This window comes from Roseibium sp. M-1 (assembly GCF_054515675.1).
Map to the genome: position 1 here is coordinate 337,416 of NZ_CM137257.1, position 57,671 is coordinate 395,086.

38 protein-coding genes, 4 tRNA genes and 1 pseudogene (2 of these 43 cut by a window edge) are annotated in these 57,671 nt (G+C 60.1%); 28 read left to right on the plus strand and 15 right to left on the minus strand.

The annotated features are described in order from the left end of the window. From ACX3M4_RS01640 to ACX3M4_RS01650, 3 genes are all read right to left on the minus strand, one after another. Positions 1–1,917, minus strand: partial view of a dipeptide/oligopeptide/nickel ABC transporter permease/ATP-binding protein gene (locus tag ACX3M4_RS01640; protein ID WP_459356867.1) — the 5' portion only. 21 nt of this gene lie to the left of the window's left edge; 1,917 of the gene's 1,938 nt are visible here — the first part of the coding sequence; its start codon is at positions 1,915–1,917; the stop codon falls past the left edge of the window. Next, a complete protein-coding gene (locus ACX3M4_RS01645; RefSeq protein WP_459356868.1) occupies positions 1,917–2,861 on the minus strand; it encodes an ABC transporter permease in 945 nt (314 codons plus the stop codon). Before ACX3M4_RS01645 ends, ACX3M4_RS01640 begins: the two co-directional genes overlap by 1 nt. Positions 2,862–3,138: 277 nt before the next feature. Further along, positions 3,139–4,698: an ABC transporter substrate-binding protein gene (locus ACX3M4_RS01650; RefSeq protein WP_459356869.1), complete on the minus strand. Its 1,560-nt coding sequence runs from the start codon at positions 4,696–4,698 to the stop codon at positions 3,139–3,141. A gap of 146 nt (positions 4,699–4,844) precedes the next feature. Here ACX3M4_RS01650 and ACX3M4_RS01655 point away from each other — a divergent pair, with 146 nt between their 5' ends. The 6 genes from ACX3M4_RS01655 to ACX3M4_RS01680 all read left to right on the plus strand — a co-directional run bounded on the left by ACX3M4_RS01655 (position 4,845) and on the right by ACX3M4_RS01680 (position 10,452). Then, positions 4,845–6,086 carry an allantoate amidohydrolase gene (locus tag ACX3M4_RS01655; RefSeq protein WP_459356870.1) on the plus strand — a complete coding sequence of 414 codons (1,242 nt, stop codon included), beginning with the start codon at positions 4,845–4,847 and terminating at the stop codon, positions 6,084–6,086. Between the two features lie 158 nt (positions 6,087–6,244). Beyond that, positions 6,245–7,174 (plus strand): ubiquinol oxidase subunit II, encoded by a 930-nt coding sequence (cyoA, locus tag ACX3M4_RS01660; RefSeq protein WP_459356871.1) that lies wholly within the window; start codon positions 6,245–6,247, stop codon positions 7,172–7,174. Beyond that, positions 7,174–9,213 carry a cytochrome o ubiquinol oxidase subunit I gene (cyoB, locus tag ACX3M4_RS01665; protein ID WP_459356872.1) on the plus strand — a complete coding sequence of 680 codons (2,040 nt, stop codon included), beginning with the start codon at positions 7,174–7,176 and terminating at the stop codon, positions 9,211–9,213. Before cyoA ends, cyoB begins: the two co-directional genes overlap by 1 nt. Positions 9,214–9,225: 12 nt before the next feature. Further along, the gene (gene cyoC / locus ACX3M4_RS01670; protein WP_459356873.1) at positions 9,226–9,819 is read left to right on the plus strand and encodes a cytochrome o ubiquinol oxidase subunit III; all 594 of its coding nucleotides are present in this window, start codon (positions 9,226–9,228) and stop codon (positions 9,817–9,819) included. Positions 9,820–9,828: 9 nt separating this feature from the next. Beyond that, positions 9,829–10,134, plus strand: coding sequence for a cytochrome o ubiquinol oxidase subunit IV (gene cyoD, locus ACX3M4_RS01675; RefSeq protein ID WP_459356874.1), 306 nt, complete (start codon positions 9,829–9,831; stop codon positions 10,132–10,134). 48 nt (positions 10,135–10,182) lie between these two features. Further along, on the plus strand, positions 10,183–10,452 hold the full coding sequence (locus ACX3M4_RS01680; protein WP_459356875.1) for a hypothetical protein: 270 nt from the start codon (positions 10,183–10,185) through the stop codon (positions 10,450–10,452). Between the two features lie 119 nt (positions 10,453–10,571). On the opposite strand, the gene ACX3M4_RS01685 is transcribed toward ACX3M4_RS01680, so the two are convergent. The 5 genes from ACX3M4_RS01685 to ACX3M4_RS01705 all read right to left on the minus strand — a co-directional run bounded on the left by ACX3M4_RS01685 (position 10,572) and on the right by ACX3M4_RS01705 (position 17,314). Beyond that, on the minus strand, positions 10,572–10,997 hold the full coding sequence (locus ACX3M4_RS01685; protein ID WP_459356876.1) for a universal stress protein: 426 nt from the start codon (positions 10,995–10,997) through the stop codon (positions 10,572–10,574). A gap of 9 nt (positions 10,998–11,006) precedes the next feature. Further along, the gene (locus tag ACX3M4_RS01690; protein WP_459359352.1) at positions 11,007–13,712 is read right to left on the minus strand and encodes a TRAP transporter permease; all 2,706 of its coding nucleotides are present in this window, start codon (positions 13,710–13,712) and stop codon (positions 11,007–11,009) included. A gap of 139 nt (positions 13,713–13,851) precedes the next feature. Further along, positions 13,852–14,811 carry a TAXI family TRAP transporter solute-binding subunit gene (locus ACX3M4_RS01695; RefSeq protein ID WP_459356877.1) on the minus strand — a complete coding sequence of 320 codons (960 nt, stop codon included), beginning with the start codon at positions 14,809–14,811 and terminating at the stop codon, positions 13,852–13,854. A gap of 260 nt (positions 14,812–15,071) precedes the next feature. Then, positions 15,072–16,409 (minus strand): aspartate aminotransferase family protein, encoded by a 1,338-nt coding sequence (locus ACX3M4_RS01700; protein WP_459356878.1) that lies wholly within the window; start codon positions 16,407–16,409, stop codon positions 15,072–15,074. Continuing rightward, entirely contained in the window at positions 16,406–17,314 is a 909-nt protein-coding gene (locus ACX3M4_RS01705; protein WP_459356879.1) for a MurR/RpiR family transcriptional regulator, read from the minus strand. The genes ACX3M4_RS01700 and ACX3M4_RS01705 overlap by 4 nt, the downstream gene beginning before the upstream one ends. 89 nt (positions 17,315–17,403) lie before the next feature. Between ACX3M4_RS01705 and ACX3M4_RS01710 the strand changes: the two genes are divergently transcribed. Beyond that, positions 17,404–18,252 carry a beta-keto acid cleavage family enzyme gene (locus ACX3M4_RS01710; protein ID WP_459356880.1) on the plus strand — a complete coding sequence of 283 codons (849 nt, stop codon included), beginning with the start codon at positions 17,404–17,406 and terminating at the stop codon, positions 18,250–18,252. A gap of 151 nt (positions 18,253–18,403) precedes the next feature. Here ACX3M4_RS01710 and ACX3M4_RS01715 read toward each other — a convergent pair. After that, positions 18,404–18,580 (minus strand): annotated as a pseudogene (locus ACX3M4_RS01715) (IS3 family transposase); the annotation flags it as partial. 326 nt (positions 18,581–18,906) lie between these two features. Between ACX3M4_RS01715 and ACX3M4_RS01720 the strand changes: the two are divergent. Then, positions 18,907–19,548: a response regulator gene (locus ACX3M4_RS01720; RefSeq protein ID WP_459356881.1), complete on the plus strand. Its 642-nt coding sequence runs from the start codon at positions 18,907–18,909 to the stop codon at positions 19,546–19,548. Between the two features lie 22 nt (positions 19,549–19,570). Here the strand turns inward: ACX3M4_RS01720 and ACX3M4_RS01725 are convergent, their stop codons facing one another. Next, positions 19,571–21,310, minus strand: coding sequence for a hybrid sensor histidine kinase/response regulator (locus ACX3M4_RS01725; RefSeq protein ID WP_459356882.1), 1,740 nt, complete (start codon positions 21,308–21,310; stop codon positions 19,571–19,573). Then, a complete protein-coding gene (locus ACX3M4_RS01730) occupies positions 21,294–22,625 on the minus strand; it encodes an MFS transporter (RefSeq protein ID WP_459356883.1) in 1,332 nt (443 codons plus the stop codon). The genes ACX3M4_RS01725 and ACX3M4_RS01730 overlap by 17 nt, the downstream gene beginning before the upstream one ends. A 396-nt stretch (positions 22,626–23,021) precedes the next feature. Here ACX3M4_RS01730 and ACX3M4_RS01735 point away from each other — a divergent pair, with 396 nt between their 5' ends. The 3 genes from ACX3M4_RS01735 to ACX3M4_RS01745 all read left to right on the plus strand — a co-directional run bounded on the left by ACX3M4_RS01735 (position 23,022) and on the right by ACX3M4_RS01745 (position 38,333). Next, positions 23,022–36,452, plus strand: coding sequence for a VCBS domain-containing protein (locus tag ACX3M4_RS01735; RefSeq protein WP_459356884.1), 13,431 nt, complete (start codon positions 23,022–23,024; stop codon positions 36,450–36,452). Positions 36,453–36,612: 160 nt separating this feature from the next. Continuing rightward, entirely contained in the window at positions 36,613–36,948 is a 336-nt protein-coding gene (locus ACX3M4_RS01740; protein ID WP_459356885.1) for a hypothetical protein, read from the plus strand. 206 nt (positions 36,949–37,154) lie between these two features. Next, entirely contained in the window at positions 37,155–38,333 is a 1,179-nt protein-coding gene (locus tag ACX3M4_RS01745) for an IS481 family transposase (protein ID WP_459356001.1), read from the plus strand. A gap of 55 nt (positions 38,334–38,388) precedes the next feature. Here ACX3M4_RS01745 and ACX3M4_RS01750 read toward each other — a convergent pair. Beyond that, positions 38,389–38,464: transfer RNA gene (locus ACX3M4_RS01750), tRNA-Thr, on the minus strand. Positions 38,465–38,726: 262 nt separating this feature from the next. Between ACX3M4_RS01750 and ACX3M4_RS01755 the strand changes: the two genes are divergently transcribed. Beyond that, on the plus strand, positions 38,727–39,839 hold the full coding sequence (locus ACX3M4_RS01755; RefSeq protein ID WP_459356886.1) for a YHYH protein: 1,113 nt from the start codon (positions 38,727–38,729) through the stop codon (positions 39,837–39,839). 117 nt (positions 39,840–39,956) lie between these two features. Then, the gene (locus ACX3M4_RS01760) at positions 39,957–41,135 is read left to right on the plus strand and encodes an MFS transporter (protein WP_459356887.1); all 1,179 of its coding nucleotides are present in this window, start codon (positions 39,957–39,959) and stop codon (positions 41,133–41,135) included. Positions 41,136–41,160: 25 nt separating this feature from the next. Here the strand turns inward: ACX3M4_RS01760 and ACX3M4_RS01765 are convergent, their stop codons facing one another. Beyond that, positions 41,161–41,976 (minus strand): TrmH family RNA methyltransferase, encoded by an 816-nt coding sequence (locus ACX3M4_RS01765; protein ID WP_459356888.1) that lies wholly within the window; start codon positions 41,974–41,976, stop codon positions 41,161–41,163. 313 nt (positions 41,977–42,289) lie between these two features. Between ACX3M4_RS01765 and ACX3M4_RS01770 the strand changes: the two genes are divergently transcribed. From ACX3M4_RS01770 to ACX3M4_RS01780, 3 genes are all read left to right on the plus strand, one after another. Then, positions 42,290–42,982: a hypothetical protein gene (locus tag ACX3M4_RS01770; protein ID WP_459356889.1), complete on the plus strand. Its 693-nt coding sequence runs from the start codon at positions 42,290–42,292 to the stop codon at positions 42,980–42,982. Positions 42,983–43,103: 121 nt separating this feature from the next. Then, positions 43,104–44,018, plus strand: a complete 915-nt coding sequence (locus ACX3M4_RS01775; RefSeq protein WP_459356890.1) for a class I SAM-dependent methyltransferase — start codon at positions 43,104–43,106, stop codon at positions 44,016–44,018. A gap of 141 nt (positions 44,019–44,159) precedes the next feature. Next, positions 44,160–44,852: a glycosyltransferase gene (locus tag ACX3M4_RS01780; RefSeq protein ID WP_459356891.1), complete on the plus strand. Its 693-nt coding sequence runs from the start codon at positions 44,160–44,162 to the stop codon at positions 44,850–44,852. Positions 44,853–45,073: 221 nt separating this feature from the next. Here ACX3M4_RS01780 and ACX3M4_RS01785 read toward each other — a convergent pair whose 3' ends face one another. Next, positions 45,074–45,577: a PaaI family thioesterase gene (locus tag ACX3M4_RS01785; protein WP_459356892.1), complete on the minus strand. Its 504-nt coding sequence runs from the start codon at positions 45,575–45,577 to the stop codon at positions 45,074–45,076. After that, positions 45,574–46,122: a MarR family winged helix-turn-helix transcriptional regulator gene (locus tag ACX3M4_RS01790; protein ID WP_459356893.1), complete on the minus strand. Its 549-nt coding sequence runs from the start codon at positions 46,120–46,122 to the stop codon at positions 45,574–45,576. The genes ACX3M4_RS01785 and ACX3M4_RS01790 overlap by 4 nt, the downstream gene beginning before the upstream one ends. A gap of 412 nt (positions 46,123–46,534) precedes the next feature. On the opposite strand from ACX3M4_RS01790, the gene ACX3M4_RS01795 reads away from it, so the two are divergent. The 12 genes from ACX3M4_RS01795 to rpoC form a co-directional block, all read left to right on the plus strand. Further along, a tRNA-Tyr gene (locus ACX3M4_RS01795) sits at positions 46,535–46,619 on the plus strand. A gap of 22 nt (positions 46,620–46,641) precedes the next feature. Continuing rightward, positions 46,642–46,715, plus strand: a tRNA-Gly gene (locus tag ACX3M4_RS01800). 168 nt (positions 46,716–46,883) lie between these two features. Beyond that, complete coding sequence (gene tuf / locus ACX3M4_RS01805) at positions 46,884–48,074, plus strand: elongation factor Tu (RefSeq protein ID WP_459356894.1); 1,191 nt, start codon at positions 46,884–46,886, stop codon at positions 48,072–48,074. A gap of 108 nt (positions 48,075–48,182) precedes the next feature. Then, positions 48,183–48,258: transfer RNA gene (locus tag ACX3M4_RS01810), tRNA-Trp, on the plus strand. A 103-nt stretch (positions 48,259–48,361) separates the two neighbouring features. Further along, positions 48,362–48,559 carry a preprotein translocase subunit SecE gene (gene secE, locus ACX3M4_RS01815; protein ID WP_459356895.1) on the plus strand — a complete coding sequence of 66 codons (198 nt, stop codon included), beginning with the start codon at positions 48,362–48,364 and terminating at the stop codon, positions 48,557–48,559. A 53-nt stretch (positions 48,560–48,612) separates the two neighbouring features. Next, a complete protein-coding gene (nusG, locus tag ACX3M4_RS01820) occupies positions 48,613–49,143 on the plus strand; it encodes a transcription termination/antitermination protein NusG (protein WP_459356896.1) in 531 nt (176 codons plus the stop codon). A 178-nt stretch (positions 49,144–49,321) separates the two neighbouring features. Next, entirely contained in the window at positions 49,322–49,750 is a 429-nt protein-coding gene (rplK, locus tag ACX3M4_RS01825) for a 50S ribosomal protein L11 (RefSeq protein ID WP_459356897.1), read from the plus strand. Between the two features lie 4 nt (positions 49,751–49,754). Beyond that, on the plus strand, positions 49,755–50,453 hold the full coding sequence (gene rplA / locus ACX3M4_RS01830; RefSeq protein ID WP_459356898.1) for a 50S ribosomal protein L1: 699 nt from the start codon (positions 49,755–49,757) through the stop codon (positions 50,451–50,453). 322 nt (positions 50,454–50,775) lie between these two features. Next, on the plus strand, positions 50,776–51,294 hold the full coding sequence (gene rplJ, locus ACX3M4_RS01835) for a 50S ribosomal protein L10 (RefSeq protein WP_459356899.1): 519 nt from the start codon (positions 50,776–50,778) through the stop codon (positions 51,292–51,294). Between the two features lie 61 nt (positions 51,295–51,355). Further along, positions 51,356–51,733 (plus strand): 50S ribosomal protein L7/L12, encoded by a 378-nt coding sequence (rplL, locus tag ACX3M4_RS01840; RefSeq protein WP_459356900.1) that lies wholly within the window; start codon positions 51,356–51,358, stop codon positions 51,731–51,733. A 287-nt stretch (positions 51,734–52,020) separates the two neighbouring features. After that, entirely contained in the window at positions 52,021–56,160 is a 4,140-nt protein-coding gene (rpoB, locus tag ACX3M4_RS01845; protein ID WP_459356901.1) for a DNA-directed RNA polymerase subunit beta, read from the plus strand. 92 nt (positions 56,161–56,252) lie between these two features. Then, positions 56,253–57,671, plus strand: the start of a protein-coding gene (rpoC, locus tag ACX3M4_RS01850; RefSeq protein WP_459356902.1) for a DNA-directed RNA polymerase subunit beta'. 2,781 nt of this gene lie beyond the right edge of the window; the window shows 1,419 of its 4,200 coding nt (coding positions 1–1,419); it begins with the start codon at positions 56,253–56,255; its stop codon lies off the right edge, out of view.

A 57,671-nucleotide genomic window follows, 5' to 3' on the forward strand; every position in this document is an offset into this window, starting at 1 on the left:
CAGAGGGAAGAGACAGCGGACGCCGCGCGTGTCCGAGGTCATTTCAAGGTCGATCTCGCCACTCCTGCAGGAGGCCTGCACATGGGGGCAACGGTCGGCGAAGGCACAGCCCTTTGGCAGGTTGTTGACGACCGGGGGACGGCCCTCGATCGCATCCAGCCGCCTGTCAGGTTCGCCTAGCACCGGGACGCACTCGATCAGCTTGGCCGTATAGGGGTGGCGCGGGCTGGCAAGAACTTCCTCGGTGGTGCCGGTTTCGACGATGCGGCCCGCATACATCACCGCCACCCGGTCGCAGAGCGCCGAGACGACGCCGAAATCATGGGTGATGAAGAGGATCGCAGCGTTGCGTTCCCGGCGCAGGCCGTTCATCAGCGTCAGGATCTGGGACTGCACGGTGACGTCGAGCGCCGTCGTCGGCTCATCCGCAATCAGCACCTTGGCATCGTTCGCCAGTGCCATGGCAATGCAGACGCGCTGGCGCATGCCACCGGAAAGCTCATGCGGGTAAGCGCTAAGCCGCTCCCTGGCATTGGGAATGCGCACCAGAGACAGAAGTTCGATGGCCTTCTCGCGTGCCTTCGATCCGGCCATCGGCTGGTGCGTGGTGATCGCTTCCGTCAGTTGGTCACCGACGGTGAAAAGCGGATGCAGGGTCGAGAGCGGGTCCTGGAAGACATAGGCGACTGATCCTCCGCGCAGGTCCCGGATGCGCCTGTCGCTGGCGGCAAAGAGGTCCTCGCCGTCGAGATAGGCAGCCCCTCCTGCAATGCGGCCGGGAGGTGTCGGCACCAGTCCCATGATCGACATGGCGGTGACGGACTTGCCCGAGCCGGATTCGCCGACAATGCCGAGGCATTCACCTTCCGCGAGGTTCAGGTCGACCCCTCCGACAGCCTTGTAGACGGTCGACCCGATCTGGAATTCCGTTCGCATCTGCCGGACATCGAGAACGCCCCCTTTGTCGGACGGTGCGGGAACGTCAGCCGGATTGCGTTCGACAGCCGTTCGGGACACCGGGCGCGTTAGAGACCCGGCGCGCAGGCGCGGGTCGAGAATGTCACGAACGCCGTCACCGAAGAGATTGATGCTCATCACCAGGGCGAAGATCATCAGGCCCGGGATGATGGAGACGTGTGGTGCGGTGAAAAGGATTTTGCGGCCTTCGCCGAGCATGGAGCCGAGATCGGCCTGGGGTGGCTGTGCGCCAAGGCCCAGGAACGAGAGGCCAGCCGTTTCCAGGATCATCCAGCCGACCGTCGTCGACATGGTGATGACGATCACCGGCAAGACGTTGGGCAGGATTTCCAGGAACAGGATCTGCGCCGGCGATTTTCCGGAAAGACGTGCCGCGTCGACGAATTCCCGGCGCGACAGCCCCAAAGTGATGCCGCGGATATTGCGGGCAAAGAAGGGGATGTTGACGAGGGCGATGGCATAGAGCGCGTTGAGGAGGCCTGGGCCAAGGACGGCAACGATTGCCAGCGCCAGCAGGATATAGGGAAAGGCCATCACCATATCGATGCCGCGCATGATCAGCGTGTCGGTGCGCCCACCCGCATAACCGGCGACCAGTCCGAGCAGGGAGCCGAAAAAGGCCGCGATAATCGTCGCGGACAGGCCGACGGCCAGCGAAACGCGCGTGCCCCATAGGAGGCGCGACAGGATATCCCGGCCGAGGTGATCGGTGCCGAGCGGATGACCTTGACTGAAGACCGGCAACAAGCGGTCGGCAGGGGCTGTGACGTCCGGATCGGCAAGGGGCAGCAGCGGGGCGGCAAGGGCGGTGAGGCAGATCAGCACCAGGACGATCAGTCCGCCGGTCGCAAGCGAATTGTTGAGAAGCAGCGCGAGGGTTCCGGGGCGCGCAGAACGCGGCTTCGGTTTTGCGGGAGCGCTCAAGGTGGTGTCACTCATCAGCGCAGCCTCGGATCAAGAATTGTCTGCACCACATCGGCAAGCAGATTGAAAAGGACGTAGGCGGCAGCGACGACAAGAACGCCGCCCTGTACCAGGAGCAGGTCACGTGTGGAAATGGCGGTCACCAGCATCGAACCGATGCCGGGCCACTGGAACACGGTCTCGATGTAGACCGCGCCGCCGATAACGAATCCCGCCTGGATGCCGATGACCGGTACGACGCCGACGAGTGCCGACTTGAAGGCGTGCTTGTAGATGACCTTACGCTCCGACAGGCCCTTGGCACGGGCGGTACGGATATAGTCCTGCCGCAGCACTTCCAGCATGGCGGTGCGGGTCAGCCGGGCGATGACACCGGTCGCGACGACGGACAGGGTCAGGGCGGGCAGGGCGAGGTGATGCAGGAGGTCCGGCAGATCACCACCGCCGTAAATGGCATACATGCCGGAGGCTGGAAAAAGGCGAAGATTGACGGCAAACACCAGAATCAGCAGAAGGCCGAGCCAGAAGGACGGCGTCGAAATGCCGATCAGCACCACCAGCGTGATGATCTTGTCCGGCCAGCCGTACTGGCGCACCGCCGAGACGATGCCGGCGAGCAGGCCGAAGATCGAGCACAGGAGAAGCGATGTGCCTGCAAGAATGAGCGTCGCGGAAAACCGCTCCATGACTTCGTCGAGGACGGGACGGTTGAGCGTATAGGAGCGGCCGAGATCGCCCTGGAAGAGATTGCCGATCCAGATGAAATATTGTTGCGGCAGGGACTTGTCGAGGCCGAGGTCCTTGTTGAGCTTGGCAACGTTTTCAGGCGTGGCGTAGGAGCCGAGAATGGCGGTTGCCGGGTCACCCGGGATCATGGCCATGATCAGGAAAACGATGATCGTCAGCCCGAACAGGACCGGAATGGCAGCCAGAAGACGCCTGGCGATATAGGCAGCCAATGGTCTCTCCCTCGTTTTAGCGTACGGCCTGCCGTTTTTTGAGGCCTCGCCGCGGCCGCGACCTCATCCTGAGGAGCGCGCCTGCGCGCGTCTCGAAGGATGGGCGGCATACTCCGGAGCAAGCGGCCCATCCTTCGAGACAGCGCATTGCGCTTCCTCAGGATGAGGGAGTACTGTTACCGGGCTCGCGCCTCTGCGGTCATCCCGACACCTGCTGCATCCAGGGTCGGATACGAAAATCCCGGCAGGCTGGTCGGCCCGCCGGGACAAGGTCAGCTTACTGAACCTTTTTCACGTCCTGGAGCATCAGGAAGAAGGAAGGCTGCAGCTTGAAGTCCTCGACGGACGCCTTGATGACGGCATTCTGCTTCCAGTTGGCGACGAAGACCCAGGGCGCGTCTTCCTGCACGATCTCCTGCATCTGCTTGTAGAGCTTCGCGCGTTCGCCTTGGTCGGTAACCTCACGGGCCTTCTCCAGGAGCTGATCCACTTCGGCGTTTGAATAGTAGCCGGAGTTGAAGCCGCCCTTGTCGGGCATCGCCTCGGTGCGCAGCGCCAGGAAGGGCAGGGTGTCCGGATCGTTGGTCATCCACGCCATTTCCGCCATGGCAGCCTTGCCCTGGAGGCCCGGGTTCACCTTGCCGAGGAAGGTGTTCCACTCGTAGGTCTCGATCTTCACCTTCATGCCGACAGCCTGGAGATCTGCCTGGATGGCCGTGCCCATGGCAATCGGGTCGAGCATGCCGGAGCCGCCTTCGGTGACATAGAAGGTGATTTCCTCGCCGTTGTAACCGGCTTCTTTCAGGAGTTCCTTGGCCTTTTCCGGATCGTACGGATAGGGCTCCAGGCTCTCGTTGTAAGCCCAGGCAAAGGCGGGAGGCGTCGGACCGGAGGCGACATCGGCCGTACCCTGCAGGATGTTTTCAACCAGCGCCTTCTTGTTGATGGCGTAGTTGGCAGCCTGGCGCGCGGCCTTCACGTCGAACGGTGCCTCGCGGAGGTTCAGGATCAGGAACCAGACGTGAGGACCGGCCTGTTCCAGCACCTTGAAGGTGGAATCGTCGCGGAACTGCCGCAGGCTGTCGGGCGGCACCTCGACCATCACATCCAGACCGCCGGAGAGCATTTCGGCAATCCGGGTGTTGGCGTCGGTGATCGGCCGGTAGATCAGGGCTTCAAGGCCCGGTTCCCCGTCCCAATAGTCTTCGTTGCGAACCGCCACCACCTTGGCGTTGGCATCCCACTCGGCGAATTTGTAGGCGCCGGTACCGGACGGATTGCGACCGAAATCCTTGCCATGCTGTTTGACCGCTTCCGGCGAGACAATCAATCCTGTCGGATAGGCAAGGTTCGACAGGAACGGTGCGTAAGGCGCGCTCAGCTGGAAGGAAACCGTGGTTTCATCCACTGCGGTGACGGTCTCGACCGTGGAGAAGAAAAACGACAGCGGGAAGGGGCCCGTGTCGTGATAGGGGTGCTCTTCGTCCAGCATGCGGTCGAAGTTGAACTTGACGGCTTCGGCATTGAAGGGCGAACCATCGTGGAACTTCACGCCTTCGCGCAGCTTGAACGTATAGGTCTTGCCGTCGTCCGAAATCGTCCAGCTTTCCGCAAGAGACGGTTCGACTTCCAGCGTGCCGTCCTTATAGCGGGTCAAGCCGTCATACATGTTCACCAGGATACGGAAGTCATTGACCGCCGTGACCGCCTGCGGGTCGAGCGATTTCGGCTCCGCGATCTGGCCGACGACCAGCACATTGGGTGGTGTCTGCGCCTGCACTTGGGGTGCGAAGGCGAGGAAGGCCGTGGCGCAAGCCGCGGCTAGGAATCTTTTCATGACCATTCCCCTCGTTGTGTTCTGGGGAATAATTAATCATGATTAATTGCAAATCAGCAACAAATATTTCATATTTATTTTCGCCTGAAGGTTGCGCCTGAGGGCCAAATAAACGCTTAAGCGCTGAAAAATGGGGAGAAATCCGGATGCCGCAGCCAGCCGTCCAAATCAATCTGGACCGCCTGAAAGCCCTGCTTGCAGGGGTGAACCGCTTCGGCTTCCATCCGGAAACGGGCGGCTATACGCGCCCGGGTTTTTCGCAAGCCGACATCGATTGCCGTGCCTGGTTCGCGGCACAGATGCAGGAAGATGGCCTGGAGGTCTGGAACGACGGTGCCCTGAATATCTTCGGCCGCTACGGGCCGAAGTCGGGAGCCTGCATCATGGCGGGATCGCATCTCGACACCGTGATCGATGGCGGCGCGTTTGACGGTGCGCTTGGAGCCTGTGTCGCGCTGGAATGCGTGCGTGCGATGAAGATGGCGGGCCTTCAGCCGCAGACTGCCATCGAGGTCGTCGCGACGTCCGAGGAAGAGGGCCGGTTCGGCGGAATGCTCGGCTCGCAGGCCCTTACGGGCCAGCTCTCTGAAACCTGGATCGAACAGGCCACGGATGCGGACGGGATTCGGTTGACCGATGCCATGCGCGCGCACGGCATGGATCCGGCGCAGATGCTGGCGGCGGCCAGACCGCAAGGGTCGATCGAAGCTTTCCTGGAGCTGCATATCGAGCAGGGACCGGTTCTGGAACAGGAAAAGCTGCCCATCGGCATTGCGGAGCAGGTCTCGGGGGTCTGTTACCTGGAGCTGGCATTCAGCGGCATCGCCAATCATTCCGGCACGACGCCGATGCATCTGCGCGCGGATGCCTTTGCCGGGCTTGCCGAATTGACGGCGGCACTTCCGGACCTGATCCGCGATCACGGCACGGATCAGAGCCGGGTCACGATCGGCCATGTGGAGCTGTCGCCCAATCACCCGCACACGATTCCCGGAAGAGCGGTGTTCTCCGTCATTCTGCGCGACACCTCCGAGGAGGTGATGCACTCGCTCCGGTCCGGGTTTCTGGAAACCGCGGATATCGTTGCCAACCGCCATCGTCTGGCGCTGTCCAAGACAGAGCGGAGCTGGCTGGCGCCCATCGAACTCGATGCGAACCTTGCCGACAGGCTGGCAGCGCTCGCGGACCGGTTCGGATTGCCGGCCAGACGCATGCCGTCCGGGGCGGGGCACGATGCCCAGACCATGCAGGCCTTTTGCCCCTCCGGACTGATCTTCGTGCCGAGCCGCGCCGGTATCAGTCATGCACCGGAAGAACACAGCGATTGGAAAGACATCGAGCAGGGCGCCAATCTGATGCTTCAGGCTTTGATTGACCTTGCCTGTTGAGCAGCGATAGCGTGCGTCCTGTGTCACCTTCAACTTTCGCTCTTTCTTTGCCCGGCAGGCTCGGCTAGGCTCTTCAAAAGACACGCATAACATTTGAGGCCGCCACTGCTGCGGCAGATCAAAATCGTAAAGTCCCTGGCCATTTTCATGGGGGAGTCATGGACGAAGTGATTGCTGGAAAACCGGCCGGACGCGCCTTGAAGCCCTTGGGCATTGCTGCTCTCTTTTGCGTTCTCTCTGTTTTACAGGGCTGCGCTCTCGCCGAAGCACCCGTGCTCTTTCCGAAAGGCCCTATCGCTCTCGCGGAGCGGGATCTGCTCTTTGCCGCCTTCGGCATCATGATGATCGTCGCGATTCCAGCCATCCTGCTGACGCTGCTGTTCGTCTGGCGCTATCGCAAGGGCAACGAAAAGGCAGAATATGCACCGGACTGGGAGGGCTCCTGGAAGATCGAGGCCGTGGTCTGGGCCGTTCCGGCGGCGATCGTGATCGCCATCGGGACGATGGTCTGGGAGTCGACCCACAAACTTGATCCCTACAGGGCAATTGTATCGGACAAGCCTGCGTTCAAGGTGCAGGCCGTCGCGCTGGACTGGAAGTGGCTGTTTCTTTATCCGGAGCTCGGCACGGCCAGCGTCAATGAACTGGCCTTTCCCGCCGACCGGCCGCTCACCATCGAAATCACCTCCGACACGGTGATGAATTCCCTGATGATCCCGGCGCTCGGCGGCCAGATCTATGCCATGGCCGGCATGCGGTCCGAACTCAATCTTCTTGCGGATGGTCCCGGCACCTTCACCGGCCGCAACACCATGTATTCCGGCGATGGCTTTTCCGACCAGCATTTCCTGGCCCATGCCATGAACGACGCGGATTTCGACGCCTGGAAGGCGAAGGTGACAGCTTCGCCTGAGGAGCTGAGCGCGGGGTCCTATCTTGAATTGCAAAAGCAAAGCGTCGCCAATCCGGTGAGCCATTATTCGTCCTACGAGACGGATCTGTTCAACCTGATCTTGCGCAAATACAAGCCGATGGTCGGTCCCTATGAGAGCGAAGCGGCCGAACTCATCTGCAGGGGAGCCGCCTGATGCTGGGACGACTGACTGAGGATGCGCTGCCGTTCTATTCCTGGGTCGCCATGGGCGGGGCGGGGGTGACGGTGGCTGGCGGCGTGGTCGTGTTCCTGCTGATCACCTATCTCAGAGCCTGGAAGGTGCTTTGGACCGATTGGCTCACCAGCGTCGACCACAAGAAGATCGGCATCATGTATGTGGTGCTTGCTCTGGTAATGCTGGTGCGCGGCTTCGTCGACGCAATCATGATGCGGGCGCAGCAGGCGATCTCGCTCAACAGCGAGGGCTACCTGCCGCCGGAGCATTTCGAACAGATCTTTTCCTCCCACGGCACGATCATGATCTTCTTCGTGGCGATGCCGTTCCTGACCGGCCTCATCAACATCATCGTGCCGCAGCAGATCGGTGCCCGGGACGTCGCCTTTCCGTTCCTGAACTCCGTCAGCCTATGGATGACCGCCGCCGGAGCGGGACTTGTGCTGGTCTCGCTTGTGCTCGGCAAGTTCTCGCAGGCCGGCTGGACCGGCTATCCGCCTTATTCCGGCATCGAATACAGCCCCGGGGTCGGGGTGGATTACTGGCTCTGGGCGCTTATCGTCAGCGGGATCGGTTCGACGCTGTCAGGTATCAATTTCATCGTCACCATCGTCAGGAACCGCTGTCCGGGCATGACCTACATGCGCATGCCGTTGTTCACCTGGACGACGCTGTGCATATCGATCCTGATTGCGTTCGCGTTTCCGGCCCTGACGGTGGTTGCCGCCCAGCTGACGCTGGACCGCACGCTCGGCTTCCACTTCTTCACCAATGGCGATGGCGGCAACATGATGATGTTTGCCAACCTGCTCTGGATCTGGGGGCACCCGGAGGTCTATATTCTGATCCTGCCGGCCTTCGGCATCTTCTCGGAGGTGGTGGCGACCTTCTCGCGCAAGCGGCTCTTCGGCTATGCCTCTCTGGTCTATGCCACCGCCTGCATCGCGCTCCTGTCCTTCACCGTCTGGCTGCATCACTTTTTCACCATGGGGTCATCCGCAAATGTGAATGCCATCTTCGGCATCGCAACCATGATCATCGCCGTGCCGACGGGAGTGAAGATCTTCGACTGGGTCTTCACCATGTACAGGGGGCGGATCGAGTTTCATCCCTCGATGATCTACACCATCGGTTTCATGGTCACCTTTGTCATCGGCGGCGTCACCGGGGTCCTGCTGGCGCTGCCGCCGGCCGATTACCTGATGCACAATTCGACGTTTCTGGTGGCCCATTTCCACAACATGCTGATCCCGGGCGCGCTGTTCGGATACTTTGCAGGGCTGAACTACTGGTTCCCGAAGGCGTTCGGATTCAAGCTCGACGTGAAATGGGGCGTGCGCTCATTCTGGTTCTGGATCATCGGCTTCTATCTCGCCTTCATGCCGCTCTACGTGCTCGGCTTCAAGGGCATGAGCCGGCGCATGGAACATTATGCCGATCCCACATGGCAGCCCTATCTGATCGTTGCCGCTCTTGGCGCAGTCTTCGTGCTCTGCGGCATCGCCTGCATTGCCATACAGCTTTACGTCTCGGCGAAAAACTGGGGTTCGGCGCGGGACGTCACAGGCGATCCCTGGAACGGTCGTACGCTGGAATGGGCGACGTCCTCGCCGCCTGCAGCCTACAATTTCGCCGTCCTGCCGGAGGTCACCGGCATCGACGCTTTCCACGAACAGAAGATCATGGGTGAGGCCTACCGGCCGCCGCAGCATTACGAAGATATCGTGATGCCAAAAAACACCTGGATCGGACCGGTTCTGGGCGGGCTTGCCTTCGTGCTCGGCTTTGCTTTCGTCTGGTACATCTGGTGGCTGGTCGCGGTCTCCTTCGTGCTGTCGCTGGTGTGCGTTGCCATCCGCGCCTCGGACGACGACACGGACTTCGTCCTGCCGGCCGCGGAAATCGCCCGGATCGAAACGGCGCGACTGTCCCAGATCACACCTGCCGACATGCATGACATGCGCGATTTCGTGCCGCGCGGTGCCGCCTCGGGCGCGCCGTTGCCCGGGACGGTTTAGGGGAGGGAGCCGATGTCCGTTGCCACGATCCTCGAAGAGGAAGAAAAACACTCCCTGGCCTCGCGTGAATTCGGGTTCTGGGTCTACCTGATGACCGACGCGGTCATCTTCGCGCTGCTTTTTGCCACTTATGCGGTGCTTGCCAACAACTCAGCCGCCGGACCGACCTCGAAAGAGGTGTTCGATCTTGGCCGCACTGCCATCGAGACCTCGTTGCTACTGGTGTCCAGCCTGACTTTCGGCTTTGCCTTCATCGCGCAGCGTGCCGGCAACAAGGGGAAGGTGGTGCAGTGGCTGATCGTGACCCTGTTGCTGGGCCTCTGCTTCCTCGGCATGGAACTGATGGAATTCGGCGGCATGATCGCAAAGGGTGCAGGACCGGAGGTCTCCGGTTTCCTGTCTGCGTTCTTCACCCTTGTCGGTACACACGGGCTGCATGTTGCCTTCGGCTGCCTTGGCATCGTGGTCATGATCGGCCAGATCCTGGTGAAAGGTCTGACGCAACCGGTGCGCTCGCGCGTTTTCCGGCTCGGCCTTTTCTGGCACTTCCTCGACATTGTCTGGATCGGGATCTTCTCGGTCGTCTATCTGCCCGGCGTCATGTAGGAGATCACGATGCATCGATTTGCAGACAGACCCACCGCCCGCTACATCATCGGCTTCGTTCTGGCCGTCATTCTCACGGTCATTCCCTTTGGTGTGGTTTGGGGAGGACTTCTGAGCGGACCGATGGTCTACGTGGTCATTGCGTCCGGGGCGATCATGCAGGTGATCGTGCACCTGGTCTATTTCCTCCACCTCGACTTCAAGTCGACCCCGTCCGAAAACCTGTTCTTTCTGTTCTTCGCCGCCGTGCTTATCTTCATCATGGTGGGCGGCAGTCTCTGGATCATGACCGACCTGCACCACCGGATGATGTGAGGACAGCAGACCTCGTTCGACCCAGGATCAAATGAGAGGAAGTTCGATATGCGTAAAGCAGTTCCGATGTCACTGAAGGCCGGCCTTGGCGCCCTGTTCATGTTGACGAGCGCCAATGCGGCACTCGCCGATTGCCAGGCGGATATCGACAAAGTCGAATATGCCGCCGACAACCACGAGCGCGAAGGGATCGACATCACCGTCGCCGAGCAAATGCGCGTCCTGTTGCAAGAGGCGACAAAGGAAAAGCGCGAAGGCAACGAGGCCAAGTGCCAGGAGCTGATCGACAAGGCGAAATACATCGGCGACGTGGAGTAGGGGCAGCCGAGTTTCTATGGCAGATATGCGTCCGTTTTGATCCTGTCGGCCGTTCCAGATTGCACCACCGGTGTGGTCAAACCATATGACCGCGCGGCCAATATGGAACCGACCACGTCTTATTTGACCACCATCACGGAAAGTTTGGAATGCCGGATAACCTTGTCGGCGTTCGGGCCGATGAGGTGATCCAGGACCCCAGGCTTGTGTGACGCCATGATGATAAGGTCGCAACCCAGCCTTTCGGCATTGGAGACGATCTCCTTGTAGGGACGGCCTGTTGCGACATATCCGTCGACTTCCGGCAAACCATCCAGATGCTCGCGGATAAAGGCCGTCAGCCGCTGCTTTGCCTCCTTGACGACCTTGTCCTCGAAATTGTCCGGCAGAAACTGGGCCGCCATGGTGCCCCGCACGTCGGCAACAACCGTCAGCACATGCACCTTGGCACCAAGTGCCTCGGCCAGTTTCCTGACGACGTGGTGCGCATCTTTCCAGGATCTTTCATGCTCCAGATCTACCGGAAACAGGATCGACGAATACATGGCTCCCCCTTAAGCGGCCTGTGGTTTGCCCTGGTCCCTTGCCACCCGTCGGCGCTGCAGGAAGACAACGACACCGAGGACGGCCAGGGCCGGCAGGAACATCAGATATTTCGACGGCTGGTCGGCCGGACGGAGCACGCGGACAATCTCCTGGTCCCAATCGAGGCCGGCGTCCTTGGCGGCCGAGCCGTAGGCAGCATCGTCGACAAGTGTCTTGTCACCTTCCGTGCGCAAAAGAAGGCCAGCATTTTCCAGCTTTTCCTCGCCGGTTGCGGCCTCTTCAAGTGGAAGCAGAACCACCCATTCCTTCATGTCCCCAACGTCGTCGAGGCCGCGGATGCGCAGGCGGAGCGGTTCGCCGGCGGGCGTGTTCTGCGCCGCAGTCGCGATTTCGGAAGGATCGCGCTCAACGAAGGGCGGCGAGACCATGTCCATCCAGAAGCCCGGCCGGAAGATGGTGAAGGCGACGAGCAGCAGGGCCGCGGCTTCCCAGTATCTTGTCCGGGTCAGGAACCAGCCCTGGGTCGCCGCCGCGAAGAGGAGCATGGCCAGGGTTGCCGTGATGAAGACGAAAATGCCGTGCAGCCAGTCGACGTCGATCAGCAGGAGGTCGGTGTTGAAGATGAACAGGAACGGCAGGGCGGCCGTCCGCAGCGAATAGAAAAAGGCGACGAGACCTGTCCGGATCGGATCGCCGCCGGAGACGGCCGCCGCAGCGAAGGAGGCGAGGCCGACCGGCGGGGTCACATCGGCCATGATGCCGAAATAAAAGACGAAGAGATGCACGGCAATGAGCGGCACGATTAGGCCGTTTTCCTGGCCGAGCGTGACGATGACAGGTGCCAGCAGAGCGGAGACGACGATGTAATTCGCCGTCGTCGGAAGGCCCATGCCGAGGATCAGAGACAGGATTGCCGTCAGGAACAGGATCGCCAGCAGATTGCCGCCCGACAGAACCTCGACCACGTCGGCAAGGGCCGAACCGACCCCGGTCTGCGAGACCGCCCCGACGATAATGCCGGCGGTCGCCGTGGCGATGCCGATCCCGATCATGTTGCGCGCGCCGGCAATAAGGCCCTCGATCAGTTCGTCCCAACCGCGCCGCACAGCGGCGGGCAGAGCGCCTTCGCCCCGGAACAGGGCGAACAGCGGCCGCTGCGTGAGCAGGATGAAAACCATGAAGGCCGAAGCCCAGAAGGCCGAGAGGCCGGGCGACAGGCGCTCGACCATCAACGCCCAGACTAGGACTACCACAGGCAGGAGGAAATGGAGACCGGATTTGATCGTCGGGCCGGGTAGCGGCAGCGAAGTCACCGGCGCATTGGGGTTCTCAATTTTCGGTTCCGGGTAGCGGGAACCGAAGCCGACCAAGGCGACGTATACAAGCGTCAGCAATGCAAAGACGATATAGGGCGCAGCCGCGCCGAAGGTCGGTTTGATCCAGCCCATGCCGTAATAGACGGCGAAGGAAACCGCGCACAGCACGAGGACGCCGAAGACGAAACCGACGATGCGTCGCAGGATCGGGCCGGGCACGTAGGCGCGGGGCAGACCTTCCATGCCTGCCTTGGCCGCTTCCAGATGAACGATATAGACGAGCGCGATATAGGAAATCGCGGCCGGCAGGATCGCGTGCTTGACCACGTCGAAATAGGGAATGCCGACATATTCGACCATCAGGAAGGCGGCGGCCCCCATCACAGGCGGCATGATCTGGCCATTGACCGAGGAGGCGACCTCGACGGCACCGGCCTTCTCGGCGGAAAAACCCACCTTCTTCATAAGGGGGATCGTAAAGGTACCGGTCGTCACGACATTGGCGATGGACGAGCCGGAAATCAGACCGGTCATGGCCGAGGACACGACGGCGGCCTTGGCCGGTCCGCCTTTCATGTGGCCCATCAGCGAAAAGGCGACCTGGATGAAGTAGTTGCCGGCACCGGCCTTATCCAGTAGCGCGCCGAAAAGCACGAACAGGAAGACAAAGGACGTTGAAACCCCGAGGGCGATGCCGAACACGCCTTCTGTGGTGATCCAGTGGTGGTTGATGATCTCGCGCAGATTGTTGCCCTTGTGGGCAACGATTTCCGGCATGTACTGCCCGAGCACCGTGTAGACGAGAAAGAGTGAGGCGACGACGACAAGAGCCGGCCCGAGCGATCTGCGCGTGGCTTCCAGGAGCAGCAGCAAGCCGGCGATCGAAACCACGAAGTCGATGAAAATCGGCTGACCGACCCGGTCCGCCAGCTCGGTATAGAAGAGAAAAAGATACGCGGAACAAAACCCGCCGACGGCCATCATCACCCATTCCTGGATGGCAATGCGGTCGTTACGGGTCGGCAGCGCGCACGCGAGCGCCACGGCGCCGGCGATCAGAAGGACGACCCAGGCGGGGAAGGTGTTGTCTGCCGAAAGGGCAAGAAGACCGCCGAGTACCAAGGGCATACCGACACCGAGTGCCGTCTGGAACCCCGACCGGACGGGCGGAAACGCCAGAAAGGCGAGCACGACGGCGAAGGCCAGATGGATCGAGCGCGCTTCGGTATCGTTGAAAACACCGATGCCGAGCGCAAAGGGGAGGGGCGAGGCAAACCAGAGCTGGAACAGGGACCAGGCAAGTGCGATCCCGGCAATGAGCCGGCCAATGACAGGACCTGCCGAGCGCGCACCGGTATCGGCAGTCGCGACAAGTTCATCGATTTCCGACTGGCTCATTTCTTTCCTGCCGGTGGTGTCTCCCGTATCTGCCAACGCGCTGCCCCCTTCAATCCGCTGAAAACGCCCTTAAGTTGTTCTGGTTTCGGCGTTCAAGGCAAGCCCCCGCGTGCAGATGCCCGCGGGGGTGCCGATGGCCTTACATCCAGCCTTTTTCCTTGTAGTACTTTTCAGCTCCGGCATGCAGCGGGGCGGACAGTCCACCCTTGATCATGTCTTCTTCGGTCAGGTTTTCAAAGGCGGGGTGCAGCTTCTTGAAGCGGTCGAAATTGTCGAACACGGCCTTGACGACCTGGTAGATCACGTCTTCCGGCACATCTTCGGACGTCACGAAGGTCGCCTTCACGCCGAAGGTCTTGATGTCGTCCGGATTGCCCTTGTACATGCCGCCCGGAATGGTTGCCCAGGCGTAGTAGGCGTTTTCGTCGACCAGCTGCCCGATCGCGTCGCCGTCGACATTCACCAGCACGGCGTCGGTGGTCGTCGTGGCTTCCTGGATGGCCCCGGCCGGGTGTCCGACGGTGTAGATCATGGCGTCGATCTTGTTGTCGCCAAGAGCGCCGGCCTGTTCAGCGGCCTTCAGTTCGGAGGCGAGGGCAAAATCGTCGGTGGACCAGCCCTTGGCACCAAGCACGACGTCCATCGTCGCGCGCTGGCCGGAGCCGGGGTTGCCGATATTGACGCGCTTGCCTTTCAGGTCGTCGAACGTCTTGACGCCGGAATCGGCGCGGGCGACGACGGTGAAGGGTTCGCCATGGACGGAGAAGACGGCACGCAGCTTGTCGAACTTGTCGCCTTCGAACTTGGAAGTGCCGTTATAGGCGTGGAACTGCCAGTCAGACTGTGCGACGCCCAGCTGGCGGTCGCCGTTCTTGATGGCGTTGATGTTGTCGATCGAACCGCCGGTGGACGGGGCGGTGCACTTGATGTTGTGCTCGGCCGAGCCGCGGTTGACGAGGCGGCAGATGGATTGTCCGACCACGTAGTAAACGCCGGTCTGTCCGCCCGTGCCGATGGTGATGAAAGTTTCCTCTGCCTTGGCAGCGCCGGCTGCCAGCAGCGAAATCGCTGCAGCTGCCGCAAGTTTCTTCAATTTCATCGTGTTACTCCCACTTCTTCAAAATTTTCACATCGGGTTTAGCCCTAAACTCCCGGGGAAATGACGTATGTTGTTGTTTTCCATATCTCCGGGTTCATCCTGACAGAGAACAATGCAGGGTTGGATTGTGCAACCCTCTTTCAGTCCAAACGTCAGAATTGTCGTGCCTCCCGATACCAACCTGGCCGAAACGGTCAAGGGCACCGGCAGGCAATTCACAGGTCTGTCGGCGCCAATATCGGAGCGCCTCTCTTGCCTCCTTATCCCTTTCCAACCGACGCAATCGCAGCATCCACGGCGTCGCCAAGACGGCCTGCAATCGTCTCGATGTCGGCCCTGGCCGAGATGAACGGCGGGGCGAGCAGAACGTGGTCACCCTCACGACCGTTGATCGTGCCGCCCATCGGGTAGACCATGAGACCGCGGTACATTGCCTCGCTCTTGATACGGGCGTTCAGCTTCAGCCCGGCATCGAACGGCTTCTTCGTTTCCCTGTCTTCGACGAGTTCAATCGCCTGGAAAAGCCCGCGCCCCCGTATGTCGCCGACATTTGCATGCTGGCCGAAACGGTCTGTGAGGCAGGCGGAAAGATGCTTGCCCATGGCGACGACATTGGACAGCAGGTTGTCCCTGCGGATGACTTCCTGCACGGCCAGTCCTGCCGCCGCGGCCATCGGATGGCCCATATAGGTGTGACCGTGCTGGAAGTAGCCCGAACCCTTTTCGAAGGCCTCGAAAATCGTGTCGCTCAACAGAACGGCGCCGATCGGCTGATAGCCGCCGCCGAGGCCTTTCGCGATGGTAAGAAGGTCGGGTCGCACGTCTTCCTGTTCGCAGGCATGCAACGTGCCGGTCCTGCCCATGCCGCACATGACTTCGTCCAGGATCAGCAGGACGCCGTACCGGTCGCAGATCTCCCGGATTTTCCGGAAATAGCCGGGTGCCGGCGTCAACGCACCGCTCGTCGCCCCGACAACCGGTTCGGCGACGAAGGCCATGACGGTGTCTTCGCCAAGCTCCAGGATCTTGTCTTCCAGTTCCTGTGCAGCACGCAGGCCGTATTCCTCGAGCGTTTCTCCAGTTTGCTGGTCCCGGTAGGCATAGCAGGGCGCAATGTGGTGGGTTTCGATGAGCAGGGGGCTGAATTGCACCCGGCGCCATTCGTTGCCGCCGGCGGCGAGCGCTCCGAGCGTGTTGCCATGGTAGCTCTGGCGGCGCGCGATGACGTGGCGGCGCTGCGGCTGGCCGGTTTCGACGAAATATTGCCGTGCCATCTTGAGGGCCGCCTCGACCGCTTCCGAGCCACCGCTAACGAGATAGACCTTGTCGATGCCCTCCGGCGCATCGCTGACGAGACGATCGGCGAGCTTTTCCGCTACGTCTGTCGTGAAGAAGCCGGTATGGGCATAGGCGATGCTGTCAAGCTGGTCGTGGAGGGCCTTCAGGACGTCCGGGTGGGCGTGGCCAAGACACGAAACGGCAGCGCCTCCCGAGGCGTCGATATAGGATTTGCCGGACTGGTCATAAAGATGAATTCCCTGACCGCGCACGGCGACCGGAAGCGTGGACCGGATGGAACGGTGCAGAAGATGCGTCATGGCAGGTCTTTCGAAATTGGCGCCACTGGAATCGGGCGCGTCGTGGCATAGGTGCCAAGGCTGGCGTGGTAATCGTCCGCCCGCCTGAGGGCTTCGAGCGCTTCGTCGCCTTCGCGGCCGGCGACGAGGCCGGCCAGGATTTCAGCAAGCGCAAAAGCGGGTGTCATTGTGTGAAAGAAGGAAGAACTCTCCGTCGAGGCGAGGACTGTCACGCTGGCGTTGCGGGCAAGCGGAGAGACCGCACTGTCGGTCAGTGCAATGACGGGCGTGCCGCGCCTATGTGCATAGTCGGCGATATCCAGGGTGACCCTTGTGTAGGGGCGCACGGTGACCGCGAAGAGCACGTCGTCCTGCGTCGCAAACCGCAGCCTGTCCGCTCCGGTATCGGCGACATCGTCCAGCATGACTGTTTTTTCGCCGATGAGGGACAGGATGTAGTGCAGCTGCCAGACGATCGGATAGCTTGCGCGCAGGCCCACGCAAAAGACACGCCGTGCTTTGACGATCAGCGCGGCCGCTTCGGTGAGCTGCGCCAGTCGCTCCGGTGATCCCAGCGCATCGATCTGGCGTTTCAGGGACGCAATGATGTTGCCGGCCAGAGCCTGGTCGCCGTCGAGCGCCTGTCTTCGTCTTTGACCGCGGGCCTTTTCCGCAAAGTCGGACACCGGAAAGCGCAGGGCCTCGGCATAGGCCTCCCGGACTGCGTCGTAGCCTTCAAGACCGAGCTGTTTTGCCAGCCGGGTCATCGTCGAGGCCTGAACGCCGGCCCGCCGGGCCTGTTCGCGCATGGACAGAAGCGCAACGTCGCTGGGATTGTCGATCACGAACTGCGCTGCTTTCTTCAACTCCTTCGGGAAGCCGTCGAAACACGCGATGATCTGTTCGGAAAGCGTCGGCCTGAGCATGAGATTGGTCCTGTGCGCCCATTCGCTGCTTGCAACATATGTTTCAAAACTGCTAAAAAGTCAACAAATGTATCATTGAGAGAAGTGGCATGAACGGAACCGGGCCTTTTGCAGACGTGGCGATCGCGGTCGCCCCCAATGGCGGGCGCAAGACCAAGGCGGATCACCCTGGTCTGCCTCTCACTCCCGATGAGCTGGCCGCGACAGCAGCGGCCTGCCATGAGGCGGGGGCCGCGATGATCCACATTCATGTGAGAACGCCTGAGGGCCGGCACCTGCTCGACCCGGGTGCCTATCGCGCCGCAATCGATGCCGTGCGCCGGGAAGTTGGCGACAGGTTGCTGATACAGATCACCAGCGAAGCCCTGGGGCTCTACAGTCCGCCGGAGCAGATCGCGGTGGTGAAGAAAACACGGCCGGAAGCCGTTTCGCTGGCCTTGCGGGAAATCGCGCCGGCGGCCGGGGACCTGCCTGCGTTTATCGATCTGCTCGCCTGGATGAAACGGGAGAACGTTCTGCCGCAGATCATTCTCTACGAGCCGTCGGAGGCCGTCCGGCTGGCGGCGCTGCGCGATCGCGGCGACCTGCCGTTCGAGAACATCCCGGTCCTCTATGTGCTGGGGCGCTACACCACCGGACAGACTTCAGCACCGGCCGACCTGCTGCCGTTTCTGGAGGCGGGGCAACCCCGCTTTTCAAACTGGATGGTCTGCGCCTTCGGCCGTTACGAAACCGCCTGCCTGACAGCTGCCGGTTTGCTGGGCGGGAACCTGCGCACCGGATTTGAAAACAACACCATCCTGCCGGACGGCCGCGTGGCGGCGGTGAACGAAGAGCTAGTCTCAAGCTTGGCCGGCGCACTCAAGGCATGCGGGCAGAGCCTCTCCGATGCCGGCACTCTCCGGTCGCAGATGCTCCGGACACTTGGTCAGGGCTGACTGTCTGCGGGGCGCACGTGTCTGGTTTTGGGCCCCTGTGCAGCATGAGCCGCCCGAGCTGATCTCATTCCGGTTGACCTGAGACCCAATCCTCCGTCTTTCGCGGACAATCCGCTCTCGGCGAATGCAAGCAGTCGACTGCCGGGCAGCGCATTGCCCGGACGTCATTCGGAGCAATTGCTTCCAGGCGTTCTTCGCGCAGCTTTGCTTTCATCCGCCGCTTGGGATGCTGGTTGCGCAGCTACAGGCCCAACTTTTTGCAAATCCAGCGTGTTTTCTTCTGATCGATCATCAATCCCTCGCCGTGCAACAGCACATGGACACGCCGTTAGCCACAACGGCCGAAATCGTGATCTGGATCCGGAAGAAGGTGCGCAGGAGGGGGCGTGGCAGGACGGATGGGAGTGCCCGGCAACAGGTGCCATTGACTGAGATCTGGAAAACCAACGCACTTGGAGAGTGCCTTCTGCGGGTGCTTCACAATCAGAAGCAGGCAAGGCAAGCCGGTGCTCTTGTCAAAGATACGGTCGACAAGTGTCTTGGTTGTCCTATCGTCCGGTTCGTGTTTAATGCATGCCCCGGATTGATGTCCGGACGAATTGCGAGCCGTTCGATAGTATTTTCCGTTCGTTTTCGTGCGTGGGGGCGCATTGCATGAATAAAAAGATAGCTCTTGTCGATGACCATCAGATGGTTCTGGACGGGCTGGCAAATTTGATTGTTACGCAAATGCCGGGCGTCGAAATTGAGACATCCACAGACCCGCTCAGATTTCTCGAAACACTTGATGCAAAGCACGACTTCTCTCTCGTTGTGACAGACCTCTTCATGCTGAAAATGAACGGCCTTGCCTTTGCTTCCGCTATCCGGGACCGGAGCGCGGACCTGCCGGTACTTCTCCTGTCAGGCGTTGAAGACGAACTCCCGGAGGAGACGGTGCTGTCCTCCGGGGCGCGGGGATTTGTCTCCAAGAAGGTGGGGCAATCAGCTCTGTTCGACGGGATCAATGCCGCGCTGGACGGCAAGATCTATATCAACGGCAAGATCATCGACCAGAGATCCGGCACCAGCCTGATCAGGGAGAACGGCGAGGCGCTGCGCTATCCGAAAGTGAGCGAAAGGCAGGTGGAAATCCTGAGGCTGATTGCCGGCGGAGACTCGAACAAGGAAATTTCCGACAAGCTTCTCATCAGCGAAAATACCGTAAAGAGCCATATCAAGATCCTGTTCTCGGAACTTGGCGTCAACAAGCGCGCGGCCTGCGTGCGTCAGGCCAGGGTTTTCGGCATGATCTGATCTCCTGATCAACGGGCAGGTTTCAGCGCTGGACCGTTCTTTCCAGGATCCGCCGCAATCGCGCCGGCTCGATCGGCTTTTTCAGGAATGTCACCCCGGCAGGCAGGGCGAGATTCTCCTCTCCTCCAAGGTCACCGCTCATGAGCAGTGCGGGTGTGTCGTCGTTGACCTCGTCTCGCAATGCCTGGATCAGGGCAAGGCCGCTCTCGCCATCGCCGAGTCTCTTGTCGACGATGAGCAGGCTGGGGTTGGCGCTGGTCTCGCCCAAAAGATGAAGGGCTTCCTTCGAACTGGTCGCGGATATCACCTGGCAGCCCCACAGGGTCAAAAGCCCGCCCATGCCACTCAGCACCGCCGCTTGATCGTCGACCAGGACGACCAGAGGGGCGTGTGCAAATTTTTCCAGCACCTCAGCCGGTTTCTGCAAGACCGTGTCCGTCACCGGCGACGCCTTGAAGGTCAATCTGAAGACGCTTCCCTTGCCTGGTTCCGAGTGAACCGAGACGCCGACATCCAAAAGTTGCGCCAGACGACGGACAATGGACAGGCCGAGCCCGAAACCGGACGCCGTGTCTGGGCTGCGGTTCTGCAACTGGACATATTCCTCGAAAATCGCCTCCTGCTTGACCTTCGGGATACCCGGCCCATTGTCGGCGACTTCAATCGTCGCGATGCCGGTGTCGTGGCGGACCATCAGGGAAACGGCGCCGCCGGCAGGTGTGTATTTGATGGCATTTGACAGAAGGTTCCGGACGATCCGGGTCAGGAGAACCGGATCGGTGATCGCCTGGATGTTCTGAATGTCTGTCGTCAGGGAGATCGATTTCGCGGTTGTCAGAGCATCGAATTCGGCTGCCAGTGCTTCCAGTTCCGGCTTGCATCGGAAGACGGTCAGGTCCGGCACGACCGACCCGCTGTCAAGCCGGTTGATCTCGACCAGCCCGCGCAACAGTTCCACCTGTCCACGCCAGCTGTTCTCGATGCGCTCCAGCAGCTTCAGGGCTTCCGGGTCCTGCAACTTGTCCCGCAACAGGTGAAGGAAATAGCCTTGCGCGTGAAGGGGTTGCGACAGGTCGTGGCTGGTGGCAGCGAGAAACCGTGTCTTTTCCTCGTGGATCTTCTGGATCGTATCCTTCTGAGTGACCACCTCTGCCATCAGCGCCTTCGTGGTCTCCGCACTCGAGGCTTCCCGGCTGTTTTCTTCCGAGCGCGCGCTTGTGACCATGCCGAAGGCAAAATAGACGAAGGAGCCGATGCCGATCGCGCGATAGGGCCAGTCCGCAGTCGCCAGCACATAGGTGCCGAAAGGCAGAAGGCAGCAAATTGCCAGCGCCACGAAGGCAGGTCTGTACACCGCTCCGGGCAGCATGCCACCGAGCGTGATGCTGAAGACGATCAGCGTGCTGATGAAGACCCTGAAGTCTGACGCGGGATCGAACAGGTAGATTGCGTTGGCGCTCCACAGCAGACCCGTGACGCAGGTGACGGCGATGTGTCCTTTCAAAAACGCCTGTACATTCGCCGATTTGATCCCGGACTTGGCGGCTTGGGAATTGTAGGCAAAGGTCACCAGGACCATGAAGCTCGCGCTGCCGAACCAGATGGCGGCTTCCGTTTTCAGGTCCTGAAAGAAGAGCATCACGGCACTGTTTGCGATGATGATCTCGACGAACAGGCAGGATGTAAGCACGCCCGCCTTCAGTTGCCGGGCCTGGGCAATCAGAAACGAAAGCTGGTCGGGAGTATCAGACCGCTTCAGCATGTGTTCCGGCCTCGTCCACGGTACGCGATGCCGGCTGGCGGATCGTCGCAAGATGCAGGAGAACCGCAGCCCCGAGTCGCAGCGCAATCGGAATGCCGGCGAAGAAAAGCGTCAGGAGAAGAAGCTGGCTGCTGCCATTTGCACCCTCGCGCTGAAAGTCGACGAGGTCGAGTGCCGGAAACGCGATGGCCATGGGAACAATGAATGTCAGCTTTGAAGCTGCGTTCTTGAAGGCGAGAAACAACCCGGCAAGCGGACTGCCGGAGGTCTCTTCCTCGTAGACGATGTCGGCCAGCATGGAGGTCGGCATGATGGCATCGCAGCCGAATACGGCGCCGACCAGAACGAACAGAGCCACCGCCCCGGGAACCGAACCCGGACCGAGGACGAAGGCACTGCCGAGAGCTGCGGCACAGAAGACAATCGAAACGATCCAGGTCGTCTTCTTGCCGAACCGTCTGGACAACAGGACCCAGAGGGGAATGAACAGTGCCGTGGAGACGAAGAGCAGCAGGATCAGCGGTGCTACCAGGGCAGGTGCCGCAAGCACGTGCGTAATGTAAAGAACGGCAAGCCCCGCCGTCAGCGAATTCGCCGACTGAACGATAAAGAAGGCGAAGACGAGTGCCCGGAACGGCCCGTGCCCCAGAACCAGCCGGAGCGTTTCGCGGAAGCCGCGCCGTGTTGCAAGCACCGTGCGCCGCCGGTCCGGCACGACGGCAAGAAACAGCCCGAGCCCGATCGCGCTCAGAACCGCAACGGCAAGAGCAATGGCGGCAAGCGCTTTTTGTGTCGACAGCAGGAAGACAACCGGCAGCGTAGCAGCGGCAATCGCGCCCGCAACCTGGAAAATTGCCTTGGAGCCGGCAAGGAGCGAGCGTTCGTGCACGTCCGGAGAAATTTCCAGTCCGATCGAGGAATAGGGAATGTCGAGGACCGTGAGGAACAGGAAATACAGAAAACAGGCGAGGGACAAGTAGACCAGACCGGCGGTTGCCGGCGGTGCCAGAAGCATCCAAACAGCCGCGGCAAAGCAGGGAACACCCAGAATAATCCAGGGTTTGCGCGGTCCAAACCGGCTGCGCGTCTGGTCGCTGAGGTAGCCGATCACGGGATCCGAGATAACATCAAACACCCGGCCAAGCGAGAAAATCAGCCCGACGGCGGTGAACCCAAGGCCGAGACCGGTCGCATAAAAGGTTGGGATATACATCACCAATGCCAGTCCGCTCATGGCGACAGGTGTCGTTAACGCTCCGAAGCAGAATAGCTGCCAATAGCTCAGCGAGCCGGTTTGCCGTGCATGATTTTTCAAACTGAACCCCCACCCGTGCCTGAATTGAATAGTCTGAAAAACCGGCCGACGAAAGACACGTAATACAGGAATTTTTAGAAGTATTATCTATTCATGATTGAATTTACCAATAATTCAGAGAAATAGATTTAGGCGCAAATGGGTGGCTCAAGCCACCCGAACGGGTGGTTGTCGCGTAATACTTTTGAGAATACGAATAAATTTAAGGAAAAATTATATTTATCCACTGGGGGTGATTTTTCCGACGGGGGGAATTGGTTCGATTGAGGCGGTCGGGCCAGATTACCTTTGCAATACGAATGGTTGTGGTCTGGTGTTCTTCGCGCCGGAGCGGGGGCCTTTGTCTTGTGAAACTTCCTGTCGGAGATCGCTATCCCGGTTTCAAGGGAGCGCAGCATGTCCGACAGCAACAACATTCTCAGCAACGGCGATTTCGAAGCAACAACGGCCGATGAGGCGACCGGTGCAGTCGACAACGGTACATGGTTCACCGCGGAAGCAATCGAAGGCTGGGAGGCTACCGAAGGCCTGATCGAGATTCAGCACGCCGCAAGTGCAGGGCGTGGCACACCGGTGGACGAGACAGGCATCCTGGCCTCAGGTTCGGTGCTGGAACTCGACAGCTACGACTACCAGTCGCGATGCTGGCGGGCGGACGGCCGCGAGGCTGACAGCACGGTTTCACAAAGTTTCACCCTTGAGGAAGCAAGCAGCTTCGCACTTGGCTTCAGCTACGCCGCCAACTGCAGCACCAAGACCAGCGATTTTTCCGTCACCATCACCGACGAAGACGGAAACGTCGTTTTCTTCCGGGAATTTTCCGACAAGGAAGGTAACCTGGAGGTCGCCTGGCAGCGCTTCGAGACCGATCTGGATCTCGACGCAGGTACTTATGCGCTCTCTTTTTCATCTGCCCAGTATGAGGACAAGGACACCGTCGGCGCGCTGATAGACAATGTCAGCCTGGTGGATACGGCACCTCGGGCGGCAAACGATGCCTACACGCTCGATCTCGGCGAGAGTGAAATCCTGACCGTCGATGCAGTCATGGGAACGGAGACGGAAAACGTCACCGTTCTGGACGAGGATTTTTCCGGCACCCGGCACCTGAAGCGCCTTGATACGGTTGCCTCCAGCGATCTGGTCGCCGTTGACGGCAAGGCGTTCTCCAACGCTTGCGCAGATGGTGTGCTGCTGTTTCAACCGGTCGACATGACCGGCCTTGAAGCGGGAACACTGTCCTTCGTTATCGATTCCGATCCGGCTTGCTGGTCGAACTTCGAAGCGGCCGGCAGCCGCGGCGGAGACTATATCCGCGTTGAGATCAGCGTCGACGGCGGCGAGTTCATCCTGCTTGACCTGTTTTCGGTGCCCGAATCCGAAGAGGGGCTGGCGGGACGGCAACAGACCTTTGTCGGCAGTCTGACGGGCCAGACCTTCAGTTCTGATGGGGCCACACTTTCCTATGCGCTGCCGGATGGAGCGGAAACGGTGCAACTTCGCTTCGTCACCGACTTCTCTCAATTCGGTGAGATCGTGACCTTTGATGACGTGCTGATCGAAGGGGAAAGGACGGTCGAGACCGGTTACGAAAGCGGGTTGCTGGCAAACGATACGGACGGCAACGGCGAGGCGCTGGAAATCGTCTCTGTCGAAGGAATCGACCTGTTCGACACGGTCGAAGAGGCCGTGACGGTCCTTGAAGAGAACTTTGACGACGCCAAGCGAAACCTTGAAAAACACGATACGGTTGAAGACAGCGACCTGCATGGCGTCGATGGCGTTGCCCGAACCACCAATCGGTCCGGCGGGGAACTGGAATTCGCCGAAGTCGATATCTCCGGCCTCGACAACGAGACGTTTTCGTTTTCCCTGAATGCAGATCTTCTTGGATGCCAGCGCTTTGAATCCTATGGCTGGGCGCGGGATTTCGTCGAGGTTCAGGTGCGTTTTGACGATGGGTCCTATCAGACCATCGATGTGTTCGATGTTGAGTGGCGGGGCGGTCAGCAGGTCTTTGTCGGCCGGGAAAGCGGACAGGAAGTCCCCGTTTCGGATGGCTTTGTCGCTCTCTCCTACGATCTGGCGGCATTGGCAGGCGATGCGGAGACGGCACAGGTGCGCCTGATCGCCGACGCTTCGTCCCATGGCGAGATCTTCGAAGTCGACGACGTGTCGCTGGCCGGAACATTCACGCAGCGGACGGGCGACGGTATCGCGACGATCACGTTGGACAGTGGCGCCATCGTGACGATCAAGTCCGACGGCAGCTTCAGCTACAACGCCAACGGTCAGTTCGCCTATCTGGCGGAAGGTGAAGAGACAACCGACACCTTCAGTTACACGGTTCAGGACGCCAGCGGCAACACGGACACGGCAACCGTGACCATCACCCTGGTCGGCACGAATGAGGGCCCAATGATCGGGATCGCTGATGTCAGCGGTTCGGTCACGGAAATCGTCGACGGTGCCGTGGGGGAAAACGTCACGCCGCTCTCTGACACAGGTTCTATTGCCTTCACGGATGTCGACCTGATCGACACCCACACCGTCTCCGTAACGCCGGTCTCCGCCACCAACAGCTTGCTCGGCACTGTCCCGGCCCGCGGCACGCTTTCCGCGCTCGTATCGGATGCCGCGACGGGAGATGGCGCAGGCGAAATCACCTGGTCCTTCGCGGTGGAGGACAGCGCGATCGACGATCTCGCCGAAGGTGAGGTCATCACGCAGGTCTATACGCTCACGGTCGACGATGGTCAGGGCGGCACGGCTTCCGAAACCGTCACGGTAACGCTCACCGGCACCAATGACGCGCCCGTCATCACGACGGTCTCCGGCGGCAACGAGGGTGCCGTCATCGAGGCAGGCAATCTGGACGATGGGACAAGTGTGCCTGGTACACCAGTCGTCACCGGTGTTTTGACCGCGTCAGATGTCGACACCGGCGCGACCGCGACCTGGTCCGGTAATGCAACCGGCACTTACGGGTCCTTCGTCATCGACCCGCTGACAGGAGCCTGGACCTATACGCTCGACAATGCGGGCGGTGGCACCGATGCGCTGGCCGAAGGCGAAGTGGTCACCGAGACCTTTACGGCGACCGTGACAGACGATTTCGGTGCGACGGCAACGCAGGTTGTCACCGTCACCGTGACCGGAACCAACGACAGCCCGGTGATCACGACGGTCTCCGGCGGCAACGAGGGTGCCGTCATCGAGGCAGGCAATCTGGACGATGGGACAAGTGTGCCTGGTACACCAGTCCTCACCGGTGTTTTGACCGCATCCGACGTCGATACCGGTGCGACCGCGACCTGGTCCGGTGATGCGGCCGGGACTTATGGCTCCTTCGTCATCGACCCGCTGACGGGCGCCTGGACCTATACGCTCGACAATGCGAATGGTGGCACTGATGCGCTGGCCGAAGGCGAAGTGGTCACCGAGACCTTTACGGCGACCGTGACCGACGACTTCGGTGCGACGGCAACGCAGGTTGTCACCGTCACTGTGACCGGAACCAACGACAGCCCGGTGATCACGACTGTGATTGGCGGCAACGAGGGCGCTGTCACCGAGGCCGGCAATCTGGACGACGGGACAGGTGTGCCCGGCGTTCCGGTTGCTACAGGCATTCTGACCGCGTCAGATGTCGACACCGGCGCGACCGCGACCTGGTCCGGTAGTGCAATCGGCACTTACGGGTCCTTCGTCATCGACCCGCTGACAGGAGCCTGGACCTATACGCTCGACAATGCGGGCGGTGGCACCGATGCGCTGGCCGAAGGCGAAGTGGTCACCGAGACCTTCACGGCGACGGTGACCGACGACTTCGGCGCGACGGCGACGCAAGTGGTCATTGTGACTGTGACCGGAACCAACGACAGTCCGGCCATCACGACCGCGATTGGCGGCAACGAGGGTGCTGTCATCGAGGCAGGCACTCTGGACGATGGCACGGGTGTGCCCGGCGTGCCGGTCGCCACGGGCGTTCTGACGTCTTCCGATGTCGATACCGGCGCGACGGCAACCTGGTCCGGTGATGCGGCCGGCACTTACGGCTCCTTCGTCATCGACCCGCTGACGGGCGCCTGGACCTATACGCTGGACAACGCGTTTGGTGGCACCGATGCGCTGGCCGAAGGCGAAGTGGTCACCGAGACCTTCACGGCGACGGTGACGGACGAGTTCGGCGCGACCGCGACTGAGGACGTTACAGTCACAGTGACGGGGGCCAACGACGCACCGGTTATCGACGTTGTGGCGTCCGACCTGAGCGAGAGCGTCACCGCTGGTTACAAGACCTCGGGGAGCTTCGGCGCGCACGATTTCCTCGCCGCTTTCGACCCCGCCAGCGGCACGGCCTCGGTTGAGACGGTCAACGGTGTCGAGGCGCTGAAAGTGAACATCAACGATGATTCCAGGCGTGCGCCGCATACCAGCCTGGAAATCGTCGAGGCAGGCGCCCTGGAAGCGACGGACAAGGTGGTCATCACCGTGAACGGTGAGGTGACCCGGACCGGAAGCGATCAGGATATTTTCTTCGGCCTGACGGACGGCACCGGACAGGTGTCGTATTTCAGTGTCAATGGCAGGGCCGGACGGCTTTATGCCGGTGACCTCAAAACCGGCTCACTGCCTGACGACTCCATTCAGGATGGCGGCATCGCGACCACTCCGCTGGACCTGAGCGGGCCCCAGCTCAACATCTTTACACTGCAAATCGTCCTCGACGGCCAGAGCGACACAATCACCGTCCTGAACAGCAGCGGGACGGTCATCGGCACATTCGACGGCTCGGGACTGACCGACGGATCCGGAAACCCGATCGATCAGACCAATGCGCTTGATCCGTCCCTCGGCCTGAAACTGTTCCTCGCGAGCGATGGTACAAACGAAACCAACTATTTCGTCGGGCTCGACTACGAGATGGAGATCTCGCGCCCGGGCACGATCACATTCAACGATGTCGACATCACCGACGTCCACACCGCGTCTGTTTCCGCCGTGCGCTTTACCGGCAATGCAAACGGCCTGACCGAAGCGCAGGCAAAGGACCTGCTAGACCTGACCGTCAACAGTTCGGCGACGGACACGGTCGGCTCCGTCGATTGGGACTTCGCGCTGACGGATGTTGATTTCGCCTATCTCGGCGTGAATGAAGATCTGGTGATTGCCTATGACGTCATGGTCGACGACGGCAATGGCGGTACGGATACCGAGACGCTGACCTTCACCATCTCCGGGATCAACGATACTCCGGAGATCGCAAGCACCGAGGTTGAAGTCTCCCTGACCGAAGCAGAAGCCAATGGCGGTCAGGCGATCGATCTGGGCGCTGCGGACGACGTCACGGATGTCGATGTCGCCGACACGGTCAGCGGCCGGATCATTTCCGTTACAGAAAGCGGCGATGGCACCGGCATTCTTTCAAACGAGGCGCTTCTGTCTTTTGCGTCCCTGGCAGCCGGCAATGGCGGCGTGGTCATTGCAGCCGGAGCAACGGCAGGTGCGTTCGGCTTTGCATTCGACAGCGATGCCGCGGCCGATCCGTTCAACTATCTCGGCGCCGGTCAGACGCTGACCCTGAGCTATGAGGTCGAGGTCGAGGACAGCGCCGGCGCGACCGATACCACGACGGTAATCGTCAACATCACCGGTACCAACAATGCGCCCGAGATCGGCTTCCCGCTTGTGCTTTCCGGCGAAGAGGACGCGGTCACGCCGCTTGCCGTCGATCTTCTTTTCGGCGCCTACGATGCGGATGCCAATGCGGTTCTGCATGTGGAGAACCTGACGCTGCCTGCCGGTTTCTCGCTCTCTGGCTCGACCGTTTTGGTCGATCTGACGGACGCCAGCTTCCAGGATCTGGCAGACGGAGAAACCCGCGATATCGTTCTGAGCTATGACGTGGTCGACGACCAGGGGGCTGCTGTCCCTCAGTCCCTGACGGTAACCGTCACCGGGACGAACGACGGGCCTGTTGCAGCGGCGGATTCAAACACTGCGGACCCGCTGGTGGAAGAGGGCTTCGGCATTGCCGGGGATGCGACGGCTTCGGGCGACGTCATCGCCAATGACAGCGACGTCGATAGCAGCGATATCTTGAGTGTTGTCGCAGTCGATGCCGGAACCGGGGAACCCGGGTCCAGCGTGATGGTCACCCCGGGCACCACGCAGGTCGTTCTCGGTCGATATGGTTCTCTTGCGATCAATGCCGACGGAACCTGGGATTACACCCTCAACAATCTCGACCCGGATACGGACGCCCTGGAAGACGGGGACACGGGCATCGAGACCTTCACCTACACGATTTCCGACGGCCATGGCGGCGAGGACACGGCAACCCTGACGCTTGAAGTTGCCGGTTCCGGCGACAACGTCGCGCCTCAAGCCAATGACGATGCGTTTGTTCTCGGAGAAGACAGTCCTGGTGCACTCGATCTCCTTGGCAACGACACGGACGCCAACAACGTGCCGGTGGTCACTCAGACCCTGTCGGTGGTCTCCATCAACGGTCAGGCAGCGACTGTTGGTGCGACGATTGCAACGGACCATGGCACGATCACCATCGGGTCGGGCGGCAGCGTGAACTATACGCCAGACGCCCATTACGGCGGCGCAGACAGCTTCACCTATGTTGCCAGCGACGGCCTGGAAGGTTCCAACGAGGCCTCGGTATCACTGGATGTTGCGGCTGTCGCTGACGCACCGCTTGTTTCGCTAACCACTGCGGCGGACCAGGATATCTCGGTCGTGCCGGCCGGGCCGGAACTCTCGTTCACGCTCACGGGAAGCAATCCGTCCGAGACCAAGGCGTTCGCGCTGGACGATGGCGGGTTCATGATGACCTACCGGTCCGTCTCCAATGGCGGCGACGTCTTTGCGCAGCGTTTCGATGCCGATGGCGATGCCGTCGGATCGGCTTTCACCCCCGTGACCGCAACTGCCAGCAACCAGGGGGACGCCGTCGGTGCCAGTCTGCCGGATGGCGGCTGGGTGATTGCCTGGTCCTCCTACGATTCACCGAACCACTATCAGGTCCATTTCCAGCGCTATGACGCGGCCGGCGCGAAAGTCGGGACGCAGACGCAGGTCAACCAGACAAACGCTGCCGCCCAGTCGGACCCAGATATCGCGGTCTTGTCCGACGGCAGTTTCGTCATTGCCTTCACCTCGGCGCTGCAAGACGGATCTGGGGATGGTGTCGTTGCCCGGCGGTTCCCCGCAGATCCGGCAGGAACGGCGGATGCGGAATTCCTGGTAAACGCCGACGAAACCGACGGCAGTCAGAACTTCAGCGCGATCACCGCCCTGACTGGCGGTGGCTATGTGATTGCCTATAACAGCCCGGATAGCAACGGCAACGCCGTCTTCGCGAAGGTGTATTCCAACGATGGAACCTTGGCGGAGGAATTCCAGGTCAACACGATCGAGACCGGCAGCCAGGCCTATCCGGCGGTCGCAGCCCTTGCAGGTGGCGGGTTCGCCATCGCCTACGAGGACAGTGCAGTCGACAACAGCACCGGTGTCATGGTGCGGCAATATGATGCTTCCGGCCAACCGGTCGGCACGGAGGAAGTCCATGTCAACACCTTCGTTCAGAACCGGCAGGGCGACGCCAATGTGACTGCACTTGCCGACGGCGGCTACCTCGTCTCTTGGGAATCCTACGGCCAGCAGGCCAGTGGCAATTATTCGATCTACGGCCAGCGCTTCGATGCTTCGGGAGTTCCCGTCGGGTCGGAGTTCCGCATTTCCGATGCTCCGAGCGGCAGCCAGCAGTTTTCCCGGTTTGCCGGCGGTCAGCAGGTTATCGTCCTTTCCGATGGCCGACTCGTTGCGGTCTGGGAAGATTCGCAGCAGGCCTTCGACGTCGGTGGGCGGATATTCACGTTGCCGCAGGCAATCGATGGCGCGGAAGGGGATGCGGCTGTCGCTATCGACCTTGCCGTCAGCCTCGTCGATGCCGATGGCTCGGAAACGCTGGAGATTGTCCTGTCCGGTTTCCCGCAGGGCGCCACCTTCAACCTTGGAACCGCCGATGGTCCCGGTTGGGTGATTTCAGGGGCGGAAAGTGTCGATCTTTCGACGCTCACCATGACGGCACCGGCTCAGTACAACGGCAGCTTCGACCTGAGCGTCGCCGCCACGGCGAGCGAGGGGAGCAACGGCGATACGGCTACCACCACCGTCACAAAGGTCGTCACCATCGCCGCCGTCAACGATGCACCCGATGTCGCGGCGATCGATGCGGGAACCGTGACTGAGGACGACACTGCGCAGATCATCGACCTCCTCGCCGGTGCGAGTGATATCGACGGCGACGCGCTGAGTGTAGAAAACATCGTGGTCACGGACGACCTCGGCAATCCGGTCACCTTCGCCGACAATGGCGACGGGACCATCACGATCGATCCCGACCAGTTCGGCGACGCCCTCGACACGGGGGACAGCCGCACGGTGACGGTTTCCTACGACGTTTCGGATGGCACGGATGCAACGCCGAACACTGCAACGCTGGTGATTGACGGCGTGACGGACAACCAGGCTCCGACCGCGCAGGACGTGAGTGTTGCGCCCGGTGCCGCCGGATATGAATTCGGCGAGGAGATCGGAACGCCGATCCAGGTTTCGGAAACGGATCCCTATCAAAACGGAACCAGCACCAACGACGCCAATTCGGACAACACACCGGTCGTGATCGGTCTCAGCGGCGGACGTTACGCGGTGGCCTGGCAGGAAAACGACCAGGAATACCAAGGCTCGACAAGGATTTCCTCGGCCCTTCAGATCGCGGTCCAGGTCTATGATGCTGACGACAATCCGATCGGCTTGAAACAGACCTTTGGCGAAATCGATCAATCCTATTCCAACGACGATGTCGACCGTGCCTACGATTATCAGCCAAAGCTGACTGACCTGCCGGACGGTGGTTTCGCGCTGACCTGGTACGGCGACTACCGAAGCTACACCGGCACGGCCCAGACCCGTTTCGAGCGCGATGTCTTCATCCAGGTTTTTGACAGCGATGGCGTTGTCCAGAGCGGCACCCCCATCCAGGTCAGCCAGACGGTCTCGGTGGCCAATGGCAGTACCACTGCCTATGACGCATTCCAGGACACCAATCCCGAAATTGCCGGACTTGCCGACGGCGGGATTGCCGTCACCTGGTCGGGGAACCACTACGGCGACAACAACGGCTCTCTGGACAGCGGGTCCCGCCAGGTCAACGTTTACCTTAAGGTCTTCGATCCGGACGGAACGGCTCGTAGCGGGGAAATCCCGCTCGGCAGCGACGATCGGTCCTATTCGGGAGATGACATCGACCGGCACACCGACAACGATCCCCAGATCGCAGCATCCGACGACGGCAGCTTTGCTGTCGTCTGGCGCGGGAACTACAACACCTATTCAGGCACAACGAGCATCGAGTATACCGACGATGTCTATCTTCAGGTGTTCAATGCCGACGGAACGCCGCAGGGGGCAGCCCAGAAGGTCAGCCAGACCGTCAGCTACATGTCCGGGGTCAGATCGGTCGACGCCTACAACGATTTCTCCCCTGAAGTTGCCGCGCTCAAGGACGGCGGCTATGCGGTCGCCTGGACTGGAAATCATGCGACCTATTCCGGATCGACCTTCGTGTCGTCCGAGTACAACATCTATGTCCGGGTCTTCGACGCCGGCGGCCAGCCGGTGACGGCAGAGATTTCGCTTGGCGAAGTCGATCAGTCCGACGGCAACGACGACCATGATCGTGCTTACGACCGGGATCCGAAGATCGTCGGCACCGAGGATGGCGGCTTCGTCGTCACCTGGCGCAGTGATTACAATGAATATTCGGGAACAACCCGGACATCACTCAATCGCGACATCTACGTGCAGCGGTTCGATGCCAACGGCGTGGAACTCGGAACGGTTCAGAAGATCAGCGAGACAGTTCCCTATCAGAGCGACAGCACTGTCTACGACGGGTTTGTCGATCTTGCGCCTGTCGTCACCGACCTGCTCGACGGCGGCTATGTCGTCGCCTGGCAAAGCGAAGAACGCACCTACGACGCGTCGAACAATTTTGTCAGCAGTGAGTATTCGGTCCGGGCACAGCGGTTCGACGCTGACGGAGTTGCCACCGGCGATCTGATCAAGCTGGGCACGGTTGTGCAAGATCCGAGCGGCTACGACCGTTCCTACGACCAAATTCCGCAGATCACTGCCCTGAGTGACGGTGGCTTTGCCATCACCTGGCGCAACTCGACCGATTATTACAACGCTTCCGGCACCCATACCGACAACACCCAGGATGTGTTTGTTTCGGCGACCCATGCCAGCGGTGGCGGCGCGGAACTCGGCGACCCGATCGAGGTCGATGTTGCTGCGCTGATCGATGACCCGGATCTGGTCGACGGCGATGTCCTGACCGTCACCGTTGCCACCGGCTCGAACGGGTCGACGGCCACCCTGACCGGCACGGTGATCACCATTCTTCCGAATGTGGATCACTATGCACCACTGGGGGCCGGGGAAACCGAAGACGAGACCTTTACCTACACGGTCACCGACCTAGCCGGTGCACAGGTTACCGCGACGATCACGCTGACCGTCACGGGGGCTAACGATGCGCCGCTTGCCGAGGACGTGGCGGGCGCAATCCTGGAGGATGGCCCCGCCATCCTGATCGCCGCCGACTTCTCGGACGCCGATCTGACCGACACGCATACCTTCTCGGTCAACACCACCGATACGCTCGGCAGCGTGACCGACAATGGCGACGGCACCTTCAGTTATGATCCGAACGGTGCCTTCGAAAGCCTGGCTGCCGGGGAAACGGCGACTGATACCTTCACCTATCGCGTAACGGACAGTTCCGGCACATCCTCCACCGCTACCGTGACCATCACGCTGACGGGCCAGAACGATGCACCGACGGCGCTCGCCGCGGAAATTGCCAACGGCTATGTCTTCGGCGACGAGGCTGGAGCGGCGCAGCAGGTGTCGGAAACCGATCTCTATTCGAACGGCTCCTACACCTACGATGCGAATACCGACAACAACCCGGTCGTGATCGGCTTCGGCGACGGGGCCTATGCAGTTGCCTGGGAAGAGGTCGATGCGGATTATAACGGTGCTACCCGTATTACGGAGACTCGGCAGGTGGCGCTGCAGATGTACGATGCGGATGACAATCCGATCGGTGCGAAACAGACGTTCGGCGAAGTGGATCAATCCTATGCAAATGACGACAATGATCGCTCCTACGACTATCAGCCGCGGCTGACGGATCTGCCGGACGGTGGCTTCGCGCTGATCTGGTATGGCGATTACCGCAACTATTCGGGCACGACGACGATCCGTTACGAGCGCGATGTCTTCGTCAAGGTGTTCGGCGCCAACGGCACGGAGCTGAGCGCGAGCCCGATCCAGCTCAGTCAGACCGTCTCGGTCACAAGTGGCAGCACCACGGCCTATGACGCCTTCCAGGACTACAATCCCGAAGTCACGGCCCTTGCTGACGGCGGCATCGCCGTGTCCTGGCGCGGCGAGCATTACGGCACAAGCGGCGGGACCCTTGTCTCCAATTCGCGGGAAAGTGGCGTCTTCGTGCGGGCCTTCGATGCGGATGGGACAGAGCGTGGAGCTGAAGTCACACTCGGCAGCGATAACCGCTCCTATTCCGGTGACAACATCGATCGCCACTACGATTACGACAACAAGATTGCGGCTTCCGATGACGGCAGTTTCGCAGTTGTCTGGCGCGGCGACTACAATACCTATTCCGGCGCCACGCTAACCGGTCGCACCAACGACGTCTATCTGCAGGTTTTCGACGCCAACGGGGTCGCGCAAGGGGGGAGCAGCCAAGTCAGCCAGACGGTCTCTTACGTATCCGGCTCTACGACTTATGACGCCTTTGTCGACACGGCACCGGAAATTGCTGCGCTCAAGGACGGTGGGTATGCCGTGACCTGGTACGGTCAGCACGGCACCTATTCCGGCTCCACGCTGGTCTCCACACAAAACGATGTCTATGTGAGGGTCTTCGATGCGTCCGGACAGCCGGTTACCGGCGAACTCACGCTTGGCGTGATCGATCAGTCCTATGGTAGCGACGACTACGATAGGGCCAATGATCAGGCTCCGAAGATCATGGCGACGGAAGATGGCGGCTTCATCGTCACGTGGCAGACCAACTACTACAGCTACACCGGCACCATCGCGACGAGCTTTTCTCGCGACATCATGCTGCAAAGGTTCGACGCGGATGGCGTTGCGCTGGCACCAGTGCAGAAAGTCAGCCAGACCGTTCCCTACCAGAACGGCTCCAATCCGGATTTCGACGGATACTATGACTATAATCCTGAAATCACGGACCTTCTCGGCGGCGGCTTCGTCGTCACCTGGTACAGCGAACAGAGGGATTATGACGGCAGCACCTTCCTCGGCAGCCGCTACTCCGTTCTCGCGCAACGTTTCGACGAGGATGGTCTCGCGGCCGGAGACCTTATCGAGCTGGGCACCGTGGAGCAGGATGTTTCCGGGACTGACAGGTCGCAGGACCAGTTTCCCAGGGTGACGGCTCTGACCGACGGCGGTTTTGCGATCACCTGGAAGAACACGACCAGCAACTATGACGCCTCCGGAACCTATCTCGGCAACACCAATGATGTCCTGGTTTCTGCTACCCACCCGATCGGCAACGGGACTTTGGCGGAAGGTGTCGTGGTCGATGTCGCCGACCTGATCGGCGATCCGGACCTTCCGGGCGGCGACACGCTGACCGTTAGGGTCGATGCGGTCGGCTCAAACGGCTCGACGGCCACCGTCAACGGCACGGAAATCACCATCCAGCCGAACCTAGATCATTACCGTCCGTTGGCGGACGGTGAGACCGAGACGGAGACCTTTATCTACACGGTGACGGATGCTGCCGGCCTTGAAACAACCGCAACACTTACCTTCACGGCCCATGGCGAGAACGATGCGCCTGTGATCGAAGTACCGGTGGTCCGGGACAGCTTCGCCGAGACCATCATCGACCCGTCCGGCGCGGATCTGACGGTTCCGAACAGCGGCTACTGGTTCGTGGTTGACTTCGATGCGGCGGACGGAAGCCGGACGCAAGCGATCGCGCGAGGCGGCAGCTACGGTTCCGTGCTGCACGCCGAGGACACGCCTGCAAACGGCGTGGTGGTACATCTCAATCCCAACAGTGCAGATTGGGGCGTGAGTGCCACGAGCTATTCAGACGGTGTCGAAACCATTCGCGATACATCCGAATTCACCTATGAAGGCTATTCCGGCGCCACGTCTGCGACCACCTATGCAGACACCTTCTCATTCCTCGACTCCGGAAGCGGCGTCGACGTCAGGTGGCTCGGCACGGACATCGACACTCCGGACGGCCTCTACAGCTTCGTGGTGGAGATGACCGGTATTTCCTTCACCGACGGTAGTGGCTTCGTCCATCTCGACGGCGTAATGGCAGAAGCCCATCCGGATGCGGACAGCGGCCAGATCGCCTTTGCCGATCCGGACGATGGCGACCTTCACACGGCGACGGTCACGGGCGTTACGGTAGTCGGCGACGCGGGGCTTCTCAACGGCGCCGATGCGTTCGACTTCCTTAAGCTGGACCCGGTCGACCAGGCTGCCGACACCGTGGACTGGCATTTCGACATGCCGGAAACGACGCTGAACGGCGTGCTGGCGGGGCTTGCCGACGGCGACACACTGTCGTTCGAATTCGGCGTAGACATTGCCGATCTTGGCGACGCAACCGATCACACGACACTGACCGTGACACTCAACAGCGACGGAGTGTTTGTCTAGGAAGAGAGTCGCAATCGTCCACCCTGGCCGGCCCTGTCCCCGAAAGAGGGCAGGGTGCGGCTAGAGCACGCCGCGAAAAAGCGGATTCCGGTTTTTCCCAAAAAGACGTGCGTCAAAAAGGAGATAAAGCGGGTCACGTGATGTAGAGGGTGAAAAGCGATTGAAAGCCGTGGTTGGTCTCGAACATCTTGAGCGAACCCATCTATTGGGATTCTACTGTCTGGGCCGAATGGTTGATATTAATTTTTGGCACGGTGGGGAGGGGAGCTTTCAAATTTCTGTCGGCTCTCATGCTTGCAAATTGTCTTTCAACCAATCCAGCTACTTAAAAATGGCTGATCGCGTCCCCTCGGTGCCGAAGTTTGCAACAGGTTATCGGCTATCGTACTTGGGTATCGAACTTCTTGATCTCATCCAACCGGAGCCAACTCAGCATGATTTGGAGACCATTCGGCTCTGCATAGAAGGTGTCGCCCTCGAAACGTCAGAAAAATGAAATCTGGGTGCCAAATGAAGTTGCGCGATTTGCCAAATGAAATTGCGCGCTACAGCGGGTCACAAGCAAAATTGCGCCTTAGCCATACAGCCAGCAAATTTGATGGGTTTCCATCCACAATCTGATTTTTGATGCCCGACCTGAGACATAGGTGACAAAACGTTCCGGACACATAGGTAACACTTTCCGTTTTTCGGGAGGTGTTGATGCCGTGGCAAGAGGTGTCCAAAGTGGAGGAACGTCTTCGTTTCATCGCCCGTCTTCTTGATGGAGAAGGCATGAGTGGGGTTTGTCGCGATTTCGGTATATCCCGCAAGACGGGCTACAAGATCTGGAACCGTTATCAGCGGGACGGGATGGAAGCCTTGTGCGACCGGTCGCGTCGCCCGGTGCGCTACGCCAACCAGCTTCCGGAGCAGGTTGAACGGCTGATTGTCTCGACACGCAAGGAGAAGCCGCACTGGGGGGCGCGCAAGATCCGGGAGGTGTTGGTCAGGAAGCTGTCCGGCGATGTGCGTATTCCCGCGCAGAGCACGGTTCATGCGGTTCTGGACCGGCACGGCCTTGTCAGCAGAGCCCGCAAGAGGCGTCGCGCCAACAAGGCCGCAGGCACGCCTCTTTCGGCTGGTCTTGCCCCAAACGATCTTTGGGCCGCCGATTTCAAGGGCGAGTTCAAGCTGGGCAACCGGCTCTACTGTTACCCTTTGACGGTCACCGACCACGCATCCCGCTATCTGCTGAGCTGCGAGGCCTTTGACTCAACGAAGGAAAAGCCGGTCCTGGACGCCTTTCTTGCCCTGTTCAAAGAGCGCGGCTTACCCGCTGCGATCCGCACGGACAATGGCTTGCCCTTTGCATCACCAAACGGGCTTTACAATCTATCCAAGCTCTCGGTGTGGTGGCTCCGTCTGGGGATCGGCATCGAACGTATCAAGCCCGGCCATCCCCAGCAGAACGGCCGTCACGAGCGCATGCACCTGACCTTGAAGAAGGAAGCCACCCGGCCGCCGGGCATGAACAGCCTTCAACAGCAGGCCAAGTTCGACGCTTTCGTGAGGGAGTTCAATGACGAACGGCCCCATGAAGCGCTCGCCATGAAGACCCCTGCGGAAGTCTACACAGCCTCATCAAGGCAATATCAGGGCCTGCCGGATCTGGACTATCCCTTCCATGACAGGGACGCCCTGGTCACCGCCTGCGGGCGGATCTGCATGCATCGCAAGAAGATCAACGTATCGACCGTGCTGGCCGGTCAGAAGCTCGGGATCAAGGAAGTGGAGGATGGTATTTGGCTGATCAGCTTCATGAGCTATGATCTGGGATACATCGACCTGGAGCAGAGAACACTACAGACAATCGACAACCCGTTCGGCACGAGGTTGTAACCCATGTCTCCGGTACAAACTGTTACCTATGTCTCCGGATCGGACATGAGAAAAATGGTGCCGGCAGCAGGATTCGAACCCGCGACCCCGAGATTACAAATCACGTGCTCTACCAGCTGAGCTATACCGGCGCCGGAATGGCTTCTACCAGATTGGACGCGCTTGTCCATGCCCCGGCCGGATTTTTTGCAAACTGAGTCCGAAAAATTCCGTAAGTCCCTCTAAAGCCTGCTGAAACGCCTTAGCCGTTGTGGATAAGAGCGTTTCCTTTGTCCGTTGTTGAATGAGACCTTCGTTCTGCGTTCTTCCGGTCTGGCGAAGCGAAGGAGGAGGCCTGGGGTCCCGCTTTGGCGAGAGCCGTGGTAATCCGGTTGGAACGAGGGAGGACATGCGATGCGGATATTCGGGCTTGCGGCACTGGTGACGGTGCTGGCCCTGGTGCAGGGTGCAGGTGCGTCATCGGCAAGTGCGCATGACATCACCTCCTGCAGATGCGATGCCGCCTGCTACACCACGGAGGTCGGCAACGTTTCCTGTTCCGGTGGCAAGGCCCGGTTTTCCTCGCACGGGCTGCCAGACCCGCAAGACCCGCTGATGACCGGGATCGAGGCGACCAACCAGCAGTTTCCGGTCCGGCACAATTACGAGTTCGAGATCCTGCAGGAGCCCCGGAAAGCCCGGGCACCAGTTGCCACCGATGCCGGACCTGTGGGGGTTGCCGTCAATGGGGTGCCGATCTTCGATCCGTCGACGCAAGGGCCTGTGAACAGGTCGACAGGCAAGCGGCCGAGCGCCTATGAGGCGGGAGAACTCGATGTATGCGGCGGCCACGCGGGGCGAGGAGACGACTATCATTATCATATCGCCCCCAAATGCCTGATCGAGGACCTTGGAAAGGACTGGGTGGAGGTGGACAAGAAGCCGGTCGGCTATGCCATGGACGGCTTTCCGATTCTTGCGCTCGGCTGGTTCGATAGATCCAACGCGGTGGAGGACAGGCTCGACAAGTGCCGCGGCATGACGGATGACGGCGGCAATTACTTCTACAATGTCAAAACGAGCGCGAGCTGGGACGTGCTCAACTGTCTTTCCGGCCGACCGCAGCACTTTGCCCGCGACCATTGGGAGCACAGGCTTGATCGAACTGGCAAGGAAATCACCGGCATCCCGATCCGCTTCGCCATCGAAGCTTCGAGCCGGCAGGGATTCGGGCAGGACACCTGTCACGTCATGAGCGGTCAGCTATCCGGAGAGCAGGTGCTGGAAACCAGCGGCCGCGCCCGGCGCGTGGGCCAGGAGGCAGGCAGCCTCTTTTACTGCAATGCCTCTTGCTACGGCCTCTTTTTCGAGGCTGACAAGAGCAGGGCATTTGGCGGCCGGGCAATCTATTACGATTACATCGCTTCCGGTTGTCCGGCAGGGTTCGATGTATCTGACCTGAAGATCTTCACGCCCTATGAGGGACCGGCGCAAAGCCGGAAGGGGCCGCCGCCGACCAACCGGTAACGCCCGCACAGTTCCTCATCGATTGCGGATGAAGTTCGAAATCCGTTGACCTTGCCCGATTCTGACGGGACAAGTTTGCAAGAGGTTTTGTCAAATCAATGGATTTAATTGCATTCCATGACCGACGCACGGCGCATCTACCTGATCTTCTTTCTCCAGCCGGTGGCTCTGGGCGCCTGGCTGCCGCATATTCCCGGTGTCCAGACGGCACTTGGGCTGAGTAACAGCGCGCTGGCGCTGGCGTTGATCGGGGCGCCGATCGGCATCCTGACGACGCTGCTGGTTGCCGGGCGCATTGCCGGCTGGCTCGGCGCGCGGCGGGTCGTGCTGGTCTTCTATCCGCTGTTTCTGGTTGCCATGCTGCTGCCGTTCCTGGCGACCTCGCAATGGCTCTTGATGGCGGCGCTGGTTCTGGTCGGCAGTTCGATGTCGGTGCTCGAGCTCGGGTTGAACATTGTTGCCGATGATTACGAGAAGGCGACCGGACACCACATCATGAGCCGGGCACATGGCTGCTGGAGTTTCGGCCTCTTGTCGGGAACACTGATAGGCTCTGCCGTTGCAGGTCTTGGCTTGTCGCCGTTTGTGGCGGGGCTGACGATCGCCATCGTCGTGGAAGCTCTGGTGCTGCCGGTTATCCGTCGGCTGCCTCAACCTCAGGCAACCGTACCAAAAGCGGCAAAACGCGGCCTCAATCTGCCGCACCCGGTTCTTCTCGGCGTCTGTTTCTTCACCTTCGGTACAACGCTCGTGGAAGGGGCGGTCGAGGATTGGGCGGCGGTTTTCCTGCGCGACGTCTTCGATGCCGGGCCGGGCCTTGCAGGTCTCGGCGTCTCGCTCTTTGCCTTCAGCCTGGCAACGACACGGTTTTTCGGCGACCGGCTAAGGCAGGTGGCAACGCCAGGCCGGCTCGGACAGGTGCTCGCCGTCGTCGGGCTTGCCGGTCTGGGCCTCATCTGGGTGGCGCCCAGCCTGCCTGTTGCCCTATTCGGTCTCGCGGTACTGGGCATTGGCGGGGCGCTGGCCTTTCCGCTTGGCGTCATTGCGGCGTCGCGCGCGCCCGGCACGAGCGCTGCCTCCAACGTTGCCATCCTGTCCTTTGTTGCTCTGCTCGGCTTTCTGGTGGGGCCGCTCACCATCGGGCCGATCGCCGATGCATATGGCATCCGCACGGCGCTGATGGTGCTGGTGCCGATGATCGGCATCAGCCTGGTGCTCGCACCTTGCCTGACGATCGCGGGAAACCTCGACGGCACGCACACGGGTGAAAGCGATGCCTGCAGCGATACTGTCTGACGGTCCCTAAATCTGGGGGGGGGCGTTACAGCCCCATCTTCATCCGCGCCACATAAAGCGACAGCACGGCGGCGTTGGAGACGTTGAGGGAGCGGATCTCGCCCGGCATGTCGAGCCGGGCGGTCAGGCCGCAGGCCTCGCGCACACCCTGACGCACCCCTTTGCCTTCAGAGCCCAGAACAAGCACCGTCTTGTCCATGAAGGGGGTCTCTTCCAGGCTCGCCGGGCCGTCACTGTCGAGCGCGATGCAGGAGAAGCCCTCGTCCTTCATCTCGGTTATGAAACGCGCCATGTTCTTCACCCTGACATGCTTGATCATGTCGAGCGCGCCGGAGGCGGATTTGGCCAGCACCGAGCCTTCTTCCGGAGCATGGCGCTCCGTGGTGACGACGGCATCGGCGTCGAGCGCAACGGCGGAGCGCAGGATGGCGCCGACATTATGCGGATCGGTGACCTGGTCCAGCGCCAGGACCAGCCGCGCACCCTTCAGATGCTCTGCGCCATAGGCGGGCAGGGGATCGGCTTCCAGGATCATGCCCTGGTGAACCGCATCCTTTGTTACCATGCGGTCAAGCGCTCGTGGCATCATGTTCTCGACCGGTACGTCGATCTTCACGCCGCGTTCTTCGAGGCGCCGTTGCGCGTTTTCTGTCGCATAGAGCTTCAGCCGCTTGCGGTCGGCGTTGGCAAAGGCGGCTTCCACCGTGTGCAGACCATAGAGCAACACCGGTCCTTCCGGAGGCAGGCCGGGCCGGCGCGGTGCCGGTTTGCCGCCGAATTTCCTGTTGCCATGAAAGCCCGGCTTGCCGCCCGGACGCGAAGGTTTCTTAGTGTCGCTCATGGCGCAGCTCTAGCGGCAAATGCCGGCAAGGGAAAGGTGCAAACGCTGTAGGCGCCGGGCAAATCTGGATTAGCGGGGTTAATGCTCTTCAGTCTTTTCATTCTCCCGTGCAATTTATGAAGTGAAGATGGAGCCGCGGGAGTTGCGCCGATTGCGCAAAACTTGCGGCAATGAGCCACAAATGCCGGGGACGGAATCCAAAAGGGGAGGCTCAACGGTTCGGCTGTTGATGTTTTCTTCTTGATTACCGTTGTCCGTGCCGCCTAAGGAAAGCACCTGCGAGCGCCAAAAATGAGCGACTTCGGGAAGACGAATGAAACGAAACATTGTGACACTCAAAGACGTCGAGACGATTTCAATCGTCGGAAACGGGCCGATTTCAGACAAGGAAGCCCCTTTAATCGACCAGGCCGATTTTGTGTTGCGCTTCAATAGCGCGCCAGCGTGCGGTGCAGCCGGTCAGCGGGTTGATGTTCTGCTGCTCAATCGCGCTCGTGTGTACATGAGCAAAAGAATAAACCCGATCGCTCTTCAAAGGGCCAGGGAGGTCTGGGTCAATGATATTGAAGAGAATGGCCGGGTTGACTGGCATTTCGAAACGGAATGCCAGCCGCGCTACCTAGGTTTTGGTCCAAGCTCTAAAGCAAGGAAACACCTGGAGAAGTATGACCCGTTTCATACCAGCGCCCCCACCACCGGCGCTTCCATCATTGCTGAATTTCTGGATACCATGCCAGGTGCGCAGATTCATCTCTTTGGGTTCAGTCATGAAGGCAAGCAACATACCCATGATTGGGACGCGGAAAAACGATGGATCGGTGATCTCGCCGCACAGGGGCGGCTTGTCAAGCACCTGGCGGACGGAGCTGCTGTGAAACGAAGCGTCGCCGGTAAGGCGGAGTATTGCGCCCGTCTGGTGGAAATGAGGACAAAGCATTATCTTTACAACAGAATTCTGCACTCGCAGCGCGAGACAAAAGGCCGGATATTTGGAAAAGATGCTTGAGCGCTGAAGCCCATCTCACTGCTGGTTTTCTGATCAAGCGGACCGGCCGACGTCGAGGTTGACAGGGACGAGGTCGATCATTAATCAACAAGGAACAATTACTGGCGCCCGGAATGTGTAAATGCTTTTTGATATTAATAAAGATGTATACAAATACAGAGAAGATTTCGACGAATTTCCCAAAATTGAGGATTTTGATTTTCGATTTACTAAATGTGTCTGTGGTGGCTCGAGTTCGTATGTTGTTTCCACAGCTTCCAGACATAAGAACTTTTTGCCCATTGTCGCTTGCTGTGAATGTGGAACCTTACGTGCCAATCCGTATTTCACAGAAGAGACTGCGGATTACTACTACCGAAACGTATACGGTAAGGTGAAACGCGGTAGCCGGACGCCAGAACAGTTGTTCAACGAGCAAAGAAGCAAATCCCTGGCACCTTTCCTGCTCGAACAAATCGGCGAATTCTCCAGTGTTCTTGATTTTGGCGGCGGCGCCGGAGGAAAGACCGCGGAATTGACCGAACTCGGAAAAGCGGTTTCTCTTCATGAAGTGGAAAGCGAATATAGCCAGTTCGCCTTCACTCGCGGCATCTTACCCTACGAAAAAGGGCAGAGATATGACTTGGTCGTTGTATCGCATGTCATCGAGCACATGATTGATCCGGCCGCACAAATGGCTGAAATCATTCGCGACTGCTGCCAGGGAAACGGTCTGCTTCTGGTGGCAACGCCCATCATCGACCGGCAGCGTGCAAGACAGTGGCTCCAGCATTTTCACATCGCGCACAAATACTACTTTACGCATGATGCCTTGATCGGGCTGATGGCTCAGCTTGGATGTTCTCTCATCAAGCATAACGGAAATGACTCTTTTTTGTTCAGGGTCGGCGCTGACCCCGACCAGGACCTGGCGGCGGCCAGTTATGCAAGAGGAGCGCTGAAAACAAGGAACTTGGTCGAGTCGGAGCTGAAACCGTCCCTGAAAAGCATCTGGCGCGACCTGAAAAGCTGGGTACCGAAATCCAGAAGCAAGTGATTTCCGAAGCCAAGTGCTTCAAGCGTGCTGGGCTGAAGAGGCAGGCGAAATACGTCCCGTCTCCTCGCTTCGACGGGTGTTGATTTTTCCCGTATCTGCCAATAGTTTCCGGCCAAATTCAGTATCGTGGAGTTGGCAATAATGCTCAATATTTTTATCGGATTCGATCCCAGGGAAGCGGTAGCGTATCACGTCTGTTCAAACAGTCTGGCGCGCCACTCGAGCGAAATTCTTGCGATTTCGCCTCTCTGCCTTCAAAATCTTAAGACCTATAATGAAACCCATACTGATGGTTCAAATCATTTCATCTACACAAGGTTTCTTGTTCCGAGCCTTATGAACTACAAGGGGTGGGCATTGTTTCTCGATGGTGACATGATCGCCAGGGACGATATTGCCAAACTATTTGCTTTGCGGGACGAGTCGAAGGCGGTGATGTGCGTGCATCACAACTACAAGACCAAGCAAACGACCAAGTATCTCGGTTCGAAAAACGAGGACTATCCACGCAAGAACTGGTCGAGTGTGGTTCTTTGGAACTGTGGTCACCCCGCGAACGAAGTCGTGACCCCCGACTTCGTAATGGGCGCAACCGGTGCGCAGCTTCATCGTTTCACCTGGCTTGCCGATGACCTGATCGGAGAGCTGCCTATCGAGTGGAACTGGTTGCCGGATGAACTTGGCCCAAATCCCGACGCCAAACTGCTCCACTACACCTTGGGCACGCCCTGTTTTCACGAATACGCCAACACGCCGATGGCTGCAGAATGGCACCGGGAAAAACTGCTCGCGAACTATTCGATGCAAAACGTCATCGAGGGGCCGTTCGACTGAGACCGCTCTCCTGATCGAAATGCCGGTGGGGTGACCGCCATTGGAAGCGGCACCCCATCACCTGGTGCTGGCATAGCTTTCTGCCTGCCTGCCCAATTTAGTTATTCAGCCAGCTATGTGTACCCATGTCCTCACACACCCAATCAGGTCTCTGTAAGGGTCGAGAATGGGGTTTTGGCAAACTGGAAGCTGGCGGTCGAGCCAGGCTTCCGGAAAATTCGTCAAGACGGCTTGAGGATCATGCAGCTGACGGTGCCATGGGCGATCAGCTTGCCGTTGCCGTCGCGCAGATCCCCTTCCGAGGTTGCCAGGCGGCTGCCGCGGTGGACGATGCGGCCCTCGCAGATGACCTCACCGCTGGTCGGCAGGAGCGGGCGGACCATGTTCACGGTGAGCGAGGTCGTCGTGTAGAACTCACCCGGTTTCAGCGTCGTGTGCACGGCGCAGGAAAGGGCGGTATCTATAAGCGTGGAAATCCAGCCGCCGTGAACGGTGCCGAGCGGGTTCAGGAACTCCTTGGCCGGCAGGCCGGTGAAGACGGCACGGCCTTCGGAAAATTCCTTCATGCGGATATTGGAATGGAGCATGATCGGCGGAGCGGGCAACTCGCCGGCCATCATCCGCTCGAAGATGTCGAGACCGGTCATCTCGTTGAAGGCCTTCCTGGGCAGGGCGCCGAGCGTGTGGGTCTTGCCGTCCAGCGTGATGGTATCTGTGTCACTCATGGGGTTCGTCCTGATGGAGGAGTGGGTTTAGGCGTGGTCTTGGATGGGACCGTTCCGGCAGCTGCATCCCGGTCGTCCAGAATATGGACGGCCTTGCGCAGGGCGGACATTTGGGTGCGCACGGCATCGGCGCCTTCCGGGCCCAGAAGCGCGCTGACTTCTTCCTGGGCTTTCAGCCAGGTCCGGTGGATCTCGATGACCATTTCCGCGCCCTGAGGTGTCAGGACGGGAAGCACCTTGCGGCCACCGCCGTCCTGGCGGGCGATCAGGCCGGCCGTCTCCAGCGGTTTCAGATTGCGGGCAAGGGTAGAGCGGTCGATGCCGAGGAAGCGGGCGATCTCGGCTGCGGAGCCGGCCGAGCCGTCGGCGATCACCGCAAGAAGCTGAGCCTGTGTCAGCTCAAGCCCGAGCGCCGACATGTGTCTATTATAATGACGCGTCAGCAGGTTCGCCGTGCGCCGCGCGGCGTGGCCGAGACAGGTTCGGCCCATATGCTGGAAGTCGATGTCTTTGAGTGATGAGGACATATGTTGTAGATACAACATCTTGAACTTCCTCACAAGCGGCGTATGCCGGTTCCTGCTGGTCATCGCTGCCGATTCCCGCCTCCAGCTGGTGGAATTTGCGATCTCTCTGAGGCGATTGCAGTCGTGGGCGGTGCGCGCGGAGTTGTCCACAGGCGCGGCGAAAGATCCGGTGAAATCAAAGGTAAACGTAGAGGAACCGTGACATTCGCGCCGGGTCGCTGCAATGTACCAAAGCCGGTTGCGGGAGCATTCGGCAGCGTTCGAAGCGCCCGTTTCGAGCGTCCCGCTGATTTTGTTCATTTCTTTGCAAAATCGGCGTTGACAGGGCGGGGCCCTATCTGCATAACACGCGCCACGGGATTGCTCGCCCCCTCAGGGCGGGCTCTTCGGTAAGCCATCCTGATCGCTTCGGCGTGAAGCAGGACGAGATGGAGGAGTGCCCGAGTGGCTAAAGGGGACGGACTGTAAATCCGTTGGCTAAGCCTACGTTGGTTCGAATCCAACCTCCTCCACCATCGTTCCTGATTCTCTCGTTGTGCGGGTGTAGCTCAATGGTAGAGCAGCAGCCTTCCAAGCTGACGACGAGGGTTCGATTCCCTTCACCCGCTCCATCATGGGTGCCGATCGGAGTGTCCGGAACGGAAGGTCCTTTCGCCCGGAAATCCTGATAGAAGTTCTACGGGAAGCATCTCGTCGCTCGCGGATCTGTCCAAGGCGCCGGAGTGCGTCCTGCGCGAGCCGTATCGACCGAACCGAGTATTGGACAGAGAGCGACGCCGATGGCGAAGGAAAAATTTGAGCGCAATAAGCCGCACGTTAACATTGGCACGATTGGCCACGTTGACCATGGCAAGACGACGCTGACCGCAGCAATCACGATGACCCTGGCTGAGACCGGCGGCGCTGTTGCTAAGGCTTACGACGAAATCGACGGCGCGCCTGAAGAAAAGGCACGCGGTATCACCATCTCCACGGCACACGTTGAGTACGAGACGGAAAACCGTCACTACGCTCACGTCGACTGCCCGGGCCACGCCGACTATGTGAAGAACATGATCACCGGCGCTGCCCAGATGGACGGTGCGATCCTGGTGTGCTCGGCCGCTGACGGCCCGATGCCGCAAACCCGTGAACACATCCTGCTCGCCCGCCAGGTTGGTGTGCCGGCTCTGGTCGTGTTCATGAACAAGGTTGACCAGGTCGACGACGAAGAGCTGCTTGAGCTCGTCGAAATGGAAATCCGCGAACTGCTGTCTTCCTACGAGTTCCCGGGCGACGACATTCCGATCGTCAAGGGCTCTGCTCTGGCAGCCGTTGAAAACCGCGACCCGGCCATCGGCCGCGACGCGATCCGCGAGCTGATGTCTCAGGTCGACGCCTACATCCCGACCCCGGACCGTCCGAAGGACCTGCCGTTCCTGATGCCGATCGAAGACGTGTTCTCGATCTCCGGCCGCGGTACGGTTGTGACCGGCCGTGTCGAGCGCGGTATCGTCAAGGTTGGTGAAGAAGTCGAGATCGTCGGTATCAAGGACACCAAGAAGACGACCGTTACCGGCGTTGAAATGTTCCGCAAGCTGCTGGACAGCGGCGAAGCAGGCGACAACATCGGTGCTCTGATCCGCGGCGTGGGCCGTGAAGAGGTTGAGCGCGGCCAGGTTCTTTGCAAGCCGGGTACCGTTACCCCGCACACGAAGTTCAAGGCTGAGGCTTACATCCTCACCAAGGAAGAAGGCGGCCGTCATACCCCGTTCTTCACCAACTACCGCCCGCAGTTTTACTTCCGTACCACGGACGTGACCGGTGTGGTGTCCCTGCCGGAAGGCACGGAAATGGTGATGCCGGGCGACAACGTCTCCGTCGACGTTGAGCTGATCGTGCCGATCGCCATGGAAGAAGGCCTGCGCTTCGCTATCCGCGAAGGTGGCCGTACCGTCGGCGCCGGCGTCGTCGCATCCATCATCAAGTAAGATGACGAATTCGGTCGCCGGGCTTGCGCCCGGCGACCGCTCCTCCTAAGTGTTGCCTTGTGCGGCCTCAGGAGGTATCAGGAGCAGACCGCGAGAGCGGTCCTCTGAAGGGGTATAGCTCAGCTGGTAGAGCGACGGTCTCCAAAACCGTAGGTCGCGGGTTCGAACCCTGCTGCCCCTGCCAATTTGCTCTTGATTAATTTGCCTCGAGGGCTTAATGAGTTTCCTCGAGTGAGGCGCGCGAAGTTTTTCGCGCGCCCGCTCGTATTTAACAGACCGGAATCGGAATGGCGAAGACCAATCCCTTTAAATTCATCCAGGAAGTCCGTGCGGAAACGTCCAAGGTGACCTGGCCGACGCGCAAGGAAACCGCCGTGACCACCGTTATGGTGTTCATCATGGTGTTGATTGCAGCGATCTTCTTTCTCGTGGCAGACCAGTTGATGGGGCTCGGGATCGGCTATCTTCTGGGTGTCGGCGGCTAAGGCGCAATAGCCGGCCGGTTTGTAGCAAAGAACAAGAAACGGAACTGAGATCCATGGCCAAGCGCTGGTACATTGTGCACGCCTACTCCAATTTCGAGAAGAAGGTCGCCGAGTCCATCCGCGAAAAGGCCGAACAGAAAGGCTTGTCCGATCTGTTTGAAGAAATTCTCGTTCCGATGGAAAAGGTTGTCGAAGTGCGCCGCGGCCGCAAGGTCGATGCGGAGCGAAAGTTCTTCCCGGGCTATGTCCTGGTGAAGATGGAGATGACCAACGAGGCGTTTCACCTGATCAAGGACACGCCGAAGGTGACCGGGTTCCTGGGTGCGGATCAGAAGCCGATGCCGATCCCGGAGCGCGAAGCCATGCGCATCATCAACCAGGTTCAGGAAGGTGTGGACCGGCCGAAGCCGTCCATCAGCTTCGAGGTTGGTGAGCAGGTGCGCGTGTCCGACGGTCCGTTCGCGTCCTTCTCGGGTCTTGTCGAGGAAGTCGACGACGAGCGCGCACGTCTCAAGGTGGCCGTGTCCATCTTCGGCCGCGCGACGCCGGTGGAACTGGAATTCGGTCAGGTCGACAAGCTCTGACTGTTTGCCGCTCCTGACAGGGCGGCCTGAATGCCCGGTGGAAAGGCTCTGAAGAGCTTCGATCCGGGGTGAATCGGTGGAAGGTTCCGGGGCTCATCGCCGGGCTCCGTTGAGGAACCAGACCACCAACTCCCAGGCAGGCGGATTGCCGTCCGGCTGCAAATTATTGGAGAGACAAATGGCGAAGAAGATTGATGGCTACCTGAAGCTGCAGGTGCCGGCAGGCTCCGCGACCCCGTCGCCGCCCATCGGGCCGGCTCTCGGTCAGCGTGGTCTGAACATCATGGAATTTTGCAAGGCCTTCAATGCGGCCACGCAGGACGCGGAAAAGGGCGCTCCGTGCCCGACCGTGATCACGTACTACTCCGACAAGTCCTTCACCTTCGAAGTGAAGACGGCTCCGGTCAGCTTCTTCCTGAAGAAGGCCGCCAAGCTGCAGAAGGGCTCCCAGACCCCGGGCCGCGGCACGGTCGGTTCTGTGACCAAGGCTCAGGTGAAGGAAATTGCCGAAGCCAAGATGAAGGACCTGAATGCCAACGACGTCGAAGCAGCAATGCTGATGGTCGAAGGCTCCGCCCGGTCCATGGGCCTCGAGGTAACGGAGTAAGATCATGGCGAAGGTTGGAAAGCGTATCAAGACAGCGCGTGAAGGCATCGACCGCAACAAGCTGTATTCCCTGAACGAAGCCATCAGCCTCGTGAAGGACCGTTCCAAGACCAAGTTCGACGAAACCGTTGAAGTTGCGATCAACCTGGGCGTTGACCCGCGTCACGCCGACCAGATGGTCCGCGGCGTCTGCATCCTGCCGAACGGCACCGGCAAGACCGTCCGCGTGGCTGTCTTTGCTCGTGGCGACAAGGCCGAGGAAGCAAAGGCTGCCGGTGCCGACATCGTCGGTGCGGAAGAGCTGGTTGCGGAAGTGCAGGGCGGCAAGATCGACTTCGATCGCTGCATTGCCACTCCGGACATGATGCCGCTGGTCGGCCGTCTCGGTAAGGTACTCGGCCCGCGCGGCCTGATGCCGAACCCGAAGGTCGGCACCGTGACCCCGGACGTCAAGTCTGCTGTCAACGACGCCAAGGGCGGCGCTGTTCAGTTCCGCGTCGAAAAGGCCGGTATCGTCCATGCCGGCGTTGGCAAGGTGTCTTTCACTGAAGCTGCGATCACCGAGAACGTCAAGGCTCTCGTCGATGCCGTTCAAAAGGCCAAGCCGACCGGTGCAAAAGGTTCCTACCTGAAGCGCATTGCCGTGTCCTCCACGATGGGCCCGGGCGTCAAGGTCGACCTCGCCTCCATCGCAGGCGAATAATCCGGGTTTCCGGATTGATATGAGATTTCGGCCGAAAGGCCGGATAGACCCGGCGGTCAGCTGCCGGGTTGCCCTGTCCGAGACTGCAGGTGCCGGGAAACCGGCTTAAGCCTTAAAGGCCTGCATAGATGGGTGAGAACCGAATTCTCCGCGACCCGCGGAAAGACTTGGTTCGAACCAGACCTTGCCGCGCGCTTCTCAAGCGCGAGGGTGAGGGGACAGGACCCTGAGCGTCGCCAGATGGACGGTTCCGGGTTCGGGACCTGCCTGAAGGCGGCAAAGGTAAACCGGTGGCGGCAACGCCACCAAATGGAGAAGGCAAGTGGAAAGAGCGGAAAAGCACGAGTTCGTGACGTCTCTCAACGCAGAGCTGGGTAACACCGGCGTCGTTGTCGTCGCGCACTATGCAGGTCTTTCGGTTTCTCAGATGACCGCACTGCGCGCATCTGTACGTGAAGCCGGCGGCTCTGTGAAAGTCGCAAAAAACCGCCTTGTGAAACTCGCCCTTCAAGGCACCGACCTTGAGCACATCTCCGACCTGTTTCAGGGCCCGACCGTCATCGTCTATTCCGACGATCCGGTAGCCGCTCCGAAAGCAGCCGTCGACTTCGCCAAGGCAAACGACAAGTTTGCAATCCTTGGCGGTGCTCTGGGCACGACCAACCTGAACCCGGATGGGGTCAAGTCTCTGGCAACCATGCCGTCGCTCGATGAGCTGCGCGCGAAACTGGTTGGCATGATCCAGACCCCGGCAACCCGGATTGCACAGGTTGTCAACGCACCGGCCGGGCAGCTCGCCCGCGTCTTCGGCGCGTACGCCAAGAAGGACGAGGCCGCATAAGGCGTCCTAAACACACTGTCTCAAGTAACCAAAACTGGTTCGAACTTAAGGTACTAAGAAAATGGCTGATCTCGAAAAGCTCGTTGAAGAACTGTCCGCACTGACCGTCATGGAAGCTGCTGAACTCAGCAAGCTCCTGGAAGAAAAGTGGGGCGTTTCCGCTTCTGCTCCGGTTGCAGTCGCTGCTGCTGCCGGTGGCGGTGAAGCTGCTGCTGCTGCTGAAGAGCAGACTGAATTTGACGTTATCCTGGCTGCTGCCGGCGACAAGAAAATCAACGTCATCAAGGAAGTCCGCGCTATCACCGGCCTGGGCCTGAAGGAAGCTAAGGAGCTCGTCGAAGGCGCTCCGAAGCCGGTCAAGGAACAGGTAAGCAAGGCAGAAGCAGAAGAGCTGAAGAAGAAGCTCGAAGAAGCTGGCGCGACTGTCGAGCTGAAGTAATAAAGGCCCTTCGGCCTTTTGAACGGTCCCGGGCAACCGGGACCGTACCTAGCCCCGGCGGGATTTTCCCGTTTCCGGGGCGAACGTACCACTAGGGCCCCGTGATCCGCCTGTCGGAAATCACGAGGTTCAAAGTCCCCAATGACAGGTCAACCTGTCTGGTTTCGGGTGAGGGCACCTGAAGCAGGTTGATCAGGGGGGACGGTTTTCCGAAGCGCCCGGGCAGTGGCCCGATTGGAAAAGGGGCGTTTCGGGAAGCCGTTACCCGGCCGATACGAGGAGCGACAATGACCCAAACGTTCAACGGTCGCAAAAAGGTCCGTAAATACTACGGATCGATCCGCGATGTCGCGGCAATGCCCAATCTCATCGAGGTTCAGAAAGCGTCCTACGACCAGTTCCTGCAGGTCGAAGAGATGCCGGGCGGCGGCCGCAAGAATGATGGCTTGGAAGCCGTCTTCCAGTCCGTATTTCCGATTTCCGATTTTGCGGGCACTTCCCTTCTGGAATTTGTTTCCTACGAATTTGAAGCTCCCAAATACGACGTCGACGAGTGCCGCCAGCGCGACATGACCTTCGCAGCTCCGCTGAAGGTGACCCTGCGCCTGATCGTGTTCGATGTCGATGAAGATACCGGCGCCAAGTCCGTCAAAGACATCAAGGAACAGGATGTCTACATGGGCGACATGCCGTTCATGACCGACAACGGCACCTTCATCGTCAACGGCACCGAGCGCGTCATCGTCTCCCAGATGCACCGTTCTCCGGGCGTGTTCTTCGACCATGACAAGGGCAAGACCCATTCCTCCGGCAAGCTGCTCTTCGCAGCCCGCGTGATCCCGTATCGCGGTTCCTGGCTCGACATCGAGTTCGACGCCAAGGACATCGTGCATGCGCGTATCGACCGCCGCCGCAAGATCCCGGTGACCTCGCTCCTGATGGCGCTTGGCCTGGACGGTGAGGAAATCCTCAACACCTTCTACAACCGGGTCGATTACACCCGGCAGAAGGATGGTTCCTGGCGCATGCCGTTCGACGGCAACCGTTTGAAGGGTACCAAGGCTTCCTACGACCTGATCGACGCCGACAGCGGCGAAGTGGTCATCGAAGGCGGCCGCAAGATCACCGCGCGCACGATCAAGCAGCTCGAGGAAAAGGGCGTCAGCGCCCTGAAAGTTACCGACGAAGACCTGCACGGCCAGTACCTGGCCGAGGACATCGTCGACATGAAGAGCGGCGAAATCTATGCGGAAGCAGGCGACGAAATCTCCGGCAAGCTGCTGGAAGAGCTGGTCGATCGCGGTTACCACGACCTGACGATGCTCGACATCGACCATGTCAACACCGGTCCCTACATCCGCAACACGCTTTCGGTTGACAAGAACGAGTCCCGTGAGGATGCGCTCTTCGATATTTACCGTGTGATGCGCCCGGGTGAGCCGCCCACCATCGACACCGCCGAGGCCATGTTCCAGTCGCTGTTCTTCGACGAAGAGCGCTACGACCTGTCCGCCGTCGGCCGCGTGAAGATGAACATGCGTCTCGACCTGGAATGCGAGGACACGGTTCGCACGCTGCGCAAGGCAGACATCCTGGAAGTCATCCGGGTTCTGCTCGAACTGCGCGACGGCAAGGGCGAGATCGACGACATCGACAACCTCGGCAACCGCCGCGTCCGTTCCGTCGGCGAGCTGATGGAAAACCAGTACCGCGTCGGCCTCCTGCGTATGGAACGTGCGATCAAGGAACGCATGAGCTCCGTCGAAATCGACACGGTCATGCCGCAGGACCTGATCAACGCCAAGCCGGCTGCCGCTGCCGTGCGTGAATTTTTCGGCTCCTCGCAGCTGTCGCAGTTCATGGACCAGACCAACCCGCTGTCGGAAGTCACCCACAAGCGCCGCCTGTCGGCCCTTGGCCCGGGCGGTCTGACCCGCGAGCGCGCAGGCTTCGAAGTCCGCGACGTTCACCCGACGCATTACGGCCGTATCTGCCCGATCGAGACGCCGGAAGGTCCGAACATCGGTCTGATCAACTCGCTGGCAACTTTTGCCCGCGTGAACAAGTACGGCTTCATCGAAAGCCCGTACCGGAAGGTCAAGGACGGTGCCGTCACCAACGACGTCGTCTATCTGTCCGCCATGGAAGAGGCCAAGCACTACGTGGCGCAGTCCAACGCCGTCTATGACGACGAAGGCCGCTTCACCGAAGAGCTCATCACCTGCCGCCACGCTGGCGAAAACATGATGGTTCCGTCCGACAAGGTCGACCTCATGGACGTGTCGCCGAAGCAGCTCGTGTCCGTCGCCGCGGCGCTCATTCCGTTCCTTGAGAACGATGACGCCAACCGCGCCCTGATGGGTTCGAACATGCAGCGTCAGGCCGTGCCGCTCGTCCGCGCCGAGGCACCGTTCGTCGGTACCGGCATGGAGCCGATCGTGGCCCGCGATTCCGGTGCTGCCATCGGTGCCCGCCGTGCAGGCGTGGTCGACCAGGTGGACGCGACCCGTATCGTTATCCGTGCAACCGAAGATCTCGATCCGGGTAAGTCCGGCGTCGACATCTACCGGCTGCAGAAGTTCCAGCGCTCCAACCAGAACACCTGCATCAACCAGCGTCCGCTGGTGCGCGTGGGTGACCGGGTGCACAAGGGCGACATCATCGCGGACGGTCCGTCGACCGACCTCGGCGATCTGGCCCTCGGCCGGAACGTGCTCGTCGCGTTCATGCCCTGGAACGGCTACAACTTCGAGGATTCCATCCTCCTCAGCGAGCGCATCGTCTCCGACGACGTCTTCACCTCCATCCACCTCGAGGAATTCGAAGTGATGGCGCGTGACACGAAGCTCGGTCCGGAAGAAATCACGCGCGACATTCCGAACGTTTCGGAAGAAGCGCTGAAGAACCTCGATGAAGCCGGCATCGTCTATATCGGCGCAGAACTGCAGCCGGGCGACATCCTCGTCGGCAAGATCACGCCGAAGGGCGAAAGCCCGATGACGCCGGAAGAAAAGCTTCTGCGCGCCATCTTCGGTGAAAAGGCATCCGACGTTCGCGACACCTCCCTGCGCCTGCCGCCGGGGGTTTCCGGTACCGTCGTCGAAGTGCGCGTCTTCAACCGCCACGGCGTTGAAAAGGACGAGCGCGCGATGGCGATCGAGCGTGAGGAAATCGAACGCCTCGCCAAGGACCGCGACGACGAACAGGCGATCCTCGACCGCAACGTCTATGGCCGCCTGGCCGAGATGCTGATGGACAAGACCGCCGTTGCCGGCCCGAAGGGCTTCAAGAAGGACACCGTTCTGACCGGGGACGTCCTGAACGACTTCCCGCGCTCGCAGTGGTGGCAGTTTGCCACCGACGACGAGAAGTTCATGTCCGAGATCGAAGCCCTGCGCGGTCAGTATGACGACAGCCGCAAGCGTCTCGAGCAGCGTTTCATCGACAAGGTCGAGAAACTGCAGCGCGGCGACGAACTGCCGCCTGGCGTCATGAAGATGGTCAAGGTCTTCGTTGCCGTGAAGCGCAAGCTTCAGCCGGGCGACAAGATGGCCGGCCGTCACGGCAACAAGGGCGTCGTGTCCAAGATTAACCCGTGCGAAGACATGCCGTTCCTGGAAGACGGCACGCATGTCGACATCGTTCTGAACCCGCTCGGCGTGCCTTCGCGCATGAACGTCGGCCAGATCCTTGAAACGCACTTGGGCTGGGCTTGCCGAGGCATGGGTCACCGGATCGGCGAAATGTACGAAGAGTACAGGAAGTCGGGCCAGATCGAGCAGCTGCGCGGCAAGATCGTCGAGATTTATGGCGACAACCTCAAGGGTGACAGCGTCAAGGACTTCGACGACGAAGGCATCGTGCGTCTGGCGGAACAGCTGAAGAAAGGCGTCAGCATCGCGACGCCGGTCTTCGACGGTGCCCGTGAGCCGGACGTGGTCGAGGCGCTCGAAACCGCCGGCTACAACGTCAGCGGCCAGTCGGTGCTGTACGATGGCCGGACCGGTGAAGAGTTCGACCGCAAGGTGACCGTGGGCTACATCTACATGCTGAAGCTCCACCACCTGGTCGACGACAAGATCCATGCCCGTTCGATCGGCCCGTACTCGCTCGTGACCCAGCAGCCGCTGGGTGGCAAGGCGCAGTTCGGTGGCCAGCGCTTCGGCGAAATGGAGGTCTGGGCGCTTGAAGCTTACGGTGCAGCCTACACGCTGCAGGAAATGCTCACAGTCAAGTCGGACGACGTTGCCGGCCGTACGAAGGTCTACGAGGCCATTGTTCGCGGCGACGACACGTTCGAGGCGGGCATTCCGGAAAGCTTCAACGTGCTTGTGAAGGAAATGCGGTCCCTGGGTCTCAACGTTGAACTTCAGCGTACCGATGTACCCGCGATCGGCGAGGAAGAAACTGCGGACGCCGCAGAATAACCCCGCCAACGGACCACAAATGACTTGGTATGCCGGTGACGGGGAGAGGCTTGGAAGCCCGCTCCCCGGCCGTGCATCGAAGGAGACGGACCATGAATCATGAGGTCATGAACCTGTTTAATCAGCAGGCTCCCACACAGACCTTCGACAACATCCGGATTTCGCTTGCGAGCCCGGAAAAGATCTTGTCCTGGTCCTTCGGCGAAATCAAAAAGCCGGAGACCATCAACTACCGTACGTTCAAGCCGGAACGCGACGGCCTGTTCTGCGCCCGTATTTTCGGCCCGATCAAGGACTACGAATGTCTTTGCGGCAAGTACAAGCGCATGAAGTACAAGGGCGTCATCTGCGAAAAGTGTGGCGTTGAAGTCACCCTGTCGCGCGTGCGCCGTGAACGCATGGGCCATATCGAACTGGCTGCGCCGGTTGCGCATATCTGGTTCCTGAAGTCCCTGCCGAGCCGCATCGGCCTTCTGCTCGACATGACGCTGAAGGATCTGGAGCGCGTGCTCTATTTCGAGAACTATGTGGTTCTCGAACCGGGCCTGACCCCGCTGAAGCAGCACCAGCTTCTGTCGGAAGAAGACTTCATCGCCGCTCAGGACGAGTATGGCGAAGATGCCTTCACCGCCATGATCGGCGCCGAAGCGATCCGCGAGATCCTGCAGAGCATGGATCTGGAGCGCGAAAGCGAGAAGCTGCGCCAGGAGATCGCCGAGGCGACCACCGAGCTGAAGCCGAAGAAGCTGGCCAAGCGCCTGAAGGTCATCGAAGCCTTCATGGAATCCGGCAACCGCCCGGAATGGATGATCATGACGGTCGTTCCAGTGATCCCGCCGGATCTGCGTCCGCTGGTTCCGCTCGACGGCGGCCGGTTCGCGACGTCGGATCTGAACGATCTCTACCGCCGCGTGATCAACCGCAACAACCGCCTGCGCCGCCTGATGGAACTGCGCGCTCCGGACATCATCATCCGGAACGAAAAGCGCATGCTGCAGGAATCCGTCGATGCGCTGTTCGACAACGGCCGCCGCGGCCGCGTCATCACGGGTGCCAACAAGCGTCCGCTGAAGTCGCTGTCCGACATGCTGAAGGGCAAGCAGGGCCGGTTCCGCCAGAACCTGCTCGGCAAGCGCGTCGACTATTCCGGCCGTTCGGTCATCACCGTGGGTCCGGAGCTGAAGCTGCACCAGTGCGGCCTGCCGAAGAAGATGGCGCTTGAGCTCTTCAAGCCGTTCATCTATTCGCGCCTCGACGCCAAGGGCTTCTCCTCGACCGTCAAGCAGGCCAAGAAGCTGGTCGAAAAGGAACGCCCCGAGGTCTGGGATATCCTTGACGAGGTCATCCGCGAGCACCCGGTTCTCCTGAACCGTGCGCCGACGTTGCACCGTCTCGGCATCCAGGCCTTCGAACCGACCCTGATCGAAGGCAAGGCCATCCAGCTGCACCCGCTCGTCTGCTCGGCCTTCAACGCCGACTTCGACGGTGACCAGATGGCCGTTCACGTACCG

What these genes read in the sequence shown, in the direction of transcription:
- ACX3M4_RS01650 (WP_459356869.1), bottom strand. Translation starts at nt 4,698, where the DNA reads ATGAAAAGATTCCTAGCCGCGGCTTGCGCCACGGCCTTCCTCGCCTTC.
- ACX3M4_RS01655 (WP_459356870.1), top strand. Translation starts at nt 4,845, where the DNA reads ATGCCGCAGCCAGCCGTCCAAATCAATCTGGACCGCCTGAAAGCCCTG.
- cyoA (WP_459356871.1), top strand. Translation starts at nt 6,245, where the DNA reads ATGGACGAAGTGATTGCTGGAAAACCGGCCGGACGCGCCTTGAAGCCC.
- cyoB (WP_459356872.1), top strand. Translation starts at nt 7,174, where the DNA reads ATGCTGGGACGACTGACTGAGGATGCGCTGCCGTTCTATTCCTGGGTC.
- cyoC (WP_459356873.1), top strand. Translation starts at nt 9,226, where the DNA reads ATGTCCGTTGCCACGATCCTCGAAGAGGAAGAAAAACACTCCCTGGCC.
- cyoD (WP_459356874.1), top strand. Translation starts at nt 9,829, where the DNA reads ATGCATCGATTTGCAGACAGACCCACCGCCCGCTACATCATCGGCTTC.
- ACX3M4_RS01680 (WP_459356875.1), top strand. Translation starts at nt 10,183, where the DNA reads ATGCGTAAAGCAGTTCCGATGTCACTGAAGGCCGGCCTTGGCGCCCTG.
- ACX3M4_RS01685 (WP_459356876.1), bottom strand. Translation starts at nt 10,997, where the DNA reads ATGTATTCGTCGATCCTGTTTCCGGTAGATCTGGAGCATGAAAGATCC.
- ACX3M4_RS01690 (WP_459359352.1), bottom strand. Translation starts at nt 13,712, where the DNA reads ATGAGCCAGTCGGAAATCGATGAACTTGTCGCGACTGCCGATACCGGT.
- ACX3M4_RS01695 (WP_459356877.1), bottom strand. Translation starts at nt 14,811, where the DNA reads ATGAAATTGAAGAAACTTGCGGCAGCTGCAGCGATTTCGCTGCTGGCA.
- ACX3M4_RS01700 (WP_459356878.1), bottom strand. Translation starts at nt 16,409, where the DNA reads ATGACGCATCTTCTGCACCGTTCCATCCGGTCCACGCTTCCGGTCGCC.
- ACX3M4_RS01705 (WP_459356879.1), bottom strand. Translation starts at nt 17,314, where the DNA reads ATGCTCAGGCCGACGCTTTCCGAACAGATCATCGCGTGTTTCGACGGC.
- ACX3M4_RS01710 (WP_459356880.1), top strand. Translation starts at nt 17,404, where the DNA reads ATGAACGGAACCGGGCCTTTTGCAGACGTGGCGATCGCGGTCGCCCCC.
- ACX3M4_RS01720 (WP_459356881.1), top strand. Translation starts at nt 18,907, where the DNA reads ATGAATAAAAAGATAGCTCTTGTCGATGACCATCAGATGGTTCTGGAC.
- ACX3M4_RS01725 (WP_459356882.1), bottom strand. Translation starts at nt 21,310, where the DNA reads ATGCTGAAGCGGTCTGATACTCCCGACCAGCTTTCGTTTCTGATTGCC.
- ACX3M4_RS01735 (WP_459356884.1), top strand. Translation starts at nt 23,022, where the DNA reads ATGTCCGACAGCAACAACATTCTCAGCAACGGCGATTTCGAAGCAACA.
- ACX3M4_RS01745 (WP_459356001.1), top strand. Translation starts at nt 37,155, where the DNA reads ATGCCGTGGCAAGAGGTGTCCAAAGTGGAGGAACGTCTTCGTTTCATC.
- ACX3M4_RS01755 (WP_459356886.1), top strand. Translation starts at nt 38,727, where the DNA reads ATGCGGATATTCGGGCTTGCGGCACTGGTGACGGTGCTGGCCCTGGTG.
- ACX3M4_RS01760 (WP_459356887.1), top strand. Translation starts at nt 39,957, where the DNA reads ATGACCGACGCACGGCGCATCTACCTGATCTTCTTTCTCCAGCCGGTG.
- ACX3M4_RS01765 (WP_459356888.1), bottom strand. Translation starts at nt 41,976, where the DNA reads ATGAGCGACACTAAGAAACCTTCGCGTCCGGGCGGCAAGCCGGGCTTT.
- ACX3M4_RS01770 (WP_459356889.1), top strand. Translation starts at nt 42,290, where the DNA reads ATGAAACGAAACATTGTGACACTCAAAGACGTCGAGACGATTTCAATC.
- ACX3M4_RS01775 (WP_459356890.1), top strand. Translation starts at nt 43,104, where the DNA reads ATGCTTTTTGATATTAATAAAGATGTATACAAATACAGAGAAGATTTC.
- ACX3M4_RS01780 (WP_459356891.1), top strand. Translation starts at nt 44,160, where the DNA reads ATGCTCAATATTTTTATCGGATTCGATCCCAGGGAAGCGGTAGCGTAT.
- ACX3M4_RS01785 (WP_459356892.1), bottom strand. Translation starts at nt 45,577, where the DNA reads ATGAGTGACACAGATACCATCACGCTGGACGGCAAGACCCACACGCTC.
- ACX3M4_RS01790 (WP_459356893.1), bottom strand. Translation starts at nt 46,122, where the DNA reads ATGTTGTATCTACAACATATGTCCTCATCACTCAAAGACATCGACTTC.
- tuf (WP_459356894.1), top strand. Translation starts at nt 46,884, where the DNA reads ATGGCGAAGGAAAAATTTGAGCGCAATAAGCCGCACGTTAACATTGGC.
- secE (WP_459356895.1), top strand. Translation starts at nt 48,362, where the DNA reads ATGGCGAAGACCAATCCCTTTAAATTCATCCAGGAAGTCCGTGCGGAA.
- nusG (WP_459356896.1), top strand. Translation starts at nt 48,613, where the DNA reads ATGGCCAAGCGCTGGTACATTGTGCACGCCTACTCCAATTTCGAGAAG.
- rplK (WP_459356897.1), top strand. Translation starts at nt 49,322, where the DNA reads ATGGCGAAGAAGATTGATGGCTACCTGAAGCTGCAGGTGCCGGCAGGC.
- rplA (WP_459356898.1), top strand. Translation starts at nt 49,755, where the DNA reads ATGGCGAAGGTTGGAAAGCGTATCAAGACAGCGCGTGAAGGCATCGAC.
- rplL (WP_459356900.1), top strand. Translation starts at nt 51,356, where the DNA reads ATGGCTGATCTCGAAAAGCTCGTTGAAGAACTGTCCGCACTGACCGTC.
- rpoB (WP_459356901.1), top strand. Translation starts at nt 52,021, where the DNA reads ATGACCCAAACGTTCAACGGTCGCAAAAAGGTCCGTAAATACTACGGA.